Source organism: Nostoc sp. JL31, assembly GCF_017114965.1.
Taxonomy (GTDB): domain Bacteria; phylum Cyanobacteriota; class Cyanobacteriia; order Cyanobacteriales; family Nostocaceae; genus Nostoc; species Nostoc punctiforme_A.
On sequence record NZ_JABXKO010000036.1, the window covers coordinates 57672 to 115342 of the forward strand.

Consider the following 57671-nt stretch of genomic DNA (forward strand, 5'->3'; position numbering starts at 1 on the left):
GAGAGAATAAATATAAAATATGGCGATCGCAATCGATTTTGGTACTAGTAACACAGTCATTGCTCGTTGGAACCCTGTAACCCAGCAGCCAGAAACCCTGACTCTACCAGGTTTATCAATTAAACAAAGTCTCAATCCGCCACTGATTCCCAGCTTGGTTTATGTTGAAGACGCAGCCCAAAATAAAGTCTTAGTCGGGCAACAAGTACGCGATCGCGGTTTTGACCTCAAAGGCGAAACGCGATTTTTCCGCAGTTTCAAACGCGGTATCGGTGCAAATATTCAAGGTTTCTTACCCGAACTAGATGGGCAAATTGTCACCTTTGAACAAGTAGGGCAATGGTTCCTCACCCAAGTAATTGAACAACTAGCACCCCTGGAAGGTGGCTTAGATTCTCTCGTGTTAACCGTACCTGTAGACAGTTTTGAAGCCTATCGTCACTGGTTAGGGAAAGTTTGTCAATCCCTTCCTGTCGAACAAGTGCGAATGCTGGATGAACCCACAGCCGCCGCCTTGGGTTATGGCTTGGCAGATCGAGAAATTCTCTTGGTGATTGACTTTGGTGGCGGTACTTTAGATTTGTCCCTTGTCCGGTTGGATCAAGGTGTACAAGCAACCAGCAAACCACTCGGATTTATCCTAAAGTGGGGTAATAAGTCCTTGGCTGAAGATTCAAAACAAAAAGTCAAAACTGCCCGTGTATTGGCGAAAGCTGGGCAAAATTTGGGCGGTACTGATATTGATAATTGGTTGGTAGATTACTTTGCCAAAACTCAAGAGTTAGCAGTAAGTCCGTTGACAACAAGATTGGCAGAACGGGTAAAAATTCAGCTATCAACTCAAAACCAAGCTAGTGAAGTTTATTTTGACGATGAGACATTTGAAAGTTATGAACTGGAACTAAACCGCGATACTTTTGAAAATATTCTTAAAGAACACGCATTTTTTGAGTTACTAGATGAGTCGATGACGACACTGTTGCAGCAAGCAAGACGCCAAGGGATAGAACTTCCAGATATTAATGCAGTTTTATTAGTTGGTGGCACCGTGCAATTGCCGGCAGTGCAGACATGGATCAAACAGTACTTTGAGCCAGAAAAAATCCGTTGCGAACGTCCCTTTGAAGCGATCGCTCAAGGTGCATTACAGTTAGCCCAAGGCATACAAATCAAAGACTTTCTCTACCATAGTTATGGTATCCGCTACTGGGATCGTCGCAACCAGCGTCACAAATGGCATTCTTTAATTAAAGCTGGACAGGCATATCCAATGAGTCAGCCAGTGGAATTAGTCTTAGGTGCTTCTGTGGAAAATCAGCCTAGCATTGAATTAATTATGGGAGAATTGGGAGCAGATACAGGTAGTACCGAAGTTTATTTTGATGGCGATCGCTTAATTACTCGCCGTATGGACAATAGTGAAATCAGCGTTAAACCCCTCAACGATCAAGAAGGTGCGAGGACAATTGCCCAATTGACACCAGCCGGATATCCTGGAAGGGATCGCATTAAAATTCTCTTTCAAGTTGATGAACAACGCTTTTTGCGAATCACCGTTGAAGATTTGTTGACAAATGATACGCTGTTAGAGAATCAACTTGTGGCACAGTTGAGTTAGATATAATGCACATCATTAGTCGGAAAAAGCTGCGCGAATTTTGCCAAAATTATGCTGATTCCTGTGATGCACTTAAAAACTGGTACAAGGCTGCCAATAAAGCTACATGGAATAATCTTGCCCAGGTGCAAGCAGTTTATCCTCAAACAGAAGCTGTTGGTAATTTTACTGTTTTTAATATCAAAGGCAACAAATACCGTCTGATAGTTGATTTGGTTTATAGTGACCAAATAATTTATCTTAAATACATTTTGACCCACGCAGAATACGATAAGGATAAATGGAAAAATGGCCCTTACTTTTAACCGTGAAACTTATGCTAGTTTGCTTGCTAAATATCAACCCAAGGTTATTAAAACAGATGAGGAAAACGAGCAAGCTACTACGCTAGCAGAGGAACTGTCTCATCGAGTTAACCGAACTTTGGAAGAGTCGGCATTATTAGACCTGTTGATTGCTCTGATAGAAAAATATGAGGATGAGCATTATCCAATGGGAGAATCAACAGCACACTCAATGTTCCTCCATCTAATCGATGCTCAGAGTGTTAAGGAAGCTGAGTTAGTAGCAATTCTTGGTTCAAGAGAGGTTGTTTCTGAAGTTATGAGTGGAAAACAAGAAATTACTCAGGAGATGGCTAAGGTCTTAGGGAACTTTTTTCACGTTGATACTAGTTTGTTTCAGAATTAAGCGATGTCTACGACGGGCTACGCCTTATTTCTATTTGCCCATTTTTAACCATCCAAAAACTTGGTTAACGCTTAGTGTCAGTTCAATTTCTGGTAATACAGGCAAAAAATCTTCTCGCTGGAGTATCACTGGCTGTTGCTCCGGTAGAAATACCAAAATACTGAGGTCATCAGGGTCAATAAACCATCCTAGACGACTGCCATACTTCAGACAGTGAAGAATGTTACCAATTACTTTGTTGGGTTTTTGTTCTGGCGAAAGAATCTCAATTATCCAGTCTGGTGGAAGTTCAAAATTATCAGGTACTTGATTATCAACAGGGAACGGTATGCGTCCCCACTGAAATACAGCTACATCAGGTACAATTGAGCCTCCGCCAAAGCTACACCGTAATTCGGGAAACGCATAGGCAATCTTTTGATTCTCCGTGACTTCATTGATAACAGCACAAAGCTTGCCTTGTAAGCGGCTGTGTCTCCCTTTTGGCATTGGCTTTTGAATAATCTCTCCGTTAATATATTCACTCGCAGGCTTTGTTTCTGGGAGCTTCAGAAACTCTTCCAATGTGAGAGGTTGAGTAATTATGACGCTCATAGCTCCTGAATCCCTTGAAGATTGTTTTTAGTCTAGCAATTATGTATAGCCCTCTTTTGTCACTTTCAGAAAATAATAATCGAAGCAACATTCTGAAACTTTTATGTAGCCCAGCTTTGAGCTTTTATTTTCTAACAGTAACTCAAATTTGTAGCCAAAACCTGGAGATGTAAGCCCTGAAAGGCTTTCAGCGATTGGGTTCTACCAAAGTGACAAAAGAGGGATAGACAGGTGCTTAACTCCATGAACGCACCCGTCTATACATCAAAGGAAAAATTGCAGATATTTATTACGAATTAGCAATTATTTCCGTACAACTACTAATGTTCCCGTTGAAGTCCAGTTGTAAAGCTTGCGAGCTTGCTTAACAGGTAAATTTACGCAACCGTGACTGACTGGAGTCCCAAAACGGTTATGCCAATAAGCGCCGTGAATGGCATACCCTCTGTAGAAATACATTGTGTAAGGAACGTCAGGAATGTTATAGCCTCTGCCTCGCATTCGATGAGTACGATACTTAGAATTAATCCGAAATCTACCTATGGGTGTAGGAGTTGCTCGCTTACCTCCAGAAATGCGATATGAATGAATAAGTTTATTACCTTCCCATGCACGTAAACGTTGCTCTGACAAATCAATTTCAATCCAGCGAGGTTGGCTAATATTATTAGATACAGTGATGCTGTTTTCATCGACTGACGTAGCTGTTGCTGTAGTCGAGTTGGGTGTACCTGTTAACGGCGATGACCAAGAGAATAAAGTCACCACCATCAGCGCCACGCCTGTACAAAAAGTTCCTGAAGAACGAATTCCACCACTGCGAATCCAGGATTGCATTATGCCTCACCTTCTAAACTACGCAAAAATCATGAAGTGAAGTAATTTTCTGGAAAACTACAAATTTCCAGATCGACTACTTGCTTTCTGTGCAGGATTTACGCAGTTCATCTTGTATTTGTCATTTGTCATTTGTTCTTGGTTGAACAATGACCAATGACTAATTACAAAAGACAATCTTTACAAAAATCTGTCATTTAAATGCTTAAATACAAACTTTCCCCAAATTTATATTTGCATTTTTAATTTCATACAGAAATTGTCAGGATTTCCACTTATTTGTTGGGCAAATCGTTAAATGCCCTTTTCTAGATTTTATTTCAAATTCAGTAATTCCGACTCCGAAGATTCCCAGCATAAAATATTGCTGGGAATCACTTAATTGTCTTGATTTGTTGTTATTTATAATTTTACCTAAATTGCCTTTTGGCTGCTTCACCTACTATTTATGAATAACTATTGGTGTCCCTACAGATGCCCACTCGAATAGCCATTTTGCATGTTTAGGTGCAATATTCACACAGCCGTGGCTTACTGGAGTGCCAAATCTCTTATGCCAATAAGCTCCGTGAATAGCGTAATTACCTTGATAAAACATCGCATAAGGAACGTTCGGAACATTGTAGTTTTCTCCCTGCATTCGCGTAGTTTTGAACTTAGATTGAACGTTAAAAGTGCCAACAAGAGTGGGAGTAGCTTTTTTGCCAGAGGAAATAGCACTTCCATAAACCACTCTGTCACCTTCCCAAGCTATTAATCGTTGTTTTGAAAGATCGATTTGAATCCAGCGCTGATTTGATTGTTGTAATGTTTGGATTTTTTGTGCAATCACTTGATTTTTGGAATTCGCCCAAACTTGACTAGTTCCAGTAGTAGTAAAAACACTTAAGGACAGTACTGTACCAGTGAGAATTATTTGTAAGCGACGCACCCAGTCAGGAGAAATTTGTCTTTTCATTTTAGATACACTCACACTCAAATCATGGGGTATTGAGAAACTTATCAGGTTTCACCTTTATTTCCATATCTATTGCTTTAATAGACGTGAATGTTTGATGATTTGATTCTAAATTAACCTAACTGTTGCATTAGGTTTTTTGCCTGAGTTGCGATCGCTTCCCAATTTCCCTCTATGACAAGCTTTTGGGGAAATAATTCCCCGCTCAAACCAACAGCGATTGCTCCAGCTTGCAAAAATTCTTTGGCATTTTCTAGAGTCACGCCGCCAGTAGGAATTAAGGGAATCTCACCCAGCGGCCCTTGCAAACTTTTGATATAGTTAGTCCCTCCCACTGCTTGCACGGGAAACACTTTTACACAGCTAGCGCCTTGACTCCAAGCGGTAACAATTTCTGTAGGAGTTAGCGCTCCTGGTATAATAGGCACATTTTTTTCTTGTGCTGCTTGAATCATTGCCGAATCAACGTGGGGTGTGAAGAGGAATTGCGCCCCAGATGCGATCGCATCTTGTAACTGCTGCACATTAAATAACGTACCAGTGCCAACGATACAGGCTGGTAATTTCGAACGTAGTTGACTGATTAATTCCCCAGCGCGATCACTATTCCAGGTAATCTCAATTAGCTGCATTCCCCCAGATGCTACAGCCATTGCCATTTGTTGTCCCACTTCGATATGAGGAGCACGGATGACTGCGATCGCTCGGTGTTTTTCCAACTGTGATAACCAAATTTGATTAGGCATTTTGACTAGAGATTGGGGATTGGGAGTAGGGATTGGGACTAGAGGACAGTTTTCAATCTAGTAAATACCTAATTTTTAATACTAATGCCCAATGCCCCTCAAGAGTGCTGAGTAATAGACTTCTTGTAGAAGTGGGCAAAAGGCTAAGGGGTAAAGGTATGGCATCTTCCCTTACCCTTTAACCCACATTTCGCACTTCAAGTTGAAGTACAAAGAAGTTACAGCTAATCAAAATGCAAAAAATTAGGATAATTAAGAAAATAATACTCAACGAATCTAAGTTTGAAGAGAAATAATCGAATATAAAATATTTTTATCATCAAATACTTTATGGTCTTTCAGAAATCTAAATTCTCTTTGCCTTCGGCACGCTTCGCGAACGCAGGACTGTTGATTTTTATAATTTGTAATAATTTCTTCTGGTTTTAATTTCTCATCTTCAACTAAATTAGTTGCTAAAATAAATCTTCCAGCTTCTTTTCTTATCATTGCTAGCTACTATTCCTAAGCGAGCGATATTTTTAACTTTTATTTCTAAGATTGGAAACAATTTTTGTGCCTTTAATATATTTTTTAACTTTTTGATTGTCTCATTTTTTCTGCCTGAGCTTTCTGTGTATTTTTACTTACTCCCGTCAGTCTTCTCTTTGTCACATTCTATGTTGCGTTTTGAAGTGCGGAAAGTGGGATAAAAGAATGTAGAGACGTAGCACTGCTACGTCTCTACAAGGGTAATAATGCATATTTAATTTCACCACAGTCTATTAAGAGAACTGGGTTGAGTAGCTGTGAATAGGCGAAATTAGGTGTAGGGTGGGGCATCACCCACCCAAAAATACTGTTATCCAATTACCTCAGCAGTCTTCTTCTTATCCAACTTGAGAATCAACACACCCAAAGGTGGCAAACATAAATCCAGGGAATAAGGGCGACTGTGCAAAGACCAATCATCCGCCCACTTACCGCCTAAGTTGCCCATATTGCTGCCGCCATACTGACGCGCATCACTATTGAACAACTCGGTATAAAATCCCTTTTGCGGTACACCAATGCGGTAGTGGGAATGGGGCTGCGGTGTAAAATTGCAAACTATGATCGCAAAATCATCAGAATCCTTGTCACGGCGCATAAAGGAAACTACACTATGGCGATTGTCGCTACAGTCAATCCACTCAAACCCAGGTTCAGCAAAATCCTGGGTGTACAAAACTGGTTCAGAACGATAGAGATGGTTCAATTCCCGGAAAAATGTTTTTAATTGTTGGTGGGCTTCATGCTGTAATAAATGCCACTCCAAATCAGCCCAAGCATTCCACTCACTCCATTGCCCAAACTCCATGCTCATAAACATAGTTTTCTTGCCTGGGTGAGCAAACATATAGCTAAATAAACAACGCACATTAGCTAACTTCTGCCATGTGTCTCCCGGCATTTTGCCGATGATATTGCTCTTGCCATGTACCACTTCATCGTGAGACAGAGCCAGCATGAAGTTCTCACTGTGGTTGTACCACATACTAAAGGTAATATTGTTCTGGTGGAACTGGCGGAACCAAGGGTCCATGCTGAAGTAATCCAGCATATCGTGCATCCAGCCCATATCCCACTTCAAGTTAAAGCCCAGTCCGCCTGTGTAGGTGGGCCAAGATACCATTGGCCAGGAAGTAGATTCTTCCGCAATTGAGAGAATACCGGGGAAATAGCTAAAGATAATGTGATTTACCTGACGCAGAAAATCTGCTGCTTCTAGGTTTTCTCTGCCACCGTACTGGTTGGGCAACCATTCTCCTGGTTCGCGGCAATAATCGTTATAGAGCATTGAGGCAACAGCATCGACACGAATCCCATCAATGTGGTACTTATCAAACCAGAAGAGGGCATTTGCTGCGAGGAAATTACTAACTTCACGGCGACCGTAGTTGAACACCAAAGTACCCCATTCTTTGTGTTCGCCTTTGCGGGGGTCAGCGTGTTCGTACAGGTGGCTACCATCAAAGAAAGCTAAACCATGTCCATCTTTGGGGAAGTGACCAGGAACCCAATCCACAATTACTCCCATATCATTTTGGTGACATTTGTCAACAAAATACATGAAATCTTCGGCGCTGCCAAAACGGGAGGTGGGGGCATAGTACCCAGTTACTTGATAACCCCAAGAACCATCAAAGGGATGCTCCGCAATGGGTAGCAATTCAAGATGGGTGTATCCTAATTCTTTGACATAAGGAATGAGTCGGTCAGCTAGTTCCCGGTAGGTAAGGAAGCGTGCGCCCGGTTTCAGTTCAGAAACCACAACTACAGGTTCCGTTTCACCATTGGGGAGTTTAGCGGGTTCTGCACTCGAAGCGTGTAACCAAGAGCCTAAATGCACTTCATAGACTGAAACGGGCTGATTCAGGGGGTCAGTACGACGCCGCCTTTCCATCCAGTCTTCATCACTCCAACTATAAGCATCTAAATCAGTGACAATGGATGCCGTTTTCGGACGGGGTTCCTGCTGGAAACCGTAGGGATCAGATTTTTCGTAAATGTGTCCTTCAAAATTTTTGATTTCATATTTATAATGCTCTCCCACACCAATTTCAGGAATAAACAATTCCCAAACTCCGGTAGGGCCTTTACGCATCTGGTTTTTACGTCCATCCCAGAGATTAAAATCTCCCAACAATGAAACATTACGAGCGTTGGGTGCCCAAACGGCAAAATAAACGCCTTTAACGCCGTCTATTTCCGTGGGGTGCGCTCCTAGTTTTTCATATATCCGGTGATGGTTGCCTTCACCAAACAGATGCAAGTCAAAGTCTGTCAAGCGGGGAGAACGGAAAGCGTAAGGGTCATAAATGACACGCTCATGTTCTCCTTCTTTAATCCGTAACTGGTAGTTTGCCAGTTCGGTAGTTTCAATGGTGCATTCAAAAAAGTGAGGATGGTGCACCGTTTGCATTGGGTATTCCTTGCGTTGTTCAGGAAGAACGACCCATGCTGCACTTGCATTTGGTAAATAGGCCCGTACAGCCCAGACAGTTTTACCGTCTTGTTCTATGGGATGAGAGCCTAGTATTTCAAAGGGATCGTTATGCTGATTCCAAACGATGCTGTTAACCTGTTCAGGGGCGATCGTGGTCATGGACATGAAGCTACCTAAGTGAAATAACGTGATTGACTAAATCTACTTTTTTAATATCTATATATATTCTTTACATTTATTTGCAATTTTGTCGCCACCGTTATCCTACATCAGAATGGGGTATTGGACATGAGGCATTGGGCATAAGGCATGGGGCATTGGGCAGAGGATGAATGACTAATGATAAATGACGAATTTATCAAAAATTTAAAAATGGGAAAAACTGCAATAAGGTTTTACGTATACGAAGCAAGAAAATCTGTTCCCGAATTTTGGGGTCTAGTTTTGGGGGCGGGGCAAGTTGGAGCTGCGCTTGTAATTGGAGATACTCGGCAGCTGTTAGGAATCTTCCATCAATAGGCGATCGCGCTTCTATAATAATCTTTGTCCGTAATATTTCTTCTGGGGTATCCTCTGGCGGCGGTAATGCTATTGCTGCCGATCTCCAATAGCTACTTAAGGTAATCGAAGTTACACTAATTACAATTAAGCTCAGTAATTTTATAGACTTTCTCGTTTTAACTCTCCTCATCTCCTGAACTACGTTCACAACGCAGGATGAAAATCTGTTTTTCCCATGACCAAATTTTCCCAAAAAAAATCTGGCAACATCAAGGGCGATTACCAGGTCTTTCCCGATACGGAATAGACTACAGGAATGCTCAAGAGCAATTGCCAGCGATCGCAATAAATTATTTTACCCTCTCAAAACTCAGTAGTATAAACAATTTAAAATGCCAAACGAGGGAAGTATCTGCCAACAAAATAGCTTAGATTGACTCAACTCTCTTGGACTGGTAACAAGGTTTGAGCGGGTGGGAATTTCAGGAGGACACTTGGTAGAGGACATAACCCTCTTTACCAGTGGCCTCTACTTACTGCCCTACTTAGTTGATATTTGAGCAAACTCTAGGCTCTGATAAACCGGCATAAAAATGAGGCTTTTCGTGAACCCAATTAATTCGAGCGATATTTCGAGCTATGTAGTGAGGAATGCTGTCACTAAGTAGTTCTGGGGGCGATTTAAACTAAAGTTTAAGATGCCTTATTTAGGAGTAGCAGGAGTGGTCGCTGCGGGGGTAGCGGCAGGAGTAGTCTTAACAGGTGCGTCAGTTGGTTCACCTGTAGCAGCTGGAGTAGCAGTACCAGCACCATCACCACCACCACCTTCACAGGCCCCAAGAATTGCAGCCAGACTTAACATTAGAGCAAAACCAAAGATTTTTGTTTTCATAACTCCTCTTTCACCAATTGTGGCTAGAACAATTTTTCGCCTGTTGAATACGATACCGTATTTATTGCTTTTTTTAAATTCTGTGAGATTACATAATTAAAAAAACCAATCCTTTGGGGTATTGTTTTTGGAATTACGTATCCTGATTAGTTTCTCTTAACTCAGGAGCAAAACGAAAAATACCAACTTATTTCGCAAACGAAGCTATGATAGCAAAAAATTTTATTTTTTTCACAGAGTATTGCATCTGGCTACCTGACGTTGCCATACTTTAGGTGCGATACCTAAAGGGTAAGCTGTCCAGTTTCTAATCACTGATTGCAAACATTGCATATCTATGGGATGCAAACATTGATACAGCTACCTATCAGAAAAGTTAAAAGGGTATAGTCTGTTATGTGTGCTGGTTGCACAAAAGGTGATTTAAACCTTAGCAAAACAGACAATCAATCTAAAGTGCAGTATTTCCCATCTAAAAAAATTTAAAAATTTATGGTAGTTGCTCGAAAATCTACTGTTTCTACAAGAGGTAATTGGTTCCGGCGAGATTCTATCCTTTCTTTAAAAAGGCGACGCTCTGCGCGTATGGAGTCAGCAGCACGGAGCGCTTCTACAGCAGTATCCTCTCAAAAACAACAGCGTTCCTTAAAAAAATTAGCGGTTTCTCCCACAAATGAGGCAGTTATAGCCAAATCAGGGAAACAGTTGGGTAGACAACAATTACCAAATCTCAATGAGCAGTTGAATGCGAACCAAAAGACTCTGGGGGTAGGTTTTCTTGGCCTTCCCACAATGCCTAATTCTGGAGCCTTACCTTTGTGGTTGCTGCGCTTATATACCTTTCATCGTTATTCGTCAGTTGTGGCGTTCTTGTTAGTAGCATCGACACTTGCTGTTTATGCTTGGACAGTCTATTCTCAAGAGCTTTGGGGTCAGTCATATCGGAGACTGCAAAACCTCCAACGTCATGAACGGCTGCTAACGACAACCAACGCGACGCTGAAAAATAAAATGGCTAATGAAGCAGAACAACCAACAGCAGGGCTGGTATCGCCAACTCCTGAAGGAATGATTTTCTTGCCTCCAGCATCTCAGAGTCCTAAGCCAGCATCGCCTAAGACAACGCCAAATTCTGAAACGCAACCGCAAACACTCTCGCCACTGGGATACTAATCGTAATTCGTCAGAACCCAATGCAGAAGTCACCAAGCAAAACAAAATTCAGAAAGTTTCGGAATTCAAAATTTACAGGGCGACACAAGGGTGATAAACGAGGGCTTTTGGGACAATTAGCCTCTAATATACAAAACCAAACATCCAACACTAAGTCCCGGCTGTTCATCGTCTGGGGCGTATTAATGGTATCAGGGTTGGGGTTGGCTATTAACTTGTATAATCTACAAATTGTCAAGGGACCAAAGTTAACCGAGTATGCACGCAACCAGCAAATGGTGAATGTGCGACCTTTTATGCCCCGTCGCCCAGTGGTAGATCGCAATAGCGAGCTGTTGGCTATTGACCGTCCTGTATATACTTTGTACGCTCATCCCAAGCTGTTTGATAAGTCTAATGAAAGTATGGCAGAGCGACTTGCGCCAATTTTGGCAAAAGATACTGCTGAATTGGTGAAAACTTTTCAAAGCAAAAGAAGCGGAATTATCCTTGCGCCAGCCTTACCAGAAGAAATTATTGATCGCGTCATTTCTTTACGCTTAAATGGTCTGGAGTGGACTCAAAAATACTTCCGATATTACCCGCCAGACGATTTGGTTGCTGATGTGGTGGGCTATGTGAATGTTGACCGCCGTGGTCAAGCTGGTGTGGAATACTCTCAAGAGAAGTTGTTAGAACGTCCTGTGCAAACGGTACGCCTCAGTCAGTCGGGTAATGGGATCTTGATGCCGGATCTTGCGCCCGAAGGTTTTTTGCATTTTGACGATTTGCGATTACAACTCACTATCGATAGCCGTCTGCAACGAATTGCTCGGATTGCGCTCAAACAACAGATGGAGAAGTTTGCCGCTAAACGTGGGGCGGTAATTGTCATGGATGCATTGGATGGTTCCTTACTCGCCCTCGTTTCTCAGCCTACTTATAATCCTAATGAATATGCTAAATCTGATATTTCACTATTTAAAAATTGGACAGTAGCGGATCTTTATGAACCGGGATCGACTTTTAAGCCTTTGAATGTGGCGATCGCTCTGGAAAATGGCATCATCAAACCAGATGATATGTTTAATGACTCCGGTTCGATTCGAGTCGCTAATTACACCATCAAAAATGCCATGAATAATGGTAATGGGCGAATCAGCATTGCTCAGATTTTGCAATATTCTAGCAATATTGGCATGGTGCAAATTATCCAACGTCTAAAGCCTTCAATCTACTACAACTGGTTAGAACGCTTAGGGCTAGGACAAAAAGTTGATACAGATTTACCTTTTGAAGTCGGCGGACGGCTCAAAAGTCAAGAAGAATTTATCGCTTCGCCAATTGAAGCAGCTACTACTTCCTTTGGTCAAGGCTTTTCCATGACACCCTTGCAGCTAGTGCAAATGCACGGTGCTTTAGCTAATGGCGGTAAGTTAGTTACACCCCATGTAGTTCGCGGGTTGATTGATAGCAAAGGGCAGATGCATGATTCACCCACTCACACCATCCCCCGCCAAATTTTCTCAGCCGCAACAACTCAAAAGGTTGTGGAAATGATGGAAACTGTTGTTACTGAAGGTAGCGGCAAGGCATCACAAATTCCGGGATATCGCATTGCTGGTAAAACTGGTACAGCCCAAAAAGCTAGTCCCAATGGCGGATACATCAAGGGTGCGAGAATGACCAGTTTCGTGGCTATTTTACCCGTGGAATCTCCTCGCTATGTAGTGTTTGCACTGGTGGATGAGCCAAAAGGAGAAAGTGCCTATGGTTCTACTGTCGCCGCGCCAATTGTGAAGTCGGTGATCGAAGCACTGATTCCTCTTGAGCAGATTCCGCCTAGTAAGCCGATTGAGCAGCAGAAGGGAGTGCCGTAGGGAGTGGGGGCAGGGGAGCAGAGGAGTAAGGAAGAAATAACTAATGCCCAATGCCCAATGCCCCATTCGTTTAAAACTTAATTTTTCTTTATAACCAGGGAAAGAGGTACAGAAAGCTACTGGTGTGGAAACTTAGATATTAGAGGTGAAAGTAATTTCTCACTTTTCCAAAGCTACCGAAGATTCCATGCAAAGCAATTTAGTTATATTTCCTAAGACTGAGGCTGCGAAAAATAGCACGCAAACTAAAGAAAGAACAATTACTAAGTACGACCGTGCTGAGGAGCAATTTATAGAACTGCTCGCAATGGAGGATTTGGATAATAAGCTGGATGCAAAACCTTCAATAGCTAGTGAGTTTGAACAGTCACTCTCTATAGCAATTGGTGCTGCTTATGGAAACGATCGCTCTGATGAACAGGCTCACCGTTTTCTCCAACGGATACTTTATCGAATTAATCGGCTAAAGCTGTTTTGGTACGATGATTTGCGGCATTATACTAATGAGCGATCGCTGTATTTGCACTCTTGTCGTGACCAAATTGAAGCTGCTTGGCAACAGTGGGAACTAGCACAAATCGATGTGGCTGCACTGCAACAATTAGATGTAAAACAAGCTTTAATTGAGCGTGCATCTGCCGATTTAAATCCGCCTTTGTCGGAGAGTAGCCGCTACATTCGTGAAGAAATGACTGAAGCAGGCTATCGTCATTTGCTAGCGATCGGCTCTTTTGATGGCTTGGTTGAAGCTAGTCATCTTTCCCGCATTTTGGGTGGTGCTGCTAATGAAGTGCAGTGTACGCTGATACGAGTGCTAATAGAAGAATATGGCAATGGTCGTTTATCTCGCAAGCACTCGACATTTTTTGCCCAAATGCTGGCTGAGTTTGGAATGAATACTGAACCAGAGGCATATTTTGATTTAGTACCTTGGGAAGTGTTGGCTTCTACTAATCATAACTTTCTGGTGACTGAGCGCAAACGCTATTTCCTGCGTTACAGTGGTGGGTTGACCTATTTTGAAGTGGCTGGCCCTGCGGTTTACAAAAATTACCTGGTAGCGGCGCAACGACTGTTACTCTCAGAAGTAGCGGTAGGTTATTGGGAACTGCACATCAGGGAAGATGAACGCCACGGTCGTTGGATGTTAGATGATGTGGCTTTGTCATTAGCAGAACGATATCCCAATGATGCATGGGAATTGCTGCTGGGATACGACCTGCAAAAACGTATGGGCGATCGCGCAGGGACGGCGGTTGTGCGATCAATACGCGAGGCAGAATAAGCCGCTTTACTCCTATGAGCAATCCCAAAAATTATAAATAGCAGGTTATTCTTAGCATGTAAATTTGACATTTCTAAGTCATTTTATTGCTAATTCGCCTGCAAAAACTTTTCTGAAGCAAAGGGTTGCTAAAGGAACAATTATTTATTGCCTGAATCCAAGGGAATAAATAACCTCCTAGTACATTGATTATATTTTACTTACACCTTTAATTACAGTCAAATGAAAGATATCTTTTTTTGTCCTGAAGAATCTAATTTCTACTCCAACTGCTTAGAAAGCTTTGTGATCAGAAATTGTCAAAATTCTGAATCTATTGTGGAGTTTGGTTCAGGAGATGGCAGCCCTGTAATTAATTCGTTATTGAGAAACAAGTTTGATGGAGTCATCCAGGGATTTGAATTAAATACTTCTGCATGGAAAGTCGCCAATTCGACCATTGATGAATACAATCTCACTAATAAATACATCATTCACAATTCATCTTTGTTTAATTCTTCTCAACCTGATGCCGAGTATCTTGTAGCTAATCCGCCCTATCTACCCGCACCAGATAACGATATTTATATGCCACTCTTATTTGGGGGTGTAGATGGAGCCACAGTTACGAATGAGCTTTTATCGCTAGATTATGAAAATGTATTGATTTTAATATCTAGCTTTTCTAATCCAATCAATACGTTGAACATAGCAAAACAAAATGGTTATTATGTTCAAAACTTCATGGTTTTACCTTTACAGTTTGGCTACTATAGCTCTGACCCCAAGGTAAAGAAGCACATCGAAAAACTCCAAAAAAATCAGATGGCATTTTATTCTGGCGATTATTATTTTTTAGCTGGAGTTTTATTTAAAAAATCCCAGGAGTCTGTAATTGATTTATCTAATCAATTAGCTCAGGTGATGACTAGTTTGTGAAAATCAAGAACAACTTAAGTGATGTCTGTCATCCCTTGCCTAAAGTATAGATGTGTCTCTAAGCCACGCTTCGAGACATATCCTCAAAGATTTTCAACGAGCATTTTTATAAATCCATATTCCCAAGTAATCATTTTGTCTGCCTGAAGTTATTGCATTAACTTCTTTATTGTATGGCTGCACTCTTAAAGTGAGGTTTGCGCTTAAATGCAGCAAATAAAATTACACCAGCACCAAACGACAAAATAGGAATGCCTGAAGTTGGTTCAGCTACAGAGACAGATGAGATTGGTGTCAAGAGAAAGGCGTGTAATTCACCATCAACTGCACCACGACCGACAATTTGTCCATTATTATTAATGGCAGATGCCGCTGTTAAGGTAAAGCCACTCTCTGAACTAGGAGCAATTAGGTCATTTAAGTCGTACAGAGTCTTATCACTATAAAGAAAAGCCCGTAAACCATTGCCATCTGCGGCAAAAAAGTTATTGTTAGTGCCAGAAAACCCGACTACTTGACCCAAATTATTGATCCCCAAACCAGTACTAAACAAATCTGTAGGACGTAATCTACCGATGTCTTGGAGTCCCCTGCTGGAACTGTACAGAAAAGCATGAGTATCATTTACGCCAGTGAGTCCTGAACTACCAACTACTTGTCCTGAGTCATTAACATCGTTTGCTTGACTGTATCTGTCACCAGGGAGGGTACCGAGATTAGTGATTATACCGTTGTTGGATAAAAAGGCTCGACCGGAAGAACCGAAAATGCCAACTACCTGACTTAGATTATTTATGCCATAGGCAACATAATTTTCATTTAAGTTACTGTTAATAATAGTCGTCGTACCATTTTTGTATAGGAAAGCGGCTCCGTAGGGAAAGGTAAGTTTTGGGAATATACCGCCACCATTTGTACCGCCAACTACCTCACCTGAGTCATTGATAGCATAAGGAATGCCTTTAAGACCAGTATTTCGGGTTGTTCCACCACTGTAAATAAAGACGTTATTATCACTGTCGGTCTTACCGATGGAATTACCAACTACTTGCCCCAAGTTATTGATACCAGTCACTCCAAGTTGACTATCACCAGGCAAGGGACTAATTTTTTTGAGCGAACCATTGCTGTAAAAAAAAGAACCACCTAAAGTATTAATGGCTATCTCACCTGAGTTATTAATATCTGTAGCGTAACTATAAGCTTCTCCTGTAAGACTGCCTAAGTCAGTAACTGAGTATAAAGATACCGCCAATGCCGACTTAGATGCAGCAAGACTGATTGCAGTGAAGGTTATTGCTGTTATACAGGATTTCCACTTAAGTAGAACCATGTTATTTTGCCGTGATTTTGTATTACTCTACCAAATTACCACTGAAGAGTAGAGTGGCAAGCTGCCGTATCTGGGTAGTCGCTAAATACGCCATCAACACCTAAGCTGAAAAATAGTTCATATTCACCTTGGGGATTTCCTTGAAAATCCAGTGGCAAAAAACAGTCTTCATTACGGAAAGTCCAGACATGAACCAGCAAACCAGCTGCATGAGCATCTATGACTAAAGATGTAGGCGATAGCAATTTACCATTGCTATCTCTCGGAACCAGTAAATTTTTATGAATTCCAATCGCTTTTGCATATTTGGCAATTTCTTTTAAGCCTGATGCAGTAACTAAATCTGCATAAGTGCGTTCGCAGCCACTAACGACAAAATCATAAGGTTTACCACTGTTATTCAGCAATTGCACTAGAGGTAAATCAGTCTTTGTAGATAAATCTTGTAAATTACCTACTTCAAAAGACTGAATAAAAACAGGTGCGTTAGCCCCCTGATAACCGTTGGCTGTTAAAGTTGCAAGTAGGGGTGCTTCTAGGGCTAACCCAATAGATTGAAAGTAAGTTGGGTGCTTAATTTCTGGGTAAATACCAATCGTCCGATTAATTTCGTCACTTTTAACCTTGACTAAATCGATGATTTCTTGCAGTGTGGGAATTTCTAAGAGTCCATCATAGGTGGTATTTTGCGATCGCACTTGGGGAATTCGCTCTTTAGCTCGTAGTGTTTTCAGTTCTGTTAGGGTAAAGTCTTCAGTAAACCAGCCAGTTTTTGATTCGCCATCAATTATTTTAGTGGTTTGAAGATGAGCAAATTCTGCATGGCTTGCAACGTCAGTGGTTTCAGATATCTGATTTTCGTGACGAGCAATTAAAATACCATCTTTGGTGGAAACTAAATCAGGTTCAATATAATCAGCCCCAAGTGCGTAGGCGTAGCCCGCCGCAGGCATCGCTAATTCATAAGCAGCTAAAGTATGTTCTGGACGATAGCCGCTAGCACCTCGGTGTGCAATGATAATTGGAGATGTTTTTTGCAAAGTTGTAGTCATTACTTTACCCACCTACACAGAAGCAAGCTAGAAGTTAAGACAAATAAAATCCTCTTGAGAAGGTTGTAATTTTTCATTGATAATAGATTCAAGAGTCTTTACCTTTAATAATACAGTTATCTTTATTCCCACTGAATTACTTATTGGCTGATAGTTTAATTATTCGACAAATATTAAATTAGCTTGGACAACTCAGCCATATTACTACACTAAATCGATAAACTTTTAGTGCTATTTAAAAAACTAATATAGAGCAATAAGTATTGCTATTAAATAATAAATCTGTCATATTTAAGAATCTTATTTCATGCCTCCTTCAATCCTATTGTGTTTAACACATCCCATAGGATTCATATTTGTTTTTTTCAAAAACTTAGTACATATCTATTTTTTTCTTCCGTTTTCCTTACCCATACAAGTAAATTCAGGAATCAAATCGGATTTCTAGATAATTAATTTGTTTCATTGTTCTCTAATAGCAATATTAACCATGAATATTCTGCAATCTGCTCAACCTCCAAAACTGGATAGTTGTAACAACCAAGTCATCCTTGATTACTTTGAGAATGCTTGGCAATTGGAAGATATATTATTGAAAAGTCTAGTTGGAGAAGAGACATTTTTTCTCAATCCTGACCCTTTGAGAAATCCTCTAATTTTTTACCTGGGACATTCGGCTATTTTCTACATCAATAAATTAATTCAGGTAGGATTATTAGAAAAACGCCTCAATCCAGAGTATGAAGTTTTGTTTGAAATTGGAGTTGATCCAGAAAAACCAGAAGAATTAAATGAAGCGATCGCTCATCTGCAATGGCCGCAAGTTGCACAAACTTGGGAGTATCGAGAACAAGCATATTCCGTAATTTCCGAACTAATTAAGACAACCCCAATTACTCTACCAATTCATCCCAATCATCCTCTTTGGGCTTTAATGATGGGTATTGAACACCAACGTATTCACATTGAAACTTCTTCGATGTTAATTCGCCAACTACCAATTGAGAGAGTGAAACGTCCTCAAAACTGGCAATATGCCCCTTTGAATGGTTACACTCCTCAGAACGAAATGATCGAAGTTGCTGGTGGGGTAGTAAAACTTGGTAAAGCCTTAGATGACTCCACTTATGGATGGGATATTGATTATGGCGATCGCACTGTTGAAGTTGCACCCTTTTTCGCCAGCAAATATCTGATTACCAATGCCGATTTTATTTATTTTGTAAAAGCTGGTGGTTACGAAAATCAAGACTATTGGGATGAAGAATCCTGGAATTGGAAAACTCGATACAATATTCAATCTCCCAAATTTTGGTTACATGAAAATGGTAGCTATAAATATCGAGCTATGTTTAATGAAATTGACTTACCCCTAGATTGGCCTGTGGAAGTCAATTATTATGAAGCAATGGCTTATTGTCGTTGGCAAGGGAAAGATACTCGCTTAATGAGTGAAGCAGAATACCATTTAGCAACTTATGGTAATAGTTTATTAAATGATGTAGAAAATTATAATCTCAATTTAAAATTTGGTTCACCTAGTCCCGTTGGGATGTTAGAAACAGCCAAAAGCTCTTCGGGATTGTATGATTTGCGGGGTAACGTTTGGGAATGGTTGACTAATAACTTAAACCCGCTTCCAGGATATCAACCTCATTTTCTCTATGAGGATAATTCTGCGATATTTTTTGATGATAAGCATCAAATGATGCTAGGAGGGTGTTGGATAACTAATGGTACAGAAGCTTTAAAATATTACCGCAACTGGTTCCGTCCTAATTTTTATCAACACGCTGGTTTTCGGATTGTTCAAGATATTAAAGATTAACAGAATATGCCTCGGCCACATACTATAAGGTTACAGAGATGCAAAAGTTTTTAAATTTCTGTTTTGAGATCGAATTTTATTTAAAGATCGCTATTAGTTGTACGATTGTTCAGCAAGTATTTTATTTGCTGTTAAACAATATTGAAATCAACTTGATAACGCAGGTGCTATTGTACTGGCTCCTTGGTTCTATCTCATTTTATAGTATTGGCATCCTCATTGAAAAAGGAATCAAAAGCAACGATGTTTTAAGAGATAAGCTGACTGCAAGAGGCAAGACAGTTAAAAATCAACCATTTCCTTCCTTTACTATCCAAGGCATCATTACAGGAGAAATTAAAGCTTTTCTGTCAGCATTAATTATTCTATATCTAGCTCCAGAGGTTGATAGAGGAAATAGTTTACTTTTAAACTTTGGATGGTTCTTGATGAGAATAGTTGCTGCTGATTTCTGTTTTTATGTTGCTCATCGCCTCTTGCACACAAGATTCTTGCAGAAAATCCATCTTAAACATCATCAGTTTCGTGACTCATCAAGTTTTGTTGCTGGACACAAGAGTTTAGTTGAATATATTATTGTTGCGATCGCTGATGTTTTACCTATTTTTATATTTGGATATGACATCACTCAACTGTGTGCATGGAGCGTTATAGGCAATGCTTACAACTTAGAAGGTCATAGTACTTTGTCAATATTTTTTATTCCATCAGATTTCCACGAGCTTCATCACACTTGCTTTAATAGAAACTATGGCATTCAGGGATTTTGGGACAGAGTATTCAACACACTAAATCCTCCTACTAAGAAGCCGGGAATTATGTTTCCTGTGAGTTTTATCGAGTCTATACTTATTAAGTCATCTATTAATAATGACACTGAAAAAGCTTAGATTAAATTAATGCAAAGTTACTTTACCTTTCAAAGCAAATGATGTTTGCTGATGCATTGAGTCAGGTAAAGAAAGAAATAATTACAGCAGTTTTTATGTATTTGAACCACAAATAAACATACATCCTTGTAGGGGCGCACAGATGTGCATTGGTATCAACTTAACGTGAAAGCCATCCTAGAACCAGCTTTTACATATTATCTCGTTCCCAGTCTCCGACTGGGAATGGCGTCCTTGGGGCTGCCGCCAGGAGCAGCATTTCCAGCCCAGAGGCTGGAAACAAGATTTGAAAAGGCTTTTAGCTTAAGTTGACACCAATGACAGATGTGCGCCCCTACTTTTGTTTAAGCCTTTTTCAACCAGCTAAACATAGCGCGTAAATCTTTACCAACTTCCTCAATTTTGTGTTCAGATTCTTTACGACGCATAGCGGTAAATCCCGGTTTACCAGCTTGGTTTTCGAGAACGAATTCTCGTGCAAATTGTCCAGATTGAATTTCGCTGAGAATCTTCTGCATTTCAGCTTTGGTTTGTTCGGTGACAATCCGCGGCCCACGGGTATAATCGCCATATTCAGCTGTGTTAGAAATGCTGTCGCGCATTTTGGCTAAACCACCTTCTACAACCAAGTCAACAATCAGCTTAACTTCATGCAGACATTCAAAATAAGCCAGTTCTGGTTGATAACCAGCTTCTACCAAAGTTTCAAATCCGGCTTTGATTAAAGCACTCAAACCACCGCACAATACTGCTTGTTCGCCAAATAAATCTGTTTCGGTTTCTTCGCGGAAAGTAGTTTCGAGAACACCAGCGCGAGTACCACCAATACCTTTAGCATAAGACATGGCGCGATCGCGTGCCTGACCACTGGCATCTTGATAAACTGCAAATAGCGCTGGTACACCTTCACCACTTTCATAAGTCCGCCGTACCAAATGCCCCGGCCCTTTTGGTGCTACCATCACCACATCTACATTAGCCGGTGGTACAACTTGCCCAAAGTGAATATTGAAGCCGTGGGCAAAAGCTAACACATTCCCTTCTTCTAAATTTGGTTCAATCTCGTTTTTGTAAATCGTTTTTTGAACTTCATCAGGTAACAAAATCATGATGAAATCAGCAGCATTGGCAGCATCTGCGACATTCTTCACAGTTAACCCAGCAGCTTCAGCTTTTGCTACTGACTTACTACCCGGATATAGTCCCACAATCACATTCAAACCACTATCTTTGAGATTGAGAGCGTGGGCATGACCTTGGGAACCATAGCCGATGATAGCAATAGTTTTTCCAGCCAAAAGGTCTAAATTGGCATCTTCGTCATAATACATCCGGGCCATAGAAGCATCTCCTGTCAGCAAGCATCGTCATTTATTGGCAGCTTACGATTGTACCCCAAATTGAGTAACACAGATGAACTATAAATAATTCAATTTATCTCTTTGGACTGAAGGGAGCAGAAGGCAGGAGAGCAGAGGACAAATGACAAATCTGTTACATAAATCGCAACAATCCAGGCTTTTAGTTTTTCTTCAGCAATACTGGGGTTAACTTCATCCATCTGGGGGTAGATTATGTATACTTCGACTAAATTCCCGCGTACATCTGCTTTGTTTATAAGTGCGTTATTGGGAGGGGTAATTTTCACCAGTTGCGCCTCTTCCGAACAGACAGCAAATAAGTCTGCACCTCAAATTGCAGCTAATGGCGCGGTAAATCAATTACCTGCTCGTGAAAACAGTATTTCTCAAAAGGCGGAAGCTGCACCAATAGCGCGTTCTCGTCCCCAACTCATCAAAAAGGCAGCAATCTCTTTAACTGTCAACTCTGTAGATCAGACTATTGATGCTGTTTCGCAAATTATCAATCAACAGCAAGGGGATTTAATTGGGTTGAAACAACAACAACCCAAAAACGACAACCCGCGTTACAAAGCAACAATCCAATTGCGGATACCAGAGAATCGGCTAGAACCTACTTTAGAGCAACTAGCTAAATTGGGCACTCTAGAGAGTCGTAATATCACTGCTGAAGATGTAGGCGATCGCCTAGTTGATTTCCAAGCTAGATTAACCAATTTGCAGAAAACTGAAGCCAATTTGCAAAAAATTATGGATCGGGCAGGTTCGATTACAGATGTACTTAGCGTTACTCAAGAACTGAGTAATGTCAGGCAAACCATAGAACAAATTGATGCCCAACTGAAAAACCTCAAAAATCAAGTTGCTTATTCCACTATTACGCTCAACCTAGAAGCAGCAGTTTCTAGCACCAGCCCCCAACGTGCTTTTGGTTTGCAAGTTCAGGAAACTTGGAATAACTCTACCCATTCTTTGAGTGCATTTTCCGTTGGCTTACTCAAGCTGGGTATTTGGTTAATTGTTTACAGTCCCTATTTGTTAATTTTTACTGCTCTTGTTTATGGCTTTAGCCGTTGGCGGCGAACTAATTCACCACGTTTGACACAAACACCAGAGTCAACTAGGTCTGAGTAAAGTTGCATAAATTCTACATCTACCTTTGATAAGTTTACACAGGCAAAAAGGGATTCAAATATTCCAAGCTCTTATTGTCTGTACCTTTGGCTTAAAAATTTTCTTTATCCTGTAATTTTGATTACTTTAATACTTTTTCAAATGTAAAGAGCAATACAAAATATATGATGACAATTTTGATACAAATTTGTTAAGAATAGTTACAATAGTCGGCATACACGATAATATTTCTTATGGTAAATTCACTTGACAATAATCCACCCCATAAAGTTGTAATCGTTGGTGGTGGTTTTGGTGGACTTTATGCAGCAAAAACACTCGCCAAGGCGGCAGTAAACGTTACTCTAATCGATAAACGTAACTTTCATCTATTTCAACCCCTTTTATATCAAGTCGCCACAGGTGCGCTATCTCCTGCTGATATCTCCTCACCGTTGCGTTCTGTACTCAGCAAGAGCAAGAATACGAAAGTGCTGCTGGGAGAGGTGAATAATATCGATCCAGAAGCGCAGAAAGTGATTGTGGGCGACGAAGCAATAGCTTACGATACGTTAATTGTCGCCACAGGTGCAAAGCATTCTTACTTTGGCAAAGATAACTGGGAAGAATTCGCCCCAGGCTTGAAAACAGTAGAAGATGCCATAGAAATGCGTAGCCGGATTTTTTCAGCCTTTGAAGCCGCAGAAAATGAAACCGATCCAGAAAAACGCCGTGCTTGGTTAACTTTTGTAATTGTGGGTGGTGGCCCAACAGGTGTAGAGTTAGCTGGTGCGATCGCAGAATTGGCAAATCAAACCCTCAAAGAAGATTTTCGCAACATCGACACCTCAGAAGCCAAGATTTTGCTATTAGAAGGCTTGGATCGGATTCTGCCACCTTTTGCACCAGAGTTATCACAAGAAGCAGAAGCATCCTTAACGCGGTTGGGTGTGGTTGTCCAGACAAAAACACTGGTAACGAATATTGAAAATGATACTGTTACCCTCAAACAAGGCGATGAAGTTAAAGAAATTGCCTCAAAAACGGTATTATGGGCAGCAGGTGTGAAAGCTTCGGCAATGGGAAAAGTGCTAGCAGAACACACAGGTGCTGAGTGCGATCGCGCTGGACGGATTATCGTTGAACCTGACTTGAGTATTAAGGGACATCCCAATATTTTTGTCGTTGGCGACTTAGCAAATTTTTCTCATCAAAATGGTAAACCCCTACCTGGTGTTGCACCTGTAGCCAAGCAGCAAGGTGAATATGTAGCAGCATTAGTCCAAAACAGGCTTGCAGGTAAAAATTTGCCACCCTTTGCTTATACCGATCATGGTAGTTTAGCAATGATTGGGCACAATTCTGCTGTGGTAGATTTGGGCTTTACCAAGCTGAAAGGTTTCGTTGCATGGCTGTTTTGGCTATTTATTCACATCTACTTCTTAATTGAATTTAACAACAAATTAGTAGTAATGATTCAATGGGCATGGAGCTATTTCACCCGTAATCGTGGAGCAAGATTAATTACAGGTAAAGAATCAATCACGGAGTTTGTAATTTCAGCCGATAATAAACAGCCTGTAAATGTCTAATTAGGCATTGGGCATTAGTCATTTGTCATTAGTCATTAGTCATTAGTTATTCTCCCCCTTGCCCCTTGCTCCCTTGCCTCTTCCCCACTCCCTACTCCCCGCCCTCATAAATTAGCAGTAAGCTATTTGAGGGCGTTTTTCATAATCTACATAATGGCAACTATTAACGACAACTACCTGAAACTGAAAGCGGGTTATCTGTTTCCAGAAATTGCTCGGCGGGTGAATGTCTTTGCAGAAGCGAACAGTAATGCTAAAATCATCCGGTTGGGCATTGGCGATGTTACCGAACCTTTGCCGGAGGCTTGCCGCACAGCGATGATTAAAGCTGTGGAAGAAATGGGCGATCGCAATACCTTCAAAGGCTACGGTCCTGAGCAAGGCTATGCTTGGTTAAGGGAGAAAATTGCTACTCAAGATTTCCAAGCACGAGGAGCCGATATAGATGCATCGGAAATCTTTATTTCCGATGGTTCCAAGTGCGACACAGGCAACATTCTAGAAATCTTTGGTCATGACAACATAATTGCCGTGACTGACCCCGTTTATCCCGTATATGTAGACACTAACGTTATGGTGGGAAATACGGGAGATGCCAACGATAAAGGCGAATTTGAAGGTTTAGTTTATCTACCAATTACGGCTGATAACAACTTTACAGCAGAGATTCCCTCAAAGAAAGTCGATTTAATTTATCTCTGCTTTCCCAATAACCCCACTGGCGCAACTGCCACCAAAGAATATCTCAAAGCATGGGTAGACTATGCCAAAGCTAATAACTCGATTATTTTCTTTGATGCAGCCTACGAAGCCTATATTACCGATCCGTCGCTTCCTCACTCAATTTATGAAATTGAAGGTGCAAGAGATGTTGCGATCGAATTTCGTTCTTTCTCCAAGAACGCAGGTTTTACAGGAACCCGTTGCGCGTTAACCTTAGTACCAAAGACACTCACAGCAAAAGCCGCCGATGGTTCCGATGTCGAACTATGGAAACTGTGGAATCGCCGCCAGTCTACCAAATTCAACGGGGTTTCTTACATCATCCAACGGGGAGCCGAAGCAGTTTACTCTGAAGAAGGGCAAGCGCAAATCAAAGCATTGGTGAGTTTCTATCTAGAAAACGCCAAAATTATCCGCGAAAAACTCACAGCCGCCGGATTATCAGTTTATGGAGGCGTGAATGCACCTTACGTTTGGGTAAAAACTCCTAATGGTTTATCCAGTTGGGAATTCTTTGATAAGCTGCTGCAAACCGTCAACGTTGTCGGAACCCCTGGTTCTGGCTTTGGTGCTGCGGGTGAAGGTTACTTCCGCATTTCGGCATTTAACAGCCGTGAGAATGTCGAAGAAGCGATGAAGCGGATTGCCGAGAAGTTTAAAGTGTAGAGCGATCGCTTTTGTTAAACTCAATCTATTAATCTAAAGGTTACGGTGGGTTGTATTATCCACCGCAACCTAATAGATTTTGAATTTTGAATTTTGAATTGGAGCGAAGCGACGTGACTGCTGCTATCCCCGTTTTCAAAGCTGTTAGCCAGATGCAGTTAGCACCTGGTAGCACGGTGACAATTCCTAATGTTAGCTGGGAAGAATTTGAATCTATTTTAGAAGAATTGGGACAAAAAAGAACTACACGAATTGCCTACAGCCAGGGTACTTTAGAAATTATGGCTCCTTTACCAGAACATGAAATTCCCAAAGATTTAATTTCTGATATTGTCAAAATATTGCTAAAGACTAAAGATATCAGATATCAACCTTTTGGTTCCACACCTTTAAACGGCAAGGTGTGGCATTCAGCAGATTACAGACAAGTTTAAGATGTAAGTTTGTAGGCTATCAGTTTTGGGCATAATTGGACATAATAATAGGGTTAAAATAGTATACTTATTTATCCTTTTACTTCCCAATCCTGAAGCTGTAACCCTTCCACACGGCTAAACTCATCTACATTATGAGTTACTAAAATCAGATTATTTGCCAAAGCAATTGCTGCAATTTGCAAATCATAAGGGCCGATGGGGGTTCCCAAGTTAGCCAGGTGAGAGCGGATATCGCCAAATATTTCGGCTGACTCATCATCAAATTGCAAAGAAGTAAATCTACTCAAAAACCCTCTTTGTAAAGCTAGATTACGATCTGGATTATTACTTCTTTTTGCCCCATAAAATAATTCAGCCTTAACAATAGAACAAACAACAATATCTAAATCCGACTGGTTTTCTAGCCTGCGCCGTAAATTCAGGTTTCTACCATTGAGAAAAATAATACAAGCATTCGTATCTAACAGATAAATCATTCTATTGGTTCTCGTTGTTCATACTCTCCTTGAGGATGTCTCATAATTGGATCATCTCTTAAACAGCCATAAGTTTTATCAATAAATTCATGCCATTCTAATTGCCTTAATTCTTCCTCTTTTAAAGAAGTCGGTTGTTTTTTTATGGATTTTAGTGTCATAGTGACTTCTAATTCAGTTTCTTTCATTTCTACAGGAATATCTAGATGTAATATTCCGTCTTTACCTACATAAGAACGTATTTTGATCTTTCGCATACTCTAGCTTTCTGCCATTTTATTAAATATAACAAATAACCGAGTCTGTTGTGCAATCGCGTTCATGTTATGGTTGTAAACTTAGCATTTTGGGTAAGTTTGACAGAATTACTTTCTAGCTCTGAATACATAGCAAATAATTCACTAAAAACCTCTTCCCCATTAATCTCCCCACTACTAACAAATCGTTCTACCTCAACCGAACCATCCTCAAAAAATTCCACTTCCCATCGTTCACCAGCCATCGCCACATTCACCATAATAGTCTCATCCCGATGATGGGCTAAAGTATAACTAATTCTCTCTTGTTCTAATTGATTTAGAAAGGTAACTAATTTGCCGAATCCATGATTATTCATTTGTTAAACCTCTTATTGCTTAACAACTCTCAATTATCAATTAATTACATCAAAAAATTATTTTTCATAATTACTTCTTTCTTATTCCCTATCATCAGGTAAATCAATTTTTGGTTCAACTTTTACTCGTCCATAATTAGCCAAAGTCAACCCTTCTTCTAAATATACAGTAGAGTATTTACTCAACCCAATACGCTGTGCAGAGTAAATTCCAGAATGACCTGAAAATAAATAGCTGACTACACAACCAATAGCAATAAATATTCCTGATTCCAGACCAAATAGTTCAATTCCCATTAAGGTTGATGCTATAGGTGTATTTGCTGCACCCGCAAATACACCCACAAATCCCATTCCTGCTAAGAGTGGTGCAGGTAATGCTAAAAGCAGCGATAAAGCATTACCTAAAGTAGCACCAATAAAAAATAGAGGTGTTACTTCACCTCCTTTAAAACCTGCTCCCAAAGTTAAAGCAGTCAGACCTAATTTTGCTGCAAAATCCCAAGGAGGTAGCTGAGTGAAAAAAGAATCAACAATAGTAGGGATACCAAGCCCAATGTATTTAGTTGTACCACTCAACCCAACAATTACTGCTATCATTGCACCGCCGATAAAAGGACGCATTGGAGGATAAGATATTTTTGCTTTAAATAAGTGACTAATTTGGTGAGTTACTTTCGCAAAAAATCTCGCGACAATTCCAAAAATTGCACCTGCGATAATGGCAGAAATTAATCCCCAAATTGTGAGCGTCGGTATAGAGGGAGCGTGTCGATATGCTGTATGATGTAAACCTAATAGTAAGGTGACTTGATTTCCAACGATCGCAGCAATTAAAGAAGGAAAAAGAGCGTCGTAATGAATCTTCCCAATTGCTAAAACTTCTAGACCAAATACGGTTCCAGCTAAGGGAGTACCGAAAACTGAAGCGAATCCTCCACTGATACCTGCTGTTAGCAAAATTCGCCGATTAGACCCTTTGAAATGCAATATTTTAGTTAACTGGTCTGCTAAAGAAGCACCCATTTGTAATGCTGTACCTTCACGACCGGCTGAACCCCCAAAAAAATGGGTAAGGTCTGTTCCTAGTAAAACAAGAGGAGCCATACGGAAGGGAATAATATTTTTAGGATTATGAATTTCTTCCAGTAAAAGGTTATTTCCAGCTTCTACAGTCCGCCCAAATTGATGATAAATCCAACCACTTAAGAAGCCGCCAAGGGGAAGCAAGGCGATAATCCACTGATGCGATTCTCGCCAATCAGTTGCCCATTCCAATGATGCTAAAAGAGCCGCAGAAGCTGTTCCAGCAAGAATGCCGACCACAAAGGAGATGGGCAACCACTTGATTAAGTGGGGTAAAGCAATAAATGGTTCAAACTGGCGAAAGTGTTTCATACCATGACTCCTTGAGGTGCGATTTGTAGACAGATACTTTCTACAGGGGAGTCAGGTAATGCATTTAGCCCAGCCCTACTCTCCCGCAGCTAGCAAGGAAAGTAGGAGCCATCAGCCTTCCAGAAGAGAGTTTATCGCGCTGGAAAGGCGGTTTTGGCGAGCTCCATCGCCGTTGATAGTTTAATCAAATTAATAATACCATTTTTGCTATGGCTCAATATCTTTGGTATTTTACGATATAAGTAAATAATGTGTATCATTGGCGGTATTATATGCTGCCATCATCAGAAACTAATTCTCAGCCTATTAAAGATTCTCAAACAAAACTAGATCGATTTTTAGTTTGTGGGCTAGGAAGTTTGGGTCAGCATTGTGTTGCAGTCCTGAAAGAGTATGGTGCTATTGTCAATGCTATTGATCAAGAACAACCAAAAAATTTGCAGGTATCAAATTTATCAAGTTTATTAGAACAGTTATTAATCGGAGATTGCCGTCAAAGCAGTGTTTTAGAACAAGCAAATATTAGTGAGTGCAGAACTGTACTTTTAGTCACTGGTAATGAGCGGGTAAATATAGAAGCTGCCTTTGCTGCAAGGCTTTTAAATCCTCAAGTTCGCCTGGTTGTACGTTCTAATAAACAAAATCTCAATGAACTTTTAAGTCAAACTCTTGGTAATTTTATTGCCTTTGAGCCAAATCAAATTTCTGCTTCTGGCTTTGCTGTTGCAGCACTTGGAGATGATAATCTCGGATATTTCCAACTGGAGGAACGCCAATTTCGGGTAGTAAAGCGTCAGGTTAAAATGAGTGATAACTGGGGTAATAAATGGCGTATACATGAACTGAATACCTTATCTCGTCGGGTATTAAATCACGCTAATGATTCATCTCCCTTGTCTAAAGAATTTCATCAGTGGGAACCAGAAGCGACGTTACACCCAGGTGATACGATTATTTATATCGAAGTCACAGAGCAACTTAAAAGTTTGAAACAACTTGCTACTGTGCGTAAGTACAACTGGCAGCAGCTATGGCAAGAGATTGTATTAGGCAGAGCTTGGAATAATTTCAAACAGAAAATAGCAGATATCTCGCGAACATTCTATCGTTATCAAAGTTTACGGGTGGCAATTATCTGTGGAGTTACAGTACTTTTTCTTTGGTGTTTTGGAACAATTATCTATATCTTAAATTATCCTGGAAGTAACATAATAGAAGCCTTTTATGCTACTGTTGTCTTGCTTTTAGGAGGATACGGAGATATATTTGGCGGTGTAAATTTTAAAACGCCACCAGAGCCAGCGGCGAATATGCCAGGGTGGTTGCGATTGTTTAGCCTCGCACTAACTTTAACAGGTATAGCTTTTGTTGGGGTTTTATATGCGTTGCTAACTGATGCTTTGTTAAGTTCAAGGTTTAAATTTTTCAATAGTTACCAGCCATCAATCCCCCAAAAAGACCATGTTGTACTGATTGGATTAAATCGTGTCGGTCAGCGAGTCGCGGCTTTATTACAAGAGTTTAAGCAACCTTTGGTAGGTATTAGCAGCACAGCACTCAATGCCGATTTTCTCAACAAAATACCACTGATTATTGATAATATTGCCGATGCTCTAGGCAAAGTGAATCTCGCTAATAGTAAAAGTGTCATTGTCGTTACAGACGATGATATGGAGAATCTGGAAATAGCTTTGATGGCATACGCTAAGAGTCCGACAACTCGTGTGATTATTCGGACTTACGACCAATACTTTCGTGATAACGTCGCACGATTGTTTCCTTATGCCCAAGTTATTTGCACCTCTGCAATTTCAGCAGAAGTATTTGCTGCTGCGGCTTTTGGAGAAAATATTCTCAGCTTGTTTAACTTCGATACTCAAACTATTTTGGTAGTAGAGTACATGATTGAAGCTGGAGATACACTAAATGGATTACTATTAGCTGAGGTTGCTTATGGTTATGGAGTTGTACCAATTCTATACCAAAACCTCAAGCGATCGCCTGTTAAGTTAATGCCTTCTGATCATACACAACTTGCTGTTGGCGATCGCCTGATTGTTCTGGCAAATAGCAATAGCCTTCAGCGGATTGAGCGAGGTGAAATGTTTCCTCGAACTTGGCAGGTGCAAATCGAAAAAGTTTTAGCCCAAGATGCTATTTTTGATGGTGCAAATGAAATAAGTATAATATCAGGATGTAGCATCGGCACTGCTAGAGAGTTGATGCATAATTTGCCTGGACAGCTACCAGTAGCATTATATAAACAACAAGCTTTGTTACTGGTACGAAGGCTTAGTAAATTAAGAGTTACAGCCCGATTGAAATCATTTGTTGAGGATACAGATTAAAATAACTCGTAATTCGTAATTCAATAGTACTTATACTAATTCTGTATACTGAGCTGTTCTATAATTCTTGAGAACCAATAAGTAATTTCTGCATCACTGAAGGTAGTCAATCGGGCAATTTCCCTCACCATCTGATAAGCTTTCTCGCCTTGAGGATGTTGAGCCAAGCCAGCATGATTTAGTAAAACAGTTTTCAAGTCCCCTGAATATGTAGGTAAGTGACAATCCTCCTGAGGTTGCATCCTTTGGATAATGGGACTCCAGTCAATGCTGCCAACTTTATAGTTCAGATTGATAATGTTTTTAATGCAATAGATGTTTCATAAACTCAGACAGCAATATTAAATCGAATGCAACACTTGTTACAATAACTATATGGATAGAAAATCTTGGAATCTATTGGTGTACAAAGTACCTGCACAACCTTCAACGCAACGGGTGTATGTTTGGCGTAAACTTAAGGGATTGGGCGCACTTTACTTACAGCAGTCGGTGTGTTTGCTACCACAGCGAGAAGACTTGCAGAGCTATTTAAAAGAATTGAAAGCAGACATTACAGCAGGTGGCGGTGAAGCAGATTTATTCACTATTGGGATTGACGAACCTGAGCAAAACGTTATGCTGGTAGAGCGTTTCCAACAGCAGGCAGACCAAGAATATCAAGAGTTTTTGGGGCAATGTCAAGATTTGCATAACGAATTGAGCGAGGAACGGAAAATAAGTAACCTCACTTTTGCAGAACTGGAAGAGAATGAGGCGGAACTAACGAAACTGCGTTCTTGGTTGCCAAAAATTCGCGATCGCGATTTGTTTGATACCCCAAAATACTCACAAGCTACTGAAGCTTTGAAGGCGTGCGAATTAGATTTTCAGCTATTTTCCCAACAAATATATCAAGCACAAGGAATAGACTCAGAACCTGTATAAGTAACTGGATATTAACTAATGGCGTAGGCATAGGTAAACCTCAGTATCGCCCTTGTAATTTCTATCTAAATAAACAATTTATTCCTATAGATGGATGCGTTTTTAGTATTTATAGATATTAATTCTATGACTAAAACTTAAGTAGGAAAACCGTACTTATCTGATAGGTTTTCTGTACCATATATCTAAATTGAGCTAGATAAAATCAAAATGTAGCTGAAGTAATGCTGTTTTCTCAAACATTTACACAGCATTAGCAGGAGAGCAAAATATGACAAATCAATTGAAAACGGCTGCAATGCTTGCTGCGCTAAGTGGTCTTTTGATTGCAATTAGTTACTGGGTAATTGGTGGTTCTAGCGGCTTGATTATCGGGATTGGCTTGGCAGCAGTTACAAACCTGTTTTCCTGGTATCAATCAGATAAAATTGCCTTAGCAGTATACCAGGCGCAACCTGTGAGTGAAAGGGAAGCACCAGGACTTTATCGGATGGTGCAGAGATTGAGCGATCGCGCTAACATTCCTATGCCTAAAGTTTACATTGTTCCCAGCCAAGGTGCTAACGCTTTCGCTACAGGTCGCGATCCAGAACACGCTGCTGTGGCTGTCACTGAAGGTATTCTAAATATATTGCCAGACGATGAACTTGAAGGTGTTATCGCCCACGAGCTAACCCATATTATTAATCGTGACACGTTGACACAAGCCGTTGCTGCAACTGTGGCTGGTGCGATCTCATTCCTAGCCCAAATGGTTAGTTACAGCCTATGGTTTGGTGGTGGTTCGCGAGATGACAATAGAGGTGGAAATCCAATAGGAGTTTTATTAACAGTCATGCTTGCGCCGGTGGCTGCAACAATCATTCAGCTAGCAATTTCGCGCACACGAGAATTTTCTGCTGATGCAGGTTCTGCGAGATTAACTGGTAATTCCCGCGCCTTAGCTAGGGCATTGCAACGCTTAGAAGCTTCAGCAAAGCAAATGCCTTTAAATGCTAATCCAGCTTATGAGCCGTTATTAATTATCAATTCCATTTCTGGACAGTTTCTGGGTAACTTATTCTCCAGTCACCCTGCTACAGAAATGCGAGTTGCTGCATTACTAAAATTAGAGCAAAAATTGCCAACAAAAGCTTATTAATTTGTCATTAGTCATTTGTAATTTGTTCTTTGTGAAATAAATAATGACTAATGACTATTAGAACGGGGTGCAATTTTTATTGGAGAGTAAACTTTGCAATTAAGGATGTTTTAAGTATGAATTCTAACAATATCGAATCTACTGAATCCATAGTAATTGTAAAAATAAATTCTGAAACCGACAAATTAGTGGACACCGAAATGGCTGGTGAAACTGATGAGGTGAAGCGCGAAACCAAAGCGTTAATTGAGGCGTTAAAAAGACGCGCTCAAGCTGAGGCTGATTCAGCAGGTACTCTCACCCGTGAAACCTATTTGAAAGTTGTGCGCCAAGCACGGGAATTAATTGAAGGAAGGAAACTGATGCAACGCGATCGCTTAGAAAACTCTTGGGCGGTAATTCAGGATGAAGCCGAGAGAAACTGGCACTTATTGATGAAAGATGTCGTGGACTTCAGTTTTCGTGTGCAAAAGGCGGCTATTGCTGCTTGGGAAACTTTCAATAATCCTTACTCTCGTTAAAGAGGGTGCGATGCCTAGGTTGGGCTACGCCTACGCAGATAAATATTTTAGGGGCGTACAGATAGATGTACGCCCCTTTTTATGGGCCGTCAAAAATATCGCTCTTTGTAGACCAAAAATGATTCACTAAACTAAATAGCCTTTTCCATAAAAAGCGTAAATATTCAGTACTCTAGGTTTCACAAATAGGAAATAAGCAGTGTTACCAAACAAGCCTCCCTCCAACAATCAAACTCAACGCTGGACATTTGCTCAACTTTTTGGACTGGTAAAGCGTAATCCCCTAATGATTTCGCAGTGGACGATTCGCTGGGTAGTTGTGGGGACTGCTGGTGGTCTATTTGCAGCCTTGTACTGGAATATTCTAGAGTTTTTAACTCACAGACTCCAGCCATTTGAGGGTTTTAGCCTGCTGATAGTGATGCCACTTAGCGGTTTAGTTATCGGTCTGGTGATTCATTTTTTGGGAAATCCCGGTGAAATCGCTGTGATTGTTGATAATATTCATTTTCGTGGCGGACGCCTAGATGTTCGCAAAAATCCTTCAATGATTCTTGCTTCTCTAGTCAGCATCTCAGCAGGCGGTAGTGCTGGTCCAGAAGCACCACTCGTACAGGTAACAGGTTCTTTTGGTACTTGGATTGCCGATCGCTTAAAACTCCAAGGTGAAGACCTCAGAACCATGAGTTTAGCAGCAATGGCGGCTGGCTTCACTGCGTTGTTTGGCGCACCTCTTGGCGGTGCAATGTTCGCTTTGGAGATTTTGCACCACGAGCATATTGTGGAATATTACGAAGCCTTAATGCCAGCCATTGTTTCGAGTTGCGCTAGCTATCTGGTGTTTGCAGCAATTACACATTTGGGTATTGCCCCCACTTGGCATTTTCCTCAGTATCACTTAGAAAGGATTGATGATTTTGCGATCGCGATCGCGTTTGGAATTATCGGAGCGGTGGCGGGATGGATTTTTATGGGCATTTTTCGCGGCTGCGATGCCTTTTGGCAAGCTGTTTCACGTCTGGGCGCACCAACTCCTGTTCCCATATATGTACGCACAACACTAGCAGGAGTGGGACTTGGCAGTTTAGCAGTTTTATTACCCCTCACACGTTATTTTGGACATGAAGAGTTAGATTCAGTCCTGACTGCTAACTTTAGTGCTGTTTTTCTCTTAACTCTAGCTCTTGGGAAAATGGCTGCCATTAGCATTACGGTAACAGGTGGGTGGCGCGGTGGATTTATCATTCCCCTATTTTTCACTGGTGCTTGCATTGGTAAAGCAGTAGCAGTCTTAATCCCGGGACTCGATCCAGCCCTTGCCATGATTTGTACAATGGCGGCTGTCAACGCAGCCGTAACCCGCACACCTATAAGTACGACTTTGCTATTGTCAAAACTGACTAATTTGAGTCCCTTTACCCCAATCCTTTTTGCCAGTTTGATTGGATTTTTTCTTGCCCCTAAAGTTCCTCTGATTGCATCTCAACTCAAATCCCCGAGAGAAGCTACGGATCAAACAAGCGGCTGAGTTAGCTGCCCAGGCATAAAAAAGCAATATATGATAGAATTGTATCAAATTATAGCAATTATTCAAGAGCAATTTAGAATAATTTTGCGCTTTGTTGAGTAAAAAAGCTAAAATCTACGATTTTTGGAGATTTTTAGGTTATGACAACCTCACAGGAGAGGATTATCCCGATAGACTTGCGAACCGAAATGTCGCAGTCTTATCTGGAATACGCCATGAGCGTGATAGTGGGTCGGGCGTTGCCAGATGCCAGGGATGGACTCAAACCTGTGCATCGCCGCATTCTCTACGCAATGCACGAGCTAGGTCTGCTCCACGATCGCCCCTTTAAGAAATGCGCCCGTGTGGTGGGGGAAGTATTGGGTAAATATCACCCCCACGGTGACACGGCTGTGTATGATGCCTTGGTGCGGATGGCACAGGATTTTTCCATGCGATCGCCCCTAGTTAACGGGCATGGTAACTTTGGTTCGGTAGACAACGATCCGCCAGCCGCCATGCGGTACACCGAATGTCGGTTGCAAGCTTTAACTAGCGCTGGTCTACTCCACGACATCGAATTAGAAACCGTAGACTTTGCCGATAACTTCGACGGTTCCCAGCAAGAACCCACAGTTTTACCAGCACGGATTCCCCAGTTATTGCTTAACGGTTCCTCTGGGATTGCCGTGGGCATGGCCACCAACATTCCCCCCCACAATTTGGGCGAATTGATCGATGCTTTGGTGGCAGTGATCCACAATCCAGAAATCACCGATCTCGAATTAATGCAGTATGTCCACGGCCCAGATTTTCCAACTGGGGCGCAAATTTTGGGGACATCAGCCATTCGAGAAGCTTACACTACTGGGCGTGGTTCCATTACCATGCGTGGTGTAGCTAACATTGAAACCGTTGAACAACGGGGACGCCCAGATAGAGAAGCAATTATCATCACCGAATTGCCCTATCAAACCAACAAAGCGGCGCTGATTGAAAAAATCGCCGAAATGGTGAACGAGAAGCGTCTAGAAGGGATTGCAGATATCCGGGATGAAAGCGATCGCGACGGGATGCGAGTTGTGATCGAACTCAAACGTGATGCTTATCCTCGCGTCGTTCTAAACAACCTCTACAAGCAAACACCACTGCAAGCCAACTTCGGCGCAAATATGCTGGCGTTGGTGAATAGCGAACCCCAAGTACTCACCCTCAAGCAGTTCTTAACCGTCTTCTTGGATTTCCGCATCGAATCCATTGCCAGACGCACCCGTTACGAACTGCGGAAAGCCGAAGAACGCGATCATCTCCTCCAAGGGTTATTAATTGCCCTATCCCAATTAGATCCAATTATTGTCTTGATTCGCCATGCGCCCGATGCGCCCACAGCTAAAGGTGAGTTAATCACAACTTACGGACTTTCAGAAGTGCAAGCAGATGCGATTTTGCAAATGCAATTGCGGCGCTTGACTGCCTTAGAAGCAGACAAAATTCGTTTGGAACACGACGAATTACAAGCGAAGATTACCGACTTGCAGGATATTTTGGCACGCCGGGAGAGAGTGCTAGAAATTATCGAAACCGAAGTTGGACAACTGAAAACTAACTTTGCCACACCCCGCCGCACAGTAATTTTACCAGGAGAAGGGGAATTAGACGATCGCGACCTCATTGCCAATGAAAAAGCGATAATTCTGGTGACAGAGCAAGGCTACATCAAACGGATGCCAGTCAACACCTTTGAAGCGCAAAGCCGTGCTACCAGAGGTAAAGCCGCAGCCAAGGTGAAAGATGATGATACCATTGAGCATTTTTTGACTTGCTGCGATCACGACAGTATTTTATTCTTTAGTGAGCGTGGTGTTGTTTATTGCCTGAGAGCTTATCAAATTCCAGCGAGTTCGCGTACCAGTCGCGGGACACCAATCGTCCAGATGTTACCGATTCCCAAAGAGGAAAAAATCACCTCGATTGTACCCGTTGACGAGTTTAGCAGCGAAGAATATCTGGTCATGCTCACTAAGGGCGGCAATATCAAGAAAACCGAATTGGCAGCCTTTAGTCATATTCGCGCCAATGGCTTGATTGCCATTTCCTTAGAAGAAGGCGACCAACTGCGCTGGGTGCGACGTGCCAGAGTCGAGGACAGTGTAATCATTGGTTCTCGTAACGGGATGGCGATTAACTTCCGGTGCAACCACGAACAACTGCGTCCTTTAAGTAGGGCGACTCGTGGGGTAAAAGCCATGAAACTCAAAAATAAAGATGAACTCGTGGGTATGGATATTCTACCCGCAGCAATTCTTGAAACTTTGGATGTTACAGAAGCCGAAATAGCCGAAACAGAAGATATCGAAGCAATCGAAACAATCGAAACAATCGAAACAATCGAAACAGAAGATATCGAAATTACCGAAACGACTGAAGAATCCGCAGAAGTGCCTAGCAGTGGCATTGTTGGCCCTTGGGTGTTGGTAATTACAATGGGAGGATATGGTAAGCGCGTACCCGTTGCCCAGTTCCGACTACAAAATCGTGCTGGTCAGGGTTTAATGGCAACCAAGTTCAAAAACCGCAAAACCAAAGACAAGCTAGCAACCCTACGCATTGTCAACAACGATGATGATGAAATCATGATGGTGACAAATCGCGGTATTATCATCCGTCAAGCAGTGAATGCAATTTCTATCCAATCGCGATCGGCAACTGGAGTCAGAGTACAGCGTTTAGATGAAGATGACGCTATTACCGGAGTAGCAATAGTTCCACCTGATGCTGCCGATGCAGAAGAAGCAGAATAAAAAGCAGGGGGAGAGGTTAACCACCTTACTCCCTTATTTAATCGCCTTAGCTAGCGGCATTTTAATGGGGCTAACTGTAGCCCCAGTAGGTGCATGGTTCCTGGCTTGGATTGCCATAGTTCCCTTATGGGTGCTAGTTGTCACTTCAGCCAAAGGTAAAAACCAATTCCCTCCGGCTTTCCTGTGGGGTATTGGTTTTCACGGTGTCGCCCTATTCTGGATTACCGGAATTCATCCGATGACATGGTTGGGCGTTCCTTGGTTGCCAAGCTTGGCAATCACGCTTTTTTGTTGGGGATTTATCAGTGTCTTGGGTGGGGTATTTCTTACTATTTGGGCGGCTGTAATGGTTCGCCTGGGTGGAAAAAAACCGTGGTTACGTGTCCTGATTGGTACAGCCGTCTGGTGCGGCTTAGAGAGTCTGTGGAGTGCTGGCCCTCTGTGGTGGAGTTCCCTGGCTTACACCCAAAGCCCGCATAATCTCGTAATTGTACATCTGGGGCAACTCTCTGGGCCTAATACTGTGACAGCTGCGATCGTTGCTGTAAATGGGTTAATTGCGGAAGGATGGACGAACCGCCTTCGCGAAGCATCTCCTAGAGAAGACGCCAAGGACGCCAAGATTTTCTCTGCGTCCTCTGCGCCTTGGCGGTTCGTTAATAAATACTGGGTTATCGCCACAGGATTATTAATTACCTTACACCTCATCGGTTTTTTCTTATACAGTCGTCCCATCGCCCAACCTCCAGAAGCGGCCTTAAAAGTGGGGATTGTTCAAGGTAATATTCCGAACCGACTTTTACGAAGTTCCGAAGGGTTTCGTCGCGCTCAAGAAAATTACACTAATGGGTATTTAACTTTAGCAGACCAAGGTGTAGATGCAGTTCTCACCCCAGAAGGAGCCTTACCTATTTTCCAGCGCAACTTGATGCAAACTGCCTTAGTCGCAGCAGTGAAGGACAAAGGCGTAGTTGCTTGGATTGGGGCTTTTGGCGAACGAGGAGACAGTTATACAATTAGCTTGTTTACTTTCAATGCTAAAGGTGAAATTGTCAGCCGCTACGATAAGTCCAAACTAGTACCTTTGGGAGAATATATTCCCTTTGAAGGAATTTTAGGCGGGATAGTTCAACGCTTGTCGCCTTTGGATGCACACCAAGTTGCTGGTTCAGCAAATCAGCTATTTGACACTCCTTTTGGTCGCGCGATCGCTAGTATATGTTATGAATCTGCTTTTCCTGAACAATTTCGCCGTCAAGCGGCGGCGGGTGGGCAATTTATTCTCAGTTCTTCTAACGATGCCCATTACACTGCATCCATGCCATTTCAGCATCATGCACAGGATATCATGCGGGCTATTGAAAGCGATCGCTGGTCAGCACGGGCAACTAATACTGGATATTCAGCCTTTGTAAATCCTCATGGCAAAACCTTATGGATGTCTGGATATAATACCTACGAAACTCATGCTGAAACAATTTATCGGCGACAGACACAGACTTTATATGTGCGTTGGGGTGATTGGTTAACACCGTTGTTGTTAATCTCCTCTGGAGGAGCTTGGCTGGGAATTCATGGTATAAAGAAATTTAGTAATGTTGGAAATCCCTAGTACCGCAAGGCGGAATTAAAAATTAAAAATTAAAAATGAATACAGCATAAGGGTTTCGTTGAGTTGGAATGATTGGTTTATTTCCGCCGTGTTGTACTAGTAGATTGCAATACGCTTTGGTTAAGAAAAATTGTAGATCGAGTGAAGCAAAGCGCAACCCAACAAAGCTATAAAAATGTTGGGTTTTGATAAGTCTTTAACCGAACACGATAGAATTAGTATTATGGGGTGGTTTTTAAGGGAAAACTTTTCGATTTATTAAAATTATGCAGAAATTGGAGTTCAGAGGCGGTGAGGTCGCGCCATTGACCCAATTGTAGGTCATCTAACTGTAGGTGAGCTATGCTGACCCTGACCAGTCGCAAAGTTGGAAACCCGACAGCCGCAGTCATACGGCGTACTTGGCGGTTTTTTCCCTCTGTCAAAGTCATTTCCAGCCAAGCTGTCGGTACATTTTTGCGAAATCTAATTGGTGGGGTGCGTTCAGGTAGCTGTGGTTCTTCTGGTAAAAGCCTAACTTCTGCTGGTTGAGTGCGATAATCTTGAATTTCCACACCTATTTGCAATTTCTTAATAGCATCTGCATCGGGAATTCGCTCTACCTGTACCCAGTAAGTACGTTTATGACCAAAACGTGGATGGGCGAGGCGATGTTGCAATTGTCCATCGTTTGTTAACAGCAGCAACCCTTCACTATCCCAGTCTAAGCGTCCCACAGGATACACATCAGACACATTAATATAATCTTTTAGGGTGCTATGTGTGGGGGCATCTTTTGTAAACTGGCTGAGAACGCCATAGGGTTTGTAAAAAATAATATATCGGTAATGATTGGGCATGGGGCATTGGGCATTGGACTTCTGAATTCTCTTTTAACAATAGAAGCAGAATTTATAAATCTTACTTTAGAGGCAAAGCAATTTGTAAAATTGTACCTTCTTGGAATACACTCTTAATAGTAATTTTACCACCATGAGATTGAACTATTTGTTGGACAATAGCTAACCCTAAACCAAATCCTCCAGTTTGACGAGAACGCTTTTTATCAACTCGATAAAATCGCTCGAAAATATATGGTAAATCAGCTTCAGGAATACCAATACCATTGTCTATAATTTCGATTACAGCCCAATGTGATTGGGTAAACAATTGTAATTTAACTTGACCACCGACAGGAGTATATTTACAAGCATTATTAAGTAAATTTAAAACTATTTGACGAAGCAAATTAGCATCACCAAGGACTGTTATACGATTATTTGGTAGTTTGCAAACTAAACTAAGATATTGTGCATCTGGTTGAGTGGCATAATCATCTGTTATCTGCACAAGCAAATTATTTAAGTCAATTACTTGTAATGATTCAGCTGGTAATTGACCTTGATAACGTGCCAGAAACAGCAGATTATTTACTAGAATACTCATTGACTTAGCGATATCAAAAATCTTTTGGAAGCGCTGATGTTGCACCTCCAGATCGGTAGATTTAGATAAAAAGCCGTACTGAGCATTACTAATAATTGCTGTCAGAGGCGATCGCTTTGAGCAAATTTCGATAAACAGTGCGCCCTTCCTCGACGGCGGCTTCTATTGAAGCAAAGTTATCATCAGTCAAAATCATATCTGAGGCTTCTTTGGCAACTTCTGTACCAGCACCTCCCATTGCAATACCAATATCTGCTTGTTTCAAGGCTGGTGCATCATTGACACCATCCCCAGTCATGGCAACAACCTCTCCTTTAGCTTGGAGGGCTTCAACGATGCGAAGTTTCTGTTCTGGAGAAACACGGGCAAAAACTGCCCCATCTTCTATCGCTGTAGCCAGCTCTGATTGCTCCATTTGAGCCAGTACACTGCCTGTAAAAGCGAGAACTTCACCATGCACTCACCGCAAAGGCAACAGCCGCTTCAAACATTTCTGCCCAGGTATTGCCGTATGCCAGCCCGACGGCAAATGTTAGCGCTGCGATGCCGAGAATGATGTACAGCAGGCTAAATTTATCAAATTTTCGAGTTAGGGGAGTTTTCAGGCTCGTTCCTTGCTCAATGAGTTGGGAGATGCGTCCGGTTTCTGTCGCTTCTCCGATCGCCACCACAATTCCACTGCCAGTACCAAAAGTAACAAAGCTACCAGCATAAGCCATGTTGAGGCGTTCAGCTAAAGGTGCATTTGTATTCAATGGCTGTGTATTTTTTTCAGTAGCGACTGACTCACCCGTGAGGGCTGATTCATTCACTTGCAGATTTCGGGATTTGATCAGACGTAAATCCGCTGGTACTTTATCGCTAGAAGTGAGTAGTACCAAATCCCCAGGTACTAACTCCGTTGAGGGAACTTGTACCTTTTGACCGTTGCGAAGGATAGTTGCATTAGTTTGTACTGAAGAAGCTAAGGCTGCGATGCCTGCGGCGGGCTATGCCTACGCACTTTCGGCTTTCGATTTTTGAATAAAACCGATAATCGCATTAATTAAGGTGACGCCCCAAATTACCCAAGCATTTACCCATTGTCCAATTAAGGCTTTAATTGCACCCGCAATCAGCAAAATGTACAGTAACGGTTGGTTAAATTGCCACAAAAATCTTAATAGTGGCTGGTTCCACGTTTGCCCTTAAGTTCATTAGCACCAAAACGTTCTCGCCGTTTCACCACTTCATCTGAAGTTAAACCTGTTTCTAGATTTGCGTTTAAATTTTGAGCTACCTTCGATGCCGATAGATTGTGCCATTCACGTGGCTGGATGATTTCTTCAGATGTTGCTGTCATTTTGTTTGCGCCAAAATTGACTATTAGGCGATCGGTAAAATTATGAGAAATAAATATGATGGAAATATGAGCGAAATGCAGCGTTTCATATTTATAGTAATTCGGCAAACATCGTAATTTGGAGCAGTAAATAGACCACGCGGTAGGAGCGCAAGGCCTTGCGCCCCTAAGAATTGCATTACCAGAGTAGCGATTAAAAAATGTTCAAAGATGCCGCAGCTACGCTCGTTGTAGACATCGCTTTTTGAAACGTCAAGGTATTATGTACTCGAACACCGTGCAGCATACATAAAGTCTGAGGTTTTGCATGAAAGTAGCAGTTTTCAGTACAAAAGCCTATGATCGGAAGTTTTTGTCAGCGGCAAATTCTCCCATCCAACACGAGTTAGTGTTTTTTGAACCCCGTTTAAATCGAGATACAGCTATCCTTGCTGCGGGATTTCCGGCGGTTTGCGTATTTGTACACGATCAGGTTGATGCCACAACTTTAGAGCTTCTCGCCTCACGGGGAACTCGTCTGGTTGTCCTTCGCTGTGCAGGGTTTAACAATGTAGACTTAAAAGCCGCAGCAGACTTAGGAATTACCGTTGTGCGTGTTCCCGCCTATTCACCTTATGGAGTAGCAGAACATGCCGTAGGATTGATTTTGAGCTTAAATCGCAAAATTCATCGTGCCTACAACCGTGTCCGAGAAGGCAATTTTTCTTTAGATGGACTGTTGGGATTTAATTTGTATGAGCGTACAGTGGGAATTGTCGGCACCGGCAAAATCGGTCTGATTTTAGGACAGATTATGAAGGGGTTTGGCTGTAAACTACTCGCCTATGACGTTTATCGCAATCCAGAATTGGAGGCGCTGGGTGGAAAGTATGTAGAACTACCTGAGCTATTTCCCAATTCCGATATTATCTCCCTGCATTGCCCCCTGACTCCCGAAACCCATCACCTGATTAACACTGAAGCTATAGAACAGATTAAGCCAGGTGTGATGCTAATTAATACTAGCCGAGGAGCGCTGATTGATACCCAAGCAGTGATTGAGGGATTGAAGTCTGGTAAAATTGGATATCTCGGTGTAGATGTCTACGAACAAGAATCGGAATTGTTCTTTGAGGATTTGTCTGGCGAAATTATTCAAGATGATATTTTCCAGCGTCTGACAACGTTCCACAATGTACTGATTACCGGACATCAAGCCTTTTTTACAGCAGAAGCTCTCTACAATATTGCAGAAACAACTTTTGCTAATATTACCGATGTTGAACAAGGTCGTCCTTGTGCAAATGAAATTCGCGCCTAAACCTTTAGCAATCTAAAATCTCAAATCCAAAATTGTTTTACCTCATAAATTGTTAACACCCTTGCCCCCAGATATAACCAAGGTGCTACACTACATCCATGCTAGGGGTGCCTACATAACGAGGCTGAGATCACACCCTTAACACCTGAGTCTGGGTAATACCAGCGGAGGGAAGCTGTTTATTGAGGAATTACAATATGCGGACTGAATGGGTTGCTAAACGACGTGGGCAGGTTAATGTATCTCAAATGCACTACGCCCGCCAAGGTGTTATCACCGAAGAAATGCACTACGTCGCCCAACGGGAAAATCTCCCGGCCGATCTCATTCGTGAGGAAGTAGCACGGGGACGAATGATTATCCCCGCGAATATTAATCACACTAACCTAGAGCCGATGGCTATTGGCATCGCCTCTAAATGTAAGGTAAATGCTAATATCGGTGCTTCCCCCAACTCTTCTAATCTTCAGGAAGAAGTTGATAAGCTAAATCTGGCGGTGAAATACGGTGCTGATACCGTGATGGATTTATCCACTGGCGGCGGTAATTTGGATGAAATTCGTACCGCCATCATCAAGGCTTCACCTGTTCCCATTGGTACGGTGCCAGTCTACCAAGCTTTAGAAAGCGTCCACGGCACAATCGAGAATCTGACTGCTGATGATTTTCTCCATATCATCGAAAAGCACGCCCAGCAAGGAGTAGACTATCAAACTATCCACGCTGGGATTTTGCTTGAACATTTGCCTTTGGTGAGAAACCGGCTCACTGGTATTGTCTCTCGCGGTGGCGGGATTTTGGCGCGGTGGATGCTACATCACCACAAACAAAACCCGCTTTATACTCACTTCCAAGATATTATTGAGATTTTCAAAAGGTATGATGTCTCTTTCAGTTTAGGAGATTCCCTGCGTCCCGGCTGTACCCATGATGCCTCAGATGAAGCACAATTAGCTGAATTGAAAACCCTCGGACAGCTAACTCGCAAAGCCTGGGAAGATGATATACAGGTGATGGTGGAAGGGCCTGGACACGTGCCAATGGATCAAATTGAGTTCAACGTCCGTAAGCAGATGGAAGAGTGTTCGGAAGCACCTTTCTATGTGTTGGGGCCATTGGTGACAGACATTGCTCCTGGTTATGACCACATCACTTCAGCCATTGGAGCCGCAATGGCTGGATGGTACGGTACTGCAATGTTGTGTTATGTAACACCTAAAGAACATTTGGGTCTACCAGATGCCGAAGATGTCAGAAATGGGTTGATTGCCTATAAAATAGCGGCTCATGCGGCTGATATTGCCAGACATCGCCCTGGTGCAAGGGATAGAGATGATGAACTTTCTAAGGCGCGTTACAACTTCGATTGGAACCGTCAATTTGAATTATCACTTGATCCAGAAAGAGCTAAGGAATATCACGATGAAACTTTACCAGCAGATATTTATAAAACTGCTGAGTTTTGTTCGATGTGTGGGCCGAAGTTCTGCCCAATGCAAACTAAGGTTGATGCTGATGCGCTGACAGAATTAGAGAAGTTCTTGGCGAAAGAGGCGGTGACTCACGGCTAACAGATTGTCTTGTGTCGTTACAATAGTTTTTCATCAATAGGACTTACGCAAAACTAGACACGCTTTGGGGCAATTCATTGAAAGCGATGGGAAACTCTATCCCTTCGTGGGTGGAGAAGGATAGTCGCCCCGTCGCTTGGGGCATTGGGCATAGGGGATTACTAACTTCTTCCCCATGCCCAAAAACTCCATCTTCTTGTAAGGTGGAGTTTTTCATGAATGCCCCTACCTAAAAACCAGGATTTCGGCTCTTGTGTGCCAACTTCCGAGCAAAAAGGTTCAACTGCCGAGTAAAAAGGCTCAACTGCCGAGTAAAAAGACTCAACCGCCGAGTAAAAAGGTTCAACTGCGGAGTAAAAAGGTTCAACTGCCGAGTAAAAAGACTCAACCGCCGAGTAAAAAGGTTCAACCGCCGAGTAAAAAGACTCAACTGCCGAGTAAAAAGGTGGTAATGAATACAAAAATCACCTTGATAGGGCTAGAGATTGGGTGGGTATTTTCCAAGGTAATTTTCTATGCGTTTAAATTTCAACTCGCCAGGAAATTTACGCAAAAAGGTTGGGTTTTGCGATCGCTCACCCAGCCTATAATACAATACAGTTCAGTTAAGGCTAAAACTCTTTGCCAAAGTCAATTTTTTTAACGTAGACGCGGAGCGGCTTGCCGCAGGCTACCGCAAAGGACGCAAAGGACGCAAAGATAAGAAAGAAGTCCTTAACTGAACCGTATTGGCCTATAATAAATCCTTAAGCTAATACGCTTGGCTTAAAATCCCATTTCAATAGTCAAGCTGCGAATTTTTCCTGTATCTCCTTCTGCTTTATCTGCAACTTCCAGAGTCCAGGTTCCTTGGGGACTTTTACCTTTAAAGGTAGCAAGTTTTGGGGTGTTTACTTCGTCATAAGTTGTTTTAATATTATCTGTAGCTCCACCTTGGCGATCGTGCAGATTTATAGGAAGTATGCCTATTTGCACTGGGGGAAGAAGAGTAACTATAAGATCCCCAATATAAGTATGCTCGATATCTACATTAACTTTGATGGATTTTAGGAGAGTGGTATTAGCGATCGCCACCGATAATGTTGATGTTTGCAAGTCATTAATTGGGATATCTTGCACTGCCTGGAAAATACTAATTGGCGATGTTTGCGCGGGCTTGGCCAATTCTACAGCTTTCAGAGCATTGATTCGACCGTAACCGTAAAAGGGGCTGCGACCATTGGCATCATATTTACCTCCACCTTGATCGATGCGATCGCAGGAGCGTTTAAAAATATCCCGCACTTCATCCCAACGCAGATTTGGGTTTCTGGCAAGAATTAAGGCTGCTACACCTGCTGCACCTGGACAGGAACTAGAAGTTCCGCCAAATTCGTTCGTATAGTTGCCTAAAGCCTCACCCAGATTTCGATTACCCGAATTATAACCAAGTACACCAGAGCGATCGGTTGTCCAAATTCCCGTGGTTTGAGAAATATCACCATTGTTGCTGGGGAAGGCACACCAAACCGCTTGGCCAAAGTCACTGTAAGCGCTTCTCGTGCCGTAATCGTTACAAGCTGCCACTGCAATCACCTTTTGATAGCTGGCATAGCCGTCATTATCGACGCTTTCGTTACCATTGCCAGCTGCAAATAAAATTACACAGCCCTTGCCATTGCGTCCTTTATTGATTGCAAAGTCTATAGCAAGTCGTGTGGAATCAGGCAAAGGTACTTTTTGCTTATGTGCGGGATCGTCTGGCTCAAACCAAGTACCGTCTGCTGGGCCCCAGCTACAAGAAATGACATCAGCACCATTTTGAGCTGCCCAAACAAAAGCATCTGCTTCATCCTGCGATCCCAGTGCCGAAGCTAAACGAATCGGCATGAGTTTTGCACCCGGTGCTACACCAGATGCCCCAAAGTTGCCGTTTGCACACGCTACTCCTGCACAGGATGTACCGTGGTTATTATCATTTCCTGGTCTGGGATTGTTCGTTTTACGTGTGACATCACGCGGGGCAACAATCTTGCCAGAAGAACGGAACTCTTCATGATCGAGATCCACACCGTCGTCGATAATTGCAATAATTGTCCCAGTGCCATTGCTCAACTTCCAAGCGGCTTCAACGTTGGCATGAGCGTTAATTGTCTTACCATTAATTGTTGTTTGCTTTAAGTGCCATTGCTGCGGGAAAACCTGACGTTGGCGTGACTCACGCGCTAGTTCAGGATGGCACAGTTCAACTGATTCCTCATTTAGAAGTCTCTCGGCGATGTCAAAGACGGCTATACCAGTATTTGCAATAGCACTGACAAAATAAGCATTTCGTGCGTATTCAAGTTGGCGTTTAATTGTTAAGTTGTAACGTCTTAAAACCTCTTGGCAGAGTCTTGACTCTTCTTCGCTATCAAATTTAACAAAAATGTTTTCAGTATAGACTACAGGTTGTTGGGATACTGGATCGATTAGAACCCGTCCGGCAAATTGGACTTCAGACTCTCTGTTGAGAATTTCACGGGCATAATCGCGCAAAGCGACACCCTGATTTGGAATTTTCGCTTGCAAAATTTCTACACCCGCTTGGCGAAACCGTGTTTTTAACTCAAATTGATTGAGGATACTACGAGCTATAGGTGATACAGGTGCGACTTCAAAGGATCTTGCACCGACAAGAGTGCTGCGGCTTTCGGTACGCACTACAACGTGTTCGTTACTGATAGCAAATTCATACTGTTGCCCATTCTGTCCACCATAGCGAACCTGAACCATTGTTTAATCTCCTAAATGTTTTGAAAATTGTGAATTGGGTATTGGGAAACCGTATTATGCCTTACTTTTAAAGCTTGCTGTACCCATCGTAGGCTTACGTTTACTTTATGGATGCTTCTAATTTCATGTGTTATATGTGTATTACGATACAGAATTTAATCTATCTCAGTTCATACAAACCTTCGATTAGTCTTTCCAGAAAAGAGGAGATTCAAAATCAGGTTGCTTTAAGAATCTTCACTATCAGTAGGGGCATATAACTGTGAATCACGATGAAAAAAATGTATTTCGTACCACTGAAAAACGCTATAACATCATTACAACTTGAGAAAGATGTTTTATTTTCCGGCTGAGTATTTTTTACAGGCGTATTCTTTACCCCTGATTCCTGAAGTGAGATTTCAAAAAGACTATTTTTCTGAGTATCCCGAACAAATTCGCGTTAGTGGCGATGTAAGCCTACGCACTGCTGTATCTTACACTCGTAAACCTGGGTACTATGCAGTACATTACAATCAACCCAGCACTGTGGCAATAGGGGCAATTTTACGACTTAATGACGGTACAATCGCAGTTTTTTCAGGCGAACCCAATCAATCAGAACAGGGTATATTGAGTCCGGTTTATACACTAGAATCCAATGCTTCCTTAGCAGTACCAACTGGACTGGTTTTTATCCGCTTTGCTGAAAGCGTTGATGTGGAGTCGCAACGCGAGGTAATTAATCGAGCAGGTTATGAAGTTGCACAAAGTCTTGCTTATGCACCTCATACCGCTTGGTTGCGTGCCAAATCAGGTAAGATTGTTGATGCGATCGCGGGAATTTCTCAGTTAGAAGCGATCGCTAATGTTGAGAGTGTCGAACCTCAAATGCTTATGGAAAGAGGTTTCAGATAAATTACAAATTATACCTTTAGTAAAAGTAAGTGGGGCGATCGCCAATTCGTTAGCTAAATAAATTTTTTTGATTGAATGACTAGATTTATCCATGACCAATTTGCAAAAGACTACTTGGAAGAATTACTAAAACCTTATGGAGAAGTGCAAGGTTCTAGCCGTGTGGCGGGAGAAGTTCGAGAAATCGATGTTTTATTTTCAGGGTAACTGAAACTTTAATTTAGTTATAGGTGATTCTCCCTGCACCTCTGTAATACTTTACAAAACAGATGTAACATTGCACGAGCATTCAGTTCAGTAAAGCAAAAAGTAATCAAGCCCGTGTGTAAACAATTGTACAGTTGTTTACACACAGGCTTTTCGAGAACTAATGCTGATCAGCTTCCTTGATAAGTACTGCCTGTTATATGTATATCATATCCTCAAAATCTGGGAGGTCTATTAGTAAAACAAAAGTGCTAGAACTTGTAGGCATTACAATCTTGTGAAGGGTTATTAATTCTTTTATATTATCTATTTTCCTTAGTTCTTCAAATTCATCTCTCTCAACTTCTACCCGATCAATTTCCTGAACTAAGTTCAATAAGTAAGTATATTTGTTTTCTAAATCATAATAGTGAATTTCCCAGAGATTATCCCCTATCCTATGAATATCTTCTTGCTTTATCGAAAGCCTTTGGTATGCACAAAAAGTTCTTTGACTTAGAAAATGCTTGTCTTTGTCCTGTTTAGTTATATTCTTAGAAGCGACTACAATTTTCATGTTAGTTTTAGTTAAATTTAATCCTGATAATATTATTTATTTTTACAATCTAAAATAGCCTCAGTAACAACAATTAAGTTTGGGCTGCAAATTCTAAAGTTAAGATAAATAAAGATTATTACCTAAAAAAATAGTCAATTTTTATACTTATATCTGCATATATATCTATAGAATAATTTAGTTAAGTCTGTTTGCTATTTAGCAATTTCCGCTTAGAGATGGTCGCCACTCCGAACCATCTCAAAACCTGATGGCTTCCTAAACCTACACGTTTGCCACTATTGTAAACGCACGTTACAGGGGATTCTCCTTTAATAAAACAAAGTACGAATAGCCATAGATGAATTAGAAGCACTATCATCAAATCATCCATTTCGCAGAGCAACGCTAGAATTACTTTATAACTTGCGGCAAAACTTGCAAGTTAATCAAAATTCAGAAGAAGACGATCGGGAGTTAATTATGCGATTAAAACCACTTTATCAACAAGATCGGGAACAAGATCGGGAACAAGCTGTACAACAAGGCGAACAACGTCTAATTATACGTCTATTAAATCGTCGTTTTGGTGAGATTGATTCATCTACTATTGAGCGAGTTCAAGGCTTATCTATTGAACAATTGGAGGCGTTAGGAGAGGCTTTGTTAGACTTTTCAGCTATTTCTGATTTAGAAGCTTGGTTAAACCAACGAATTGAATAAATCTAATTTTATGTGAAACTACGCTTTATTCGTGTAAGAGCAAGTCATGAATTATCCCTAAAATTGAAATGAGAATACTAACCAAAACTTTCAACAACGTACATATCATTTCCTGTATCGCCTACTAAAAGCAAGCTGCTGTCATCACTTTCTAAACTTTGGCTACCAGCAATACCCTTTTGTAGAACTTTAATTATTCTTTGGGGAGTGAAAGATTCCAATTCCACAAACTTTCCAGATTCTAACCATGTTAATTCTTCAGCAGCTAAACTTTGACGTATTTCTTCAGGCAATTGTTTAGCTGCTTGTGCCGACTCTGGAGAGGATTGAATGAACATTCCGCGCTTCGTAGCGATAATTTGACGTGGTGTTAATCCAATATCAATAATCGCAATCTCGCTATTGATAAACCAATTAGCATTGGTTCTCAAATTATGAACTAAAGCAATTCCTCGTGGATTGCAATCATGTATTGCATAGACTTTCAAATCGGGATTGCGGCGCAGCATTTGCATTGTGGTGTCAAAAATGCTTTGGGGATATCCAGTAATGCTGAGAATTGCACAGTTATTTTCAAAGTGAAAATTATTAGTAATTAATAGTTGAGCAATACTAGCAGTATCACAAACGACTAATCTATCAAAACTGTAAGCTGTTACATCAGGATTAACCGTGGCTGGTGTATTTTCCTGCTTTGGTGAAGGAAGAATTTTGAGAATTGAACCATTGATTTGCTGCCAACGATTTAGCCAATCTTTTACCTGAGATTGTGAAAGTAAAAATTCTTGCGCTACTCCAATCTGATTTAGCTGTCTATTTCCTAAGTACAATGAAACCATGCCAATTATTACTGCAACAGCAAATGCAATAAATGAATTTAATATAAATATACTGATTAATATTCCTCCTACCAGAATTATTAAACCTAAAACCTGCAATTTTCTGGCACTTGACTTTCTTCCTTGATTATTAAGTTTACTAGAAGTGGTATTTTTAAATAAATAAACAACCCAGATTAAGTTATATATAAATAGTACAATCACAAAAGAGTTAGAGCCTAATACACCTGAAAGTATCCCGCCAATAAAACCGGGTGCCCAAATACTAAAAAAGAGATAAAAACAACCAAAGTTACTAGACAGGTTAAATGGATTGCGTCTGACGCGATTATCTAAAAAATAAAGCAGTTGTTTGGGCGTAAAAAATAATGTACCCTGAGCAGAGATGTCAGATATAAGTTTTGCAAACATCGGGTCAGTTATCTTAATATTGCCCATACTAGTCGGTTCAAAGGCAAAGGGATGATTGCATTTTATACACCGACCTTGATTAGCTGTCCGGTCTTTTAGTTTATTGTCAGTTCCGCAGTTAATACATTTCATAATGATTGTTTGATGTTAGTTATTAATTGTTAGTTATCTAGCACCTGATTTGTTAGCAAAACATTATATTCTTCCCGCCGACGAATCAAGCGATGTGTGTCATTTTCTAGCAAAACTTCCGCAGGTTTGGGACGATGTAAAAAGTGAGAAGACATTGCATAACCATAAGCACCGACATCTAAAATGGCAACGATATCACCAATTTCTAAAACTGGTAGTTGGCAATTTTTCCCCAGATAATCTCTTGAATATGTGGTGTTACCACAAATATCAGTTGTGAATGGATTGTCTGCTTGTTTCCAAGTGATAATTTCTCGGTAGCCGCCGTGTACTGAGGGTACTGAAAGATTAGCAACGGTGGTATCAACTCCAACAATCTGTTTTTCTCCTTGCCATTTTACAGAAATAACTTGAGCAAGCAAAGTTGCACATCCAGCGATCGCACTTCGTCCCGGTTCAATTACCAAATCAATTTTCCGTCCTAAACGAGTAATTCTCTCGGTTAACTCAGCCCCAAATATTTCCCAGTCAAAGGCTGTTTTGTTGTGGTGATAGGGATAGCCAAAGCCACCACCAAAATCTAAATATTCCCAATCTGGTAACTTTTGTGCAATAGCGATTACCTTATCGATCGCTTGGGTAAAAGCGGCTGTGGCGTTAGTTCCCGTCCCTCGATAGAAGTGTAAACCACTCAGCTTTAATCCCACCTCACCAGTTAAAGCGATCGCATCACCAAATTCCTCTGGACGTACACCAATACGGCTATCTCCGGTAATTTCCGGCAAATTAAGGCGTAAACCCAGCCGGATAGATTTCTCTCTGCGTCTAGGCAAAACTTCGCAGCACAACTGTAATTGAGCGAGGCTATCAAAATTGAGAGTTGTAACTCCCCAATTCAAGACTTGTATCATCTCAGCTTGATTCAAATTACTGCCGCTATAAACAATCTCACTCGGATCGAAACCAGCTTGCAATCCTAAATAAATATCTCCTGGCGTATTGGCGTGAAGTCCCCACCCAAAGGAACGAAAAATTTTTAACAGCGCAATGTTGCCATTAGTAACACTGGCAAACCGAAATTGCGTGCGCGGATAGCTGACTGCTTTGGTAATCCGCTCAATAGTTTCGCGCAAGCGATCGCCATTATAAACATAAAGCGGAGAACCGTAGTTATTCAGTAACTCCTCGGCAAATTCCTTGGAGAATGGGGGAGATGAGGAGATTAATTGCTCACTCCTAACTCCTAACTCCTCACTCCTAACTCCCAACTCCTCACTTTTATCTAATCTTGCCATCGCTTGTAATTTCTCCATAGCCAACGATGTAACCAAAAGGGATGATCCCAGGATTGTTTACTTAGTTCTTCATTTAAAACGTGCGATCGCCAAAGTTGCCACATAATTAGTAACCAGAGTGTTTCACCAATCCGACGCCCTTGAATAGCTGCTCCTAGTTTCCCTTCAACGATTTGTGCCGCAATGTGAGGATAAAAATGATTGTGAGCGCGAAGTCTTTCTGGATTGAGCCAAATGCCGAGTTGATGCCAAAAATCATTTAAACACCAAGAAGTTAAGGGAACCCTCATACCCCGTTTTTGTCGCCAGACAATTTCGGGTGGCAGCCAATTTTCTACAGCCCGTTTGAGGATATATTTTTCACAAGCACCCTGCAAACAGAGTTCTCCAGATAGGCGGAATGTCCATTCAGCTAGAGGTAAATCACAAAAAGGCGATCGCACCCATAAACCATGAGCAAACCCCAATGCAGTCGCACGGGGATGGATATTCTGCGCTCCTTTGAGCATCAAACCAGCACGGCGGAGGCGATGCAGCAAAGATGGGCATTCATTGCGATCTAAAGCCGCCAATAGCCAATCTTCAGGATGCAAATTTTGGATCTGTGCATAAACCTCCGGCTGATAAACTTGAGATTCGTATCCCCCAAGACGGTGGAAGGTGCGGAGATATTGCTGGATAAAAGTTTCTTGTACGGCGAGATTTTCTGCTTGATAAACACCTGCGGCAATTAAAGGTTTGTTTGTCCAACCGGCAAACAATTGATCTCCACCTTCGCCGTTAAAAATTACCTGAGTTTCCTGACTCGCTCTCTCTGACAGGAGATACAACGGCACACACACGCCATCGCCAAAGGGTAAATCTAATGCTTGCACAGTCGGAATTAGCGCATTCTTGATGGAACTGGGGGTTACTGCAACTTTAACAAGTGGAATTTTGAGAAACTGGGCGACTTGTTCAGAGTAGGGATATTCTGGAATCCCTGCGTTACCAAAATCTAAAGTGTAGGCGCGGACTTTCACCCCTGCTTGTACCAGCAGCGCCGCCACCACTGAAGAATCGAGTCCGCCAGAGAGAAACACCCCGACAGGCTCATCCTTTAAATCGGCAATTTGTCGCTCAATGGAGTTTTTAAGGAGAGTTTGCAATTCAGTAATTGCTGTAGCTTCGTCTGTTAACTGTTCTGGCGCTTCCCGCCACGAGTGGATTTTTTTAGATTCTGGTGTTTTCAGAATACCTGATTGGCGATCGCTCTGCCAAACTAATTCAGTTCCCGCCGTCACTGCAAACACTCCATTAATAGGAGTTAAGGGTGTAGGAACGTAAGAAAAACAGCTATAGCCATATAATCCAGGAATGCTAACTTCTGACTGTTGCAAAATCGGTAAAAGTAATTGCAGTTGGGATGCAAACCAAATTATTTGTCCTTGCTGAGTCCAATACAAAGGCACTTTTCCGAAAGGTTCTCTTCCCAAAATTAGGCAGTTGTTTTCTTGGAGACTTACCCAAGCATCGAGTGAACTAAATAATCCTGATGCGGAGACGGCAGCAATTTGATTTTGTTGCAGTGGGGGAGTGCCATGAATTCCTATATGAACAACATTCCAGATGGGAGGAGAATAATTTTCCTGTGCAGAAAACTGACTTTTCAGACCTAACCCCCTAACCCCCTTCCCTACTAGGGAAGGGGGAAAATTCAAAGCCTCTCCCCTTGTAGGGGAGAGGTTTGGAGAGAGGTTTTCCACAACACTAGTTAACAGCGCTTCCAACTCCTGTTGAGCGCCGTAACCCCAATAGCCAAGAAAGTGATGCGGGATAACCATCTGGACTATTTAACTTCAAAGGTTGCATCGCTAATCTGCCGACCTTCTAGAAACATCTGCACCTGCCAATTGCCAACAGTTGCAGCCGGGTTAATAGTGTAGCGACACTGGGTATCCCAGACAGACGTATTAATCTCGCGGGTTTGATAGTTGTTTTGCTTGACAATTTGACCACTTGGGTTAATCCAATTACAAGAAAGAGCCAGCTTTTTACCCAAAGGAGCATCCTTTAAGGTGACACGATACAATACTTCTGGATTAGTTTGGCGAGAAATTGTCTTTAAGTCGCCGCCATTATCTTGTGTCAAAGTGATGCGGTCTTGTTGAGCAGAAACACGAGAAAGTGTAGAACTTTGCTGCTGCATGAAAAATATTGTAGATGCGATCGCAACCACTACAATTACCACCACTCCAGAGCTAATCCATCGATTCCGGCGTTGTTGTACTTCCAGTGCTTGGCGGCGATTTAACTGAATCAGCGCTTCATCTAGTAACTCTGGCGGTAAATTCAACTCCTGTAAAATTTCTCTCACCTGCTGTTGATCTAGTTCCGCTTCCCGACGCAATTGCAGACCTTCTACTTCTGTAACTATTTGTGATAATTGCTCTTGAGTCAGTCGCTGCGTCATAGCTTAACTCCTGTTGAAAAATTTGATTGCGATCGCTAATTACGTGTAATCAGAAGAACTTTGAACTTTATATATTAGATATCTCACTTTTGTAAGTACATCATAAGCTACAAAAAAAGGTTGTTGTTTTCCAGATTCTTTCTGAGATACTTTTGTAAACACAGACGCGATGAATCGCATCTCTACTCAATACTCTTTCTTGTACAGACGCGATTCATCGCGTCTCTGATTCATCGCATCTCTATTCCTAACTCAGCACTGATTATGACTCACGAACAACAAACCGCTATTGAAGGTATCTATGAAGTCTGCATCGGCATTCCAGAGCCAATTTCTGCAATTCACTATTGGGAGCAATTTGGCTATCGCATTGCTGAAGCGGGTGAATTAACCACAGATGTAGCCCATCAATTATATGGGGTGAATTCGTCTTTACGCTCAATTCGCCTCTACCACCAAAATGCAGATCATGGTTTGATTCGGCTGATGGTTTGGCAAAATCCCACCAATGAAGGTTTGGGAATAGCGTCAATGAAAATTAAGGGAAATCGCTGGGCAACAAGTTTAACTACGGATGTCTTGAGTATTTTAAATCATATAGAGGATGCAAAGGCAGCAGGTTTCCCTATTAGATACTCTAGCCCTTATTGGGAAGTCATCTACAACAAAGATAGAAAAAGCCGCCCTTTTCTTGAGCCAGCAGTTGGTGTGCGAGAAATGTTGCTGCTGCAACCCTTAGCTAGACAAGTTTTGTTTCAACGGTTTGGCTATACACTACCGCATTACGGACAAGTTAACCAGAATGCGGCACTCAAGACTAGTCAGTTTACGCACATGGGGATTATTGTTCAAGATGACAGCAAAGAAACCCTGAAGTTTTATGAAGAAGTTTTGGGTTTGCTACGTGTGCGGGATGATGTCGAAACTAGCTATGAATCTTCGCCAGCAGGTAAAGATATTTTTGACCTTAATCCTGGTGAAAAGTTTATTGTCACTACCTTTGACGATCCTCGTTCTTCTAAGTCTGACCTGATGGCTACACGTAGTGGTAGACTTTATATCGTTCGATTTCCAGAATTTATTAATTTAGAATCACGCTTTGAAGCGACCCAACCAGGTAGCTTCGGTGTGTCTTTATATACCTATCGGGTTAAAGGAATACAGGAATATTGCGATCGCATCAAGGCGAGTACTGCACAAAAAGTTACAGACGTTATTAGTAATGAATTTGGCGAGACAAGTTTCTCCTTTATCGCACCAGATGGCTATTTCTGGACTTTGCTAGAAGGTAATTAACTAGACATCTGACGAAAAAGAATGTAGATACGCAAAATTTCGCGTCTATTACTTGTTACCTGTAAATACTAGAATTAACATGACGAAAAAGAAGACTTCTTGCAAAAGCCAAAAAATAGCCCGAAAATTTCTTTTCGGGCCAATAACTCAATTTGTTTAAAACTAGCTAATCAGATTAGTTTTAGTCTGTTTCAACCGAATTGAGTTATTAGCTAAAGGCTTGAGTCTCTAGCTGTTCAAGTATTTTTGCAATAGTATTTTTGCAATGGATTTAATAAAAATTTCCAATACCTCCTTCCCATTAGTTTAAATTTCTGTATTTCCGCCAATAGAGAGTTGTTTTTTGCTATATTTCAACTCTTTCCAGAGTGACTTAATTTGCTGGTAAGCCTCTTCCTGAGACAATTTTCCCCCAGTTTCTAGGCAAGTGATGTAACTAATTTTTTGAGAGAATTCTTGGAGGTTAGCATTAAACATTAAGTTCTCTGGCTGAAATTTCCCATAATATCGGCTACGAGGGTAAAGAAAGCTGTTTTTGTCTTGTGAGTTAGGTTGTGTCATAAGTTTTCTCTCTCTAATTCTTTCTTAAATTTATAAACTATAATTTCTCTCTGTGTGTATATACACAGGATAAAATTAAAATTCCTGAAGTAAGGAGTTTATTTTTTAGCCCAGATATTAGGATAAGGCAGAAGAACAGGTAATTAACTGTGGAAAATACTGAAATAATTGCCTCATCTACCAAAAGGAGTAAGTAAAATGGCATATTGCTTGTGGAAAACACGAAAAGAGACCTCTTGCAAAAGTGCGTTTTGCACTCTCGTGGGAAAAGGGAAAAGGTTAAAGGGGAAGGGGAAAATACAAAGCCTTTACCCTATTCCCCTTTTCTCGACTTCTGCAAGAAGTCTAAGGAGTAAGTGAAATAGCATTTTGCTGATTAAACTCAACTTGCTTAAATGCGGCTCAAATAATATCATGCCCGCAGAATTAATTATGATTACCATAGTCTTTAGGGACTGACAAAAAATAAATTATCCCAAATTATTTGTAGATTTGTAGGGGCGCAAAGCCTTGCATAGGTGTCAACTTAACGTGAAAGCCAGCCTAGAAA

52 protein-coding genes, 3 pseudogenes and 2 riboswitches are annotated in these 57671 nt (G+C 41.5%); of the genes and pseudogenes, 28 read left to right on the forward strand and 27 right to left on the reverse strand.

Going from position 1 to position 57671, the window contains the following annotated elements; translation table 11 throughout:
• Nucleotides 1–19: 19 nt before the first annotated feature.
• Genes HWQ43_RS07995 through HWQ43_RS08005 form a run of 3 tightly spaced genes read left to right on the forward strand, consistent with a single transcriptional unit; the run spans nucleotide 20 to nucleotide 2308 of the window.
• Nucleotides 20–1618 carry an Hsp70 family protein gene (locus HWQ43_RS07995; RefSeq protein WP_292731975.1) on the forward strand — a complete coding sequence of 533 codons (1599 nt, stop codon included), beginning with the start codon at nucleotides 20–22 and terminating at the stop codon, nucleotides 1616–1618.
• 5 nt (nucleotides 1619–1623) lie between these two features.
• Nucleotides 1624–1923 (forward strand): type II toxin-antitoxin system HigB family toxin, encoded by a 300-nt coding sequence (locus HWQ43_RS08000; RefSeq protein ID WP_292731977.1) that lies wholly within the window; start codon nucleotides 1624–1626, stop codon nucleotides 1921–1923.
• Complete coding sequence (locus tag HWQ43_RS08005; RefSeq protein WP_292731979.1) at nucleotides 1907–2308, forward strand: transcriptional regulator; 402 nt, start codon at nucleotides 1907–1909, stop codon at nucleotides 2306–2308. Before HWQ43_RS08000 ends, HWQ43_RS08005 begins: the two co-directional genes overlap by 17 nt.
• A gap of 30 nt (nucleotides 2309–2338) precedes the next feature.
• Here HWQ43_RS08005 and HWQ43_RS08010 read toward each other — a convergent pair whose 3' ends face one another.
• The 8 genes from HWQ43_RS08010 to HWQ43_RS08045 form a co-directional block, all read right to left on the reverse strand.
• A complete protein-coding gene (locus HWQ43_RS08010; RefSeq protein WP_292731981.1) occupies nucleotides 2339–2902 on the reverse strand; it encodes a Uma2 family endonuclease in 564 nt (187 codons plus the stop codon).
• Between the two features lie 303 nt (nucleotides 2903–3205).
• Entirely contained in the window at nucleotides 3206–3739 is a 534-nt protein-coding gene (locus HWQ43_RS08015; protein ID WP_292731983.1) for a L,D-transpeptidase, read from the reverse strand.
• 442 nt (nucleotides 3740–4181) lie between these two features.
• Nucleotides 4182–4697, reverse strand: a complete 516-nt coding sequence (locus HWQ43_RS08020; RefSeq protein WP_292731985.1) for a L,D-transpeptidase — start codon at nucleotides 4695–4697, stop codon at nucleotides 4182–4184.
• A gap of 113 nt (nucleotides 4698–4810) precedes the next feature.
• On the reverse strand, nucleotides 4811–5443 hold the full coding sequence (locus HWQ43_RS08025; protein WP_292731987.1) for a bifunctional 4-hydroxy-2-oxoglutarate aldolase/2-dehydro-3-deoxy-phosphogluconate aldolase: 633 nt from the start codon (nucleotides 5441–5443) through the stop codon (nucleotides 4811–4813).
• 276 nt (nucleotides 5444–5719) lie between these two features.
• Entirely contained in the window at nucleotides 5720–5932 is a 213-nt protein-coding gene (locus HWQ43_RS08030; RefSeq protein ID WP_292731989.1) for a hypothetical protein, read from the reverse strand.
• 352 nt (nucleotides 5933–6284) lie between these two features.
• A complete protein-coding gene (gene glgB / locus HWQ43_RS08035; RefSeq protein WP_292731991.1) occupies nucleotides 6285–8576 on the reverse strand; it encodes a 1,4-alpha-glucan branching enzyme in 2292 nt (763 codons plus the stop codon).
• 193 nt (nucleotides 8577–8769) lie between these two features.
• Complete coding sequence (locus HWQ43_RS08040; RefSeq protein WP_292732044.1) at nucleotides 8770–9102, reverse strand: hypothetical protein; 333 nt, start codon at nucleotides 9100–9102, stop codon at nucleotides 8770–8772.
• Nucleotides 9103–9615: 513 nt separating this feature from the next.
• Nucleotides 9616–9804 (reverse strand): hypothetical protein, encoded by a 189-nt coding sequence (locus HWQ43_RS08045; RefSeq protein WP_292731993.1) that lies wholly within the window; start codon nucleotides 9802–9804, stop codon nucleotides 9616–9618.
• Between the two features lie 492 nt (nucleotides 9805–10296).
• Here HWQ43_RS08045 and HWQ43_RS08050 point away from each other — a divergent pair, with 492 nt between their 5' ends.
• The 4 genes from HWQ43_RS08050 to HWQ43_RS08065 all read left to right on the forward strand — a co-directional run bounded on the left by HWQ43_RS08050 (nucleotide 10297) and on the right by HWQ43_RS08065 (nucleotide 15039).
• Nucleotides 10297–10977 carry a hypothetical protein gene (locus HWQ43_RS08050; protein WP_292731995.1) on the forward strand — a complete coding sequence of 227 codons (681 nt, stop codon included), beginning with the start codon at nucleotides 10297–10299 and terminating at the stop codon, nucleotides 10975–10977.
• Nucleotides 10978–10997: 20 nt separating this feature from the next.
• The gene (locus HWQ43_RS08055; RefSeq protein ID WP_292731997.1) at nucleotides 10998–12836 is read left to right on the forward strand and encodes a penicillin-binding protein 2; all 1839 of its coding nucleotides are present in this window, start codon (nucleotides 10998–11000) and stop codon (nucleotides 12834–12836) included.
• Nucleotides 12837–13023: 187 nt separating this feature from the next.
• Entirely contained in the window at nucleotides 13024–14121 is a 1098-nt protein-coding gene (locus HWQ43_RS08060) for an iron-containing redox enzyme family protein (RefSeq protein ID WP_292732045.1), read from the forward strand.
• Between the two features lie 222 nt (nucleotides 14122–14343).
• Nucleotides 14344–15039 carry a class I SAM-dependent methyltransferase gene (locus tag HWQ43_RS08065; RefSeq protein ID WP_292731999.1) on the forward strand — a complete coding sequence of 232 codons (696 nt, stop codon included), beginning with the start codon at nucleotides 14344–14346 and terminating at the stop codon, nucleotides 15037–15039.
• A 166-nt stretch (nucleotides 15040–15205) separates the two neighbouring features.
• On the opposite strand, the gene HWQ43_RS08070 is transcribed toward HWQ43_RS08065, so the two are convergent.
• Together HWQ43_RS08070 and HWQ43_RS08075 are read right to left on the reverse strand one after the other, a co-directional pair.
• Complete coding sequence (locus HWQ43_RS08070; protein WP_292732001.1) at nucleotides 15206–16372, reverse strand: DUF3466 family protein; 1167 nt, start codon at nucleotides 16370–16372, stop codon at nucleotides 15206–15208.
• A gap of 35 nt (nucleotides 16373–16407) precedes the next feature.
• Entirely contained in the window at nucleotides 16408–17424 is a 1017-nt protein-coding gene (locus tag HWQ43_RS08075; protein ID WP_292732003.1) for a glycerophosphodiester phosphodiesterase, read from the reverse strand.
• Between the two features lie 490 nt (nucleotides 17425–17914).
• On the opposite strand from HWQ43_RS08075, the gene ovoA reads away from it, so the two are divergent.
• From ovoA to HWQ43_RS08090, 3 genes are all read left to right on the forward strand, one after another.
• Nucleotides 17915–19252 (forward strand): 5-histidylcysteine sulfoxide synthase, encoded by a 1338-nt coding sequence (ovoA, locus tag HWQ43_RS08080; protein ID WP_292732005.1) that lies wholly within the window; start codon nucleotides 17915–17917, stop codon nucleotides 19250–19252.
• Nucleotides 19253–19290: 38 nt separating this feature from the next.
• Nucleotides 19291–20142 carry a sterol desaturase family protein gene (locus HWQ43_RS08085; protein ID WP_292732007.1) on the forward strand — a complete coding sequence of 284 codons (852 nt, stop codon included), beginning with the start codon at nucleotides 19291–19293 and terminating at the stop codon, nucleotides 20140–20142.
• A 144-nt stretch (nucleotides 20143–20286) separates the two neighbouring features.
• Nucleotides 20287–20454, forward strand: coding sequence for a hypothetical protein (locus HWQ43_RS08090; protein WP_292732009.1), 168 nt, complete (start codon nucleotides 20287–20289; stop codon nucleotides 20452–20454).
• Nucleotides 20455–20486: 32 nt separating this feature from the next.
• On the opposite strand, the gene ilvC is transcribed toward HWQ43_RS08090, so the two are convergent.
• Nucleotides 20487–21482 carry a ketol-acid reductoisomerase gene (ilvC, locus tag HWQ43_RS08095; protein WP_292732010.1) on the reverse strand — a complete coding sequence of 332 codons (996 nt, stop codon included), beginning with the start codon at nucleotides 21480–21482 and terminating at the stop codon, nucleotides 20487–20489.
• 234 nt (nucleotides 21483–21716) lie between these two features.
• On the opposite strand from ilvC, the gene HWQ43_RS08100 reads away from it, so the two are divergent.
• From HWQ43_RS08100 to HWQ43_RS08115, 4 genes are all read left to right on the forward strand, one after another.
• The gene (locus tag HWQ43_RS08100; RefSeq protein WP_292732011.1) at nucleotides 21717–22637 is read left to right on the forward strand and encodes a DUF4349 domain-containing protein; all 921 of its coding nucleotides are present in this window, start codon (nucleotides 21717–21719) and stop codon (nucleotides 22635–22637) included.
• 233 nt (nucleotides 22638–22870) lie between these two features.
• Nucleotides 22871–24208 (forward strand): NAD(P)/FAD-dependent oxidoreductase, encoded by a 1338-nt coding sequence (locus tag HWQ43_RS08105; RefSeq protein WP_292732012.1) that lies wholly within the window; start codon nucleotides 22871–22873, stop codon nucleotides 24206–24208.
• 153 nt (nucleotides 24209–24361) lie between these two features.
• Entirely contained in the window at nucleotides 24362–25597 is a 1236-nt protein-coding gene (locus HWQ43_RS08110) for an LL-diaminopimelate aminotransferase (protein ID WP_292732013.1), read from the forward strand.
• 113 nt (nucleotides 25598–25710) lie between these two features.
• On the forward strand, nucleotides 25711–26031 hold the full coding sequence (locus tag HWQ43_RS08115; protein ID WP_292732014.1) for a Uma2 family endonuclease: 321 nt from the start codon (nucleotides 25711–25713) through the stop codon (nucleotides 26029–26031).
• Between the two features lie 71 nt (nucleotides 26032–26102).
• Here HWQ43_RS08115 and HWQ43_RS08120 read toward each other — a convergent pair whose 3' ends face one another.
• The 4 genes from HWQ43_RS08120 to HWQ43_RS08135 all read right to left on the reverse strand — a co-directional run bounded on the left by HWQ43_RS08120 (nucleotide 26103) and on the right by HWQ43_RS08135 (nucleotide 28524).
• Entirely contained in the window at nucleotides 26103–26510 is a 408-nt protein-coding gene (locus tag HWQ43_RS08120) for a type II toxin-antitoxin system VapC family toxin (protein ID WP_292732015.1), read from the reverse strand.
• Nucleotides 26507–26767, reverse strand: coding sequence for a hypothetical protein (locus HWQ43_RS08125; RefSeq protein WP_292732016.1), 261 nt, complete (start codon nucleotides 26765–26767; stop codon nucleotides 26507–26509). The genes HWQ43_RS08120 and HWQ43_RS08125 overlap by 4 nt, the downstream gene beginning before the upstream one ends.
• 62 nt (nucleotides 26768–26829) lie before the next feature.
• Entirely contained in the window at nucleotides 26830–27126 is a 297-nt protein-coding gene (locus tag HWQ43_RS08130; protein ID WP_292732017.1) for a hypothetical protein, read from the reverse strand.
• A gap of 81 nt (nucleotides 27127–27207) precedes the next feature.
• The gene (locus HWQ43_RS08135) at nucleotides 27208–28524 is read right to left on the reverse strand and encodes a voltage-gated chloride channel family protein (protein ID WP_292732018.1); all 1317 of its coding nucleotides are present in this window, start codon (nucleotides 28522–28524) and stop codon (nucleotides 27208–27210) included.
• 95 nt (nucleotides 28525–28619) lie between these two features.
• Nucleotides 28620–28704, reverse strand: a riboswitch (Fluoride riboswitch).
• A 92-nt stretch (nucleotides 28705–28796) separates the two neighbouring features.
• Between HWQ43_RS08135 and HWQ43_RS08140 the strand changes: the two genes are divergently transcribed.
• The gene (locus tag HWQ43_RS08140) at nucleotides 28797–30872 is read left to right on the forward strand and encodes a TrkA family potassium uptake protein (RefSeq protein WP_292732019.1); all 2076 of its coding nucleotides are present in this window, start codon (nucleotides 28797–28799) and stop codon (nucleotides 30870–30872) included.
• A 35-nt stretch (nucleotides 30873–30907) separates the two neighbouring features.
• Here HWQ43_RS08140 and HWQ43_RS08145 read toward each other — a convergent pair whose 3' ends face one another.
• Complete coding sequence (locus tag HWQ43_RS08145; RefSeq protein ID WP_292732020.1) at nucleotides 30908–31114, reverse strand: hypothetical protein; 207 nt, start codon at nucleotides 31112–31114, stop codon at nucleotides 30908–30910.
• 133 nt (nucleotides 31115–31247) lie between these two features.
• Between HWQ43_RS08145 and HWQ43_RS08150 the strand changes: the two genes are divergently transcribed.
• From HWQ43_RS08150 to lnt, 6 genes are all read left to right on the forward strand, one after another.
• Nucleotides 31248–31799, forward strand: a complete 552-nt coding sequence (locus tag HWQ43_RS08150) for a Chromate resistance protein ChrB (RefSeq protein WP_292732021.1) — start codon at nucleotides 31248–31250, stop codon at nucleotides 31797–31799.
• A gap of 271 nt (nucleotides 31800–32070) precedes the next feature.
• A complete protein-coding gene (locus tag HWQ43_RS08155; protein ID WP_292732022.1) occupies nucleotides 32071–32940 on the forward strand; it encodes a zinc metalloprotease HtpX in 870 nt (289 codons plus the stop codon).
• 116 nt (nucleotides 32941–33056) lie between these two features.
• Nucleotides 33057–33461 (forward strand): hypothetical protein, encoded by a 405-nt coding sequence (locus HWQ43_RS08160; protein ID WP_292732023.1) that lies wholly within the window; start codon nucleotides 33057–33059, stop codon nucleotides 33459–33461.
• 199 nt (nucleotides 33462–33660) lie between these two features.
• Nucleotides 33661–34989: a chloride channel protein gene (locus HWQ43_RS08165; protein ID WP_292732024.1), complete on the forward strand. Its 1329-nt coding sequence runs from the start codon at nucleotides 33661–33663 to the stop codon at nucleotides 34987–34989.
• A gap of 140 nt (nucleotides 34990–35129) precedes the next feature.
• On the forward strand, nucleotides 35130–37769 hold the full coding sequence (gene gyrA / locus HWQ43_RS08170) for a DNA topoisomerase (ATP-hydrolyzing) subunit A (protein WP_292732025.1): 2640 nt from the start codon (nucleotides 35130–35132) through the stop codon (nucleotides 37767–37769).
• On the forward strand, nucleotides 37750–39381 hold the full coding sequence (gene lnt, locus HWQ43_RS08175) for an apolipoprotein N-acyltransferase (RefSeq protein ID WP_292732026.1): 1632 nt from the start codon (nucleotides 37750–37752) through the stop codon (nucleotides 39379–39381). Before gyrA ends, lnt begins: the two co-directional genes overlap by 20 nt.
• A 221-nt stretch (nucleotides 39382–39602) precedes the next feature.
• On the opposite strand, the gene HWQ43_RS08180 is transcribed toward lnt, so the two are convergent.
• The 3 genes and pseudogenes from HWQ43_RS08180 to HWQ43_RS08190 all read right to left on the reverse strand — a co-directional run.
• A complete protein-coding gene (locus HWQ43_RS08180) occupies nucleotides 39603–40220 on the reverse strand; it encodes an rRNA large subunit pseudouridine synthase E (protein ID WP_292732027.1) in 618 nt (205 codons plus the stop codon).
• A 61-nt stretch (nucleotides 40221–40281) separates the two neighbouring features.
• Nucleotides 40282–40920 (reverse strand): annotated as a pseudogene (locus HWQ43_RS08185) (HAMP domain-containing sensor histidine kinase); the annotation flags it as partial.
• A pseudogene (locus tag HWQ43_RS08190) lies at nucleotides 40913–42148 on the reverse strand (HAD-IC family P-type ATPase); the annotation flags it as partial. The pseudogenes HWQ43_RS08185 and HWQ43_RS08190, both read right to left, overlap by 8 nt.
• 307 nt (nucleotides 42149–42455) lie before the next feature.
• Between HWQ43_RS08190 and HWQ43_RS08195 the strand changes: the two are divergent.
• Nucleotides 42456–43448, forward strand: coding sequence for a 2-hydroxyacid dehydrogenase (locus HWQ43_RS08195; protein WP_292732029.1), 993 nt, complete (start codon nucleotides 42456–42458; stop codon nucleotides 43446–43448).
• Nucleotides 43449–43541: 93 nt separating this feature from the next.
• A riboswitch (TPP riboswitch) is annotated at nucleotides 43542–43638 on the forward strand.
• Between the two features lie 7 nt (nucleotides 43639–43645).
• Nucleotides 43646–45019, forward strand: coding sequence for a phosphomethylpyrimidine synthase (gene thiC / locus HWQ43_RS08200; RefSeq protein ID WP_292732030.1), 1374 nt, complete (start codon nucleotides 43646–43648; stop codon nucleotides 45017–45019).
• 43 nt (nucleotides 45020–45062) lie between these two features.
• Here thiC and HWQ43_RS08205 read toward each other — a convergent pair whose 3' ends face one another.
• A complete protein-coding gene (locus HWQ43_RS08205; protein ID WP_292732031.1) occupies nucleotides 45063–45236 on the reverse strand; it encodes a hypothetical protein in 174 nt (57 codons plus the stop codon).
• Nucleotides 45237–45272: 36 nt separating this feature from the next.
• Between HWQ43_RS08205 and HWQ43_RS08210 the strand changes: the two genes are divergently transcribed.
• Nucleotides 45273–45662 carry a hypothetical protein gene (locus tag HWQ43_RS08210; RefSeq protein WP_292732032.1) on the forward strand — a complete coding sequence of 130 codons (390 nt, stop codon included), beginning with the start codon at nucleotides 45273–45275 and terminating at the stop codon, nucleotides 45660–45662.
• A gap of 122 nt (nucleotides 45663–45784) precedes the next feature.
• Here HWQ43_RS08210 and HWQ43_RS08215 read toward each other — a convergent pair whose 3' ends face one another.
• The gene (locus HWQ43_RS08215) at nucleotides 45785–47773 is read right to left on the reverse strand and encodes a S8 family serine peptidase (protein WP_292732033.1); all 1989 of its coding nucleotides are present in this window, start codon (nucleotides 47771–47773) and stop codon (nucleotides 45785–45787) included.
• Between the two features lie 333 nt (nucleotides 47774–48106).
• Between HWQ43_RS08215 and HWQ43_RS08220 the strand changes: the two genes are divergently transcribed.
• A complete protein-coding gene (locus HWQ43_RS08220) occupies nucleotides 48107–48670 on the forward strand; it encodes a hypothetical protein (RefSeq protein ID WP_292732034.1) in 564 nt (187 codons plus the stop codon).
• Between the two features lie 75 nt (nucleotides 48671–48745).
• Nucleotides 48746–48877, forward strand: a complete 132-nt coding sequence (locus tag HWQ43_RS08225) for a hypothetical protein (RefSeq protein WP_292732046.1) — start codon at nucleotides 48746–48748, stop codon at nucleotides 48875–48877.
• Between the two features lie 196 nt (nucleotides 48878–49073).
• Here HWQ43_RS08225 and HWQ43_RS08230 read toward each other — a convergent pair whose 3' ends face one another.
• Nucleotides 49074–49433, reverse strand: a complete 360-nt coding sequence (locus HWQ43_RS08230; RefSeq protein ID WP_292732035.1) for a hypothetical protein — start codon at nucleotides 49431–49433, stop codon at nucleotides 49074–49076.
• Nucleotides 49434–49757: 324 nt separating this feature from the next.
• On the opposite strand from HWQ43_RS08230, the pseudogene HWQ43_RS08235 reads away from it, so the two are divergent.
• A pseudogene (locus HWQ43_RS08235) lies at nucleotides 49758–50135 on the forward strand (DUF4351 domain-containing protein); the annotation flags it as partial.
• Nucleotides 50136–50212: 77 nt separating this feature from the next.
• On the opposite strand, the gene HWQ43_RS08240 reads toward HWQ43_RS08235, so the two are convergent.
• From HWQ43_RS08240 to HWQ43_RS08255, 4 genes are read right to left on the reverse strand one after another with little or no spacing between them, the layout of a single operon-like run.
• On the reverse strand, nucleotides 50213–51517 hold the full coding sequence (locus HWQ43_RS08240) for a hypothetical protein (protein ID WP_292732036.1): 1305 nt from the start codon (nucleotides 51515–51517) through the stop codon (nucleotides 50213–50215).
• Nucleotides 51518–51546: 29 nt separating this feature from the next.
• Nucleotides 51547–52830, reverse strand: a complete 1284-nt coding sequence (locus tag HWQ43_RS08245; protein ID WP_292732037.1) for a decarboxylase — start codon at nucleotides 52828–52830, stop codon at nucleotides 51547–51549.
• Complete coding sequence (locus HWQ43_RS08250; RefSeq protein WP_292732038.1) at nucleotides 52800–54635, reverse strand: asparagine synthetase B; 1836 nt, start codon at nucleotides 54633–54635, stop codon at nucleotides 52800–52802. Before HWQ43_RS08250 ends, HWQ43_RS08245 begins: the two co-directional genes overlap by 31 nt.
• A 5-nt stretch (nucleotides 54636–54640) precedes the next feature.
• A complete protein-coding gene (locus tag HWQ43_RS08255) occupies nucleotides 54641–55264 on the reverse strand; it encodes a DUF3859 domain-containing protein (protein WP_292732039.1) in 624 nt (207 codons plus the stop codon).
• A 264-nt stretch (nucleotides 55265–55528) separates the two neighbouring features.
• Here HWQ43_RS08255 and HWQ43_RS08260 point away from each other — a divergent pair, with 264 nt between their 5' ends.
• On the forward strand, nucleotides 55529–56560 hold the full coding sequence (locus HWQ43_RS08260) for a VOC family protein (protein WP_292732040.1): 1032 nt from the start codon (nucleotides 55529–55531) through the stop codon (nucleotides 56558–56560).
• Nucleotides 56561–56866: 306 nt separating this feature from the next.
• Here HWQ43_RS08260 and HWQ43_RS08265 read toward each other — a convergent pair whose 3' ends face one another.
• A complete protein-coding gene (locus tag HWQ43_RS08265; protein WP_292732041.1) occupies nucleotides 56867–57121 on the reverse strand; it encodes a hypothetical protein in 255 nt (84 codons plus the stop codon).
• Nucleotides 57122–57671: the final 550 nt, after the last annotated feature.

Bases quoted from the DNA above. Each gene is read 5' to 3' on its own strand.
- HWQ43_RS08260 (WP_292732040.1), top strand. From the start codon at position 55,529: ATGACTCACGAACAACAAACCGCTATTGAAGGTATCTATGAAGTCTGC.
- glgB (WP_292731991.1), bottom strand. From the start codon at position 8,576: ATGTCCATGACCACGATCGCCCCTGAACAGGTTAACAGCATCGTTTGG.
- HWQ43_RS08030 (WP_292731989.1), bottom strand. From the start codon at position 5,932: ATGATAAGAAAAGAAGCTGGAAGATTTATTTTAGCAACTAATTTAGTT.
- HWQ43_RS07995 (WP_292731975.1), top strand. From the start codon at position 20: ATGGCGATCGCAATCGATTTTGGTACTAGTAACACAGTCATTGCTCGT.
- lnt (WP_292732026.1), top strand. From the start codon at position 37,750: ATGCAGAAGAAGCAGAATAAAAAGCAGGGGGAGAGGTTAACCACCTTA.
- HWQ43_RS08265 (WP_292732041.1), bottom strand. From the start codon at position 57,121: ATGACACAACCTAACTCACAAGACAAAAACAGCTTTCTTTACCCTCGT.
- HWQ43_RS08180 (WP_292732027.1), bottom strand. From the start codon at position 40,220: ATGCCCAATCATTACCGATATATTATTTTTTACAAACCCTATGGCGTT.
- HWQ43_RS08010 (WP_292731981.1), bottom strand. From the start codon at position 2,902: ATGAGCGTCATAATTACTCAACCTCTCACATTGGAAGAGTTTCTGAAG.
- HWQ43_RS08130 (WP_292732017.1), bottom strand. From the start codon at position 27,126: ATGAATAATCATGGATTCGGCAAATTAGTTACCTTTCTAAATCAATTA.
- HWQ43_RS08135 (WP_292732018.1), bottom strand. From the start codon at position 28,524: ATGAAACACTTTCGCCAGTTTGAACCATTTATTGCTTTACCCCACTTA.
- HWQ43_RS08055 (WP_292731997.1), top strand. From the start codon at position 10,998: ATGCAGAAGTCACCAAGCAAAACAAAATTCAGAAAGTTTCGGAATTCA.
- HWQ43_RS08075 (WP_292732003.1), bottom strand. From the start codon at position 17,424: ATGACTACAACTTTGCAAAAAACATCTCCAATTATCATTGCACACCGA.
- HWQ43_RS08065 (WP_292731999.1), top strand. From the start codon at position 14,344: ATGAAAGATATCTTTTTTTGTCCTGAAGAATCTAATTTCTACTCCAAC.
- HWQ43_RS08015 (WP_292731983.1), bottom strand. From the start codon at position 3,739: ATGCAATCCTGGATTCGCAGTGGTGGAATTCGTTCTTCAGGAACTTTT.
- HWQ43_RS08100 (WP_292732011.1), top strand. From the start codon at position 21,717: ATGTATACTTCGACTAAATTCCCGCGTACATCTGCTTTGTTTATAAGT.
- HWQ43_RS08120 (WP_292732015.1), bottom strand. From the start codon at position 26,510: ATGATTTATCTGTTAGATACGAATGCTTGTATTATTTTTCTCAATGGT.
- HWQ43_RS08160 (WP_292732023.1), top strand. From the start codon at position 33,057: ATGAATTCTAACAATATCGAATCTACTGAATCCATAGTAATTGTAAAA.
- HWQ43_RS08025 (WP_292731987.1), bottom strand. From the start codon at position 5,443: ATGCCTAATCAAATTTGGTTATCACAGTTGGAAAAACACCGAGCGATC.
- HWQ43_RS08020 (WP_292731985.1), bottom strand. From the start codon at position 4,697: ATGAAAAGACAAATTTCTCCTGACTGGGTGCGTCGCTTACAAATAATT.
- HWQ43_RS08215 (WP_292732033.1), bottom strand. From the start codon at position 47,773: ATGGTTCAGGTTCGCTATGGTGGACAGAATGGGCAACAGTATGAATTT.
- HWQ43_RS08000 (WP_292731977.1), top strand. From the start codon at position 1,624: ATGCACATCATTAGTCGGAAAAAGCTGCGCGAATTTTGCCAAAATTAT.
- ovoA (WP_292732005.1), top strand. From the start codon at position 17,915: ATGAATATTCTGCAATCTGCTCAACCTCCAAAACTGGATAGTTGTAAC.
- HWQ43_RS08050 (WP_292731995.1), top strand. From the start codon at position 10,297: ATGGTAGTTGCTCGAAAATCTACTGTTTCTACAAGAGGTAATTGGTTC.
- gyrA (WP_292732025.1), top strand. From the start codon at position 35,130: ATGACAACCTCACAGGAGAGGATTATCCCGATAGACTTGCGAACCGAA.
- HWQ43_RS08145 (WP_292732020.1), bottom strand. From the start codon at position 31,114: ATGCAACCTCAGGAGGATTGTCACTTACCTACATATTCAGGGGACTTG.
- HWQ43_RS08205 (WP_292732031.1), bottom strand. From the start codon at position 45,236: ATGAAAAACTCCACCTTACAAGAAGATGGAGTTTTTGGGCATGGGGAA.
- HWQ43_RS08060 (WP_292732045.1), top strand. From the start codon at position 13,024: ATGCAAAGCAATTTAGTTATATTTCCTAAGACTGAGGCTGCGAAAAAT.
- HWQ43_RS08005 (WP_292731979.1), top strand. From the start codon at position 1,907: ATGGCCCTTACTTTTAACCGTGAAACTTATGCTAGTTTGCTTGCTAAA.
- HWQ43_RS08255 (WP_292732039.1), bottom strand. From the start codon at position 55,264: ATGACGCAGCGACTGACTCAAGAGCAATTATCACAAATAGTTACAGAA.
- HWQ43_RS08070 (WP_292732001.1), bottom strand. From the start codon at position 16,372: ATGGTTCTACTTAAGTGGAAATCCTGTATAACAGCAATAACCTTCACT.
- HWQ43_RS08240 (WP_292732036.1), bottom strand. From the start codon at position 51,517: ATGAAATGTATTAACTGCGGAACTGACAATAAACTAAAAGACCGGACA.
- HWQ43_RS08105 (WP_292732012.1), top strand. From the start codon at position 22,871: ATGGTAAATTCACTTGACAATAATCCACCCCATAAAGTTGTAATCGTT.
- HWQ43_RS08110 (WP_292732013.1), top strand. From the start codon at position 24,362: ATGGCAACTATTAACGACAACTACCTGAAACTGAAAGCGGGTTATCTG.
- HWQ43_RS08040 (WP_292732044.1), bottom strand. From the start codon at position 9,102: ATGAGGAGAGTTAAAACGAGAAAGTCTATAAAATTACTGAGCTTAATT.
- HWQ43_RS08150 (WP_292732021.1), top strand. From the start codon at position 31,248: ATGGATAGAAAATCTTGGAATCTATTGGTGTACAAAGTACCTGCACAA.
- HWQ43_RS08225 (WP_292732046.1), top strand. From the start codon at position 48,746: ATGACTAGATTTATCCATGACCAATTTGCAAAAGACTACTTGGAAGAA.
- HWQ43_RS08220 (WP_292732034.1), top strand. From the start codon at position 48,107: ATGTTTTATTTTCCGGCTGAGTATTTTTTACAGGCGTATTCTTTACCC.
- thiC (WP_292732030.1), top strand. From the start codon at position 43,646: ATGCGGACTGAATGGGTTGCTAAACGACGTGGGCAGGTTAATGTATCT.
- HWQ43_RS08125 (WP_292732016.1), bottom strand. From the start codon at position 26,767: ATGCGAAAGATCAAAATACGTTCTTATGTAGGTAAAGACGGAATATTA.
- HWQ43_RS08045 (WP_292731993.1), bottom strand. From the start codon at position 9,804: ATGAAAACAAAAATCTTTGGTTTTGCTCTAATGTTAAGTCTGGCTGCA.
- ilvC (WP_292732010.1), bottom strand. From the start codon at position 21,482: ATGGCCCGGATGTATTATGACGAAGATGCCAATTTAGACCTTTTGGCT.
- HWQ43_RS08195 (WP_292732029.1), top strand. From the start codon at position 42,456: ATGAAAGTAGCAGTTTTCAGTACAAAAGCCTATGATCGGAAGTTTTTG.
- HWQ43_RS08085 (WP_292732007.1), top strand. From the start codon at position 19,291: ATGCAAAAGTTTTTAAATTTCTGTTTTGAGATCGAATTTTATTTAAAG.
- HWQ43_RS08140 (WP_292732019.1), top strand. From the start codon at position 28,797: ATGCTGCCATCATCAGAAACTAATTCTCAGCCTATTAAAGATTCTCAA.
- HWQ43_RS08250 (WP_292732038.1), bottom strand. From the start codon at position 54,635: ATGGTTATCCCGCATCACTTTCTTGGCTATTGGGGTTACGGCGCTCAA.
- HWQ43_RS08155 (WP_292732022.1), top strand. From the start codon at position 32,071: ATGACAAATCAATTGAAAACGGCTGCAATGCTTGCTGCGCTAAGTGGT.
- HWQ43_RS08245 (WP_292732037.1), bottom strand. From the start codon at position 52,830: ATGGAGAAATTACAAGCGATGGCAAGATTAGATAAAAGTGAGGAGTTG.
- HWQ43_RS08230 (WP_292732035.1), bottom strand. From the start codon at position 49,433: ATGAAAATTGTAGTCGCTTCTAAGAATATAACTAAACAGGACAAAGAC.